Raw genomic sequence first — 57,671 nt, forward strand, 5'->3', positions numbered from 1 at the left:
TAATTAAAATTATTATTATTGCAAATAAATTATTGTAATATTGTAAAATTGTATAATTTATTTAATATTAATTTTTCAAGATTGAATTAGGTGTAATTATTATATATTATAGATATTTTAAAGTAGAGTATAAAATATTCACTCTTTTATAATTTATATTTAGAAATGTTTTAAGCATAATAAAAATTCATTAAAGATCGGAGCTTTCAAATTGAAATAATCATATATTTGTTTCTTAAACAACTAATAAATTGAGGATGGACATTGATTTTACGACGGCAACTTTCAAAGATTTTGAAAATATTTCAAACTTTGATATGTCACAAAGAGCTGAGATTTTTTATGAATTTTTGGATTACATGAAATCCAACGGGCATATGAATTACAGACTGAAAAATAATTCAGGATGTAGTTCTGTAATGAATGTTGATATTAATAATACACAAAAAGATTATATTAGTTTTGTGTCAAATGATTATTTAGGATTTACACAACATCCGAAAGTAAAGCAAGCTGCTATAGAAGGAATTCAGAAATATGGTTCCGGCGCGGGTGCTTCTCCTCTTATTGGAGGACATTTTTCTTTTCATGATGATTTGGAAAAAAAAATATCCTCTTTTTTTGGCAGAAAGCAAGAAGAAGCAGTTATATTTACAACAGGATATACTGCTAATAGCGCAACTTTACAGATATTATTGCAAAAGGAAGATATAGCCATTGTTGATATGGCAGTACATGCAAGTGTGCATGAAGGTTGTGCTTTTACGAACACAAAAACATTTCCGCATAATAATTTGGATGCATTGGAACATATTTTGAAGACATCAGAAGGTAGATATCGTACAAAGCTTGTAATTATAGATGGGATATATTCTCAGGATGGAGATGTTTCGCCTCTAAAAGATATTTATAATTTAGTTAAAAAATATAATGCATATTTAATGGTGGATGATGCTCATGGAGTAGGAATTTTGGGGAAAACAGGAAGAGGTGCTTTAGAAGAAGCAGATCTTTTGGATAAAGTAGATATCATTACAGGAACGTTTAGTAAAACATTTAGTAATGTAGGAGGGTATATTATTACCGAGAAAAAACTGGCTGCTTTTATAAGATTTCAGTCTAGACAGCAAATTTTTTCTGCGACAGCTCCTCCTTCTACAATGGGTATCATTAAAGCTATTGATTTAATAGATGAAGAGCCAGAGTGGCGAGCAAAATTATGGGATAATATTAATTACTTTAAAAAGGGACTCAATGACATAGGACTTGATACAGGGAATACCTGTTCTGCAATAGTTCCTGTAAAAATTGGAGACCCTAATGTAACAGGAGACATTGGTAAGCTACTTATTGAAAGAGGTATTTATACAAATCCTATATTATATCCCGCTGTAGCCAGAAAAGATGCCAGAATAAGAATGGCTGTAATGGCAACTCATGAAAAAGATCATCTGGATAAAACGCTTAATGCATTTGAAGATATCAATAATAATTTGCATATTGCAAAAAAATAATAAACATGACTAGAAAAGTTGTACAAGGTCCGATTAGAGACAAGGAGAAAACTAAACAAAAACTACTCGCTGCTGTAGGTAAAATTTTAAAAACAAAAGGATACTCAGGTCTTAAGGTTAGTAAAATAGCATTAGTTGCAGGCTTTGATAAAAAGCTGATCTATGAATACTTTGGTAGTACAGATAAGTTAATTGATGAATACATCAAATCTCAAGATTATTGGAGTAAACTTAGCCCAAATGATATAGCGGAGAATATAGACCTTTCTGATGGTGGACAAGAACTTTCTAAAATAGCTCTAATTAATCAATTTGAGAGTTTAAAAAAGAATAAAGAACTTCAAAAGATTATTCTTTGGGAGCTTTCAGAGAATAAGCCTATTTTAAAAAAGTTAGCTGATGAACGTAAAGAGTTAGGAGATAACTTATTCAAAAATATTACAGATCCTTATTTTGGGGAAGAAAAAGCCAAAAAATTCAGAGCCGTTATGGCAATAATGATTTCAGGGCTTTATTATCTAAATATACATACAGCTACTAATGGAAGTACTTTCTGCGGACTTGATATGAAGAGTGCTGAAGGAAGAGCTGAAATTGAAAAAGCTATTGTTGATATTATAGATTCTAGTTACAAAAAATAAAGATGATTAAAAGTTTTCTTATTTGACTAAAAATGGTTTTTTATTGATAATTTGAAAACTTTTAATTTTCAAATTAGAACTATATTTCTTATTTTTGGCAAATGGAAAATTTTATTGTATCTGCTAGAAAATACCGTCCACAGGAGTTTGATACTGTTGTTGGGCAGTCTCATATTACAGATACTTTAGAACATGCGATTGAAGAAAATCAGTTAGCACAGGCTTTGCTATTTTGTGGTCCTAGAGGAGTAGGAAAAACTACTTGTGCGAGAATTTTAGCAAGAAAGATTAACGAAAAAGACGGTTCTGTCTCAGAAGATGGTTTCGCATACAATATCTACGAATTAGATGCTGCATCTAATAACTCTGTGGATGATATCCGTGAGCTGATAGATCAGGTTCGTTTTGCTCCTCAGGTTGGTAAATATAAAGTTTATATTATCGACGAGGTTCATATGTTGTCTTCTGCTGCCTTCAATGCATTCCTCAAAACTCTTGAAGAACCACCCGCTCATGCGATTTTCATTCTGGCTACTACTGAAAAGCATAAAATTATTCCTACAATTTTATCTCGTTGTCAGATTTATGATTTCAAGAGAATTACTATTGAAGATATTCAGAATCATTTAAGAAATATAGCTCAAAAAGAGAATATTCAGTACGAAGATGATGCTCTGTATCTTATAGCTCAGAAAGCCGACGGAGCTCTTCGAGATGCTTTGTCTATTTTTGATCGACTTTCTACATTTTCACAAAAGAATATTACTTTGGCAAAAGCCGCTGAAGTATTGAATATTCTGGATTATGATCAATATCTTAATGTTGTAGATTTAGCCAAAGAAAATAAAATTCCTGAAGTTCTTTTTGCTTTTAATGAAATAGTGAAGAAAGGATTTGATCCTCATATATTTATTGCAGGTTTAGGAAATCATTTCAGAGATTTAATGATGGCTCAAAATGCATCAACAATTGACCTGATTGAAGTAGGTGAAAAAACTAAAACTAAATTTGTAGAACAAGCCCAAAAATGGAATCCTCAGCAATTAATAGATGCCATTGAGATTTGCAACCATGCAGATATTAATTATAAAAACTCTAAAAATCCTAGACTTACAGTAGAAATAGCATTAATGCAATTGGCTTCTTTAACGGCTAATTTTGATATTTCTAAAAAAAAAAGTTTATAATATTAGCTCCGTTTCTTGATGAAAAACAGGAAATAAAAGTTTCCAAACCTCAGGAAATCAAACAGGAGAAAGTTGAGAAAGTGGTTGTTGAAGAAACTCAACAAGAATCAACAATTATAAAAACTTCAAAACCCTTGTCAAAATCAGGGATTTCCACTGGTTTCAGTATTAATTCTTTTTTAAATAAAGAAGAAAAAGTATTGGTTGATGAAACAGCCGTAATAAAGGACGAGAATCTGCCCCAAAAACACTTTACAGAAACGGATTTATTGACAGAGTGGAATATTTTTCTAAAACAACTGAAATTCAAAGAACCATTCGTCTTTAATGCAATCAAAGGCTTTAAGCTTGAAAAAACCGGAGAAAAAAACATCACGGTATCTTATCCCTCAGACTCGGCTAAAGTGGAGTTTGATAAAATAAGTGGAGAATTTTTCAATCATTTTAAAAGAAAAGTTAGCAATTATTCTATCGAGATAAATTATAAACGAGATTTTGAAAATCTAAAGATAGAAGTAATGACAAAAAAGAAAATTTTCGAAAAATTTGTAGAAAAAAATCCATTATTAAAAGATCTTGATGATTTAATGAAGTTTGATTTGACATAATTTTTATATATTTGTCAAAGTTTTTTGAAAAAAATAAATTTTTGACAAAAACAAATCAATCAGAAAAGCCTATAAATAGGCAATTCATATTATAAAGTGAGACCAATTACATCACATAAATTTAATCCTTTCGGATTTGCAACTGCTAATTATTTTAGCGGTTATTTTGGTTTTTCTTTTAGCTATTTTAGAAATTTCAGAAACTATTATCGATTTTATTGGTATTGTAACTGAATTTCTTTCCAAAAAAATAATACAGGAATAATTTATATGATTTTTAATTCCTGATTCCCTTAAACTTAAAATAATTTTAACGGCATTTTTTGAAAAGAATTATAAATTGAATTTTTATAATCAAATATACTATTGACTTAATTTAACAAAAAGAACAAAATAAATTTAAAATATGAACTTAAAAGACCTTAACAATGACTGGATTAATGAGTTCTCAGAACCATTAATGATTGCAGGGCCATGTAGTGCAGAAAGTGAGGCTCAAATGCTTGAAACTGCGAAAAGAATTAAAGAAACCAATGCTCAGGTTCCCATTTTTCGTGCGGGAATCTGGAAACCTCGTACCAAACCAAATGGTTTTGAAGGAGTGGGAGTTATCGGGTTGAACTGGCTGAAAAAAGTAAAAGAAGAATACGGTTTCAAAACAGCAACTGAGGTTGCCAATGCTCATCACGTCTTTGCAGCTTTAGAAGCAGATGTAGACATTCTTTGGATTGGGGCTCGTTCTACGGTTAATCCTTTTACAGTTCAGGAAATTGCAATGGCATTAAGAGGAACCGACAAGCCTGTTTTTGTTAAAAACCCGGTAAATCCGGATTTAGCATTATGGATTGGTGCTTTAGAAAGGCTTTTAGGACAAGATATAAAAAAACTGGGAGTTATTCACAGAGGTTTTTCAACGTATCAAAAAACAAAATACCGAAATAATCCAAATTGGCAGATTGCATTAGATTTTAAGAGCCAATTTCCTAATATTCCGATGTTGATAGACCCATCTCACATTTGCGGAAACAGAACAGGATTGGCGGATATTACTCAGGAAGCATTAAACGTGGGTTATCAAGGTGCAATTATTGAAACTCATTGCAATCCTGATGAAGCATGGAGTGATGCTGCTCAACAAATCACACCTGAAGTTTTGGCTGAACTAATAGGTAATCTTAAGATAAGAAATGCAGGTTTAGCAGGATTTGATGAAGAAATGGGACGACACAGAACTTTGATTTCTGATATTGATTTTCAGTTAATTGAATTGCTTTCTCAAAGAATGAAAATTTCTGGTAAAATTGGTAAGCTGAAAAAGGAAAATGATATTGCTATTTTTCAACCGGAACGTTGGAAAGTTATCACAGAATACGCAGTTCAAAAAGCTAAGGAAACAGGTATGTCTCAGGAGTTTATTGAAAAAGTTTTCAAAGCTATTCACGAAGAGTCTATTGAGGTTCAAAACAGCATAATGATAGACAGATAATCTATTTAAATATAATACTTAATAAATTTAGGGTTTAGGAAAAAGGTTAGTTTTATTACTGAATCTTTATTCTAAGCCCTAATTGCTTATATTTGCATCAGCTAAATATATGAAAGGAAAAGTCATTAAATCTACAGGAAGTTGGTATCAGGTTTTAGAATTGGAAACCGATAAGATTTTCGAAGCAAGAATTCGAGGCAAATTTAAGTTAATTAAAACAAGATTAACCAATCCTCTTGCTGTAGGAGATTTCGTGGAATTTCAGTTGGAACAGGATGATATCGCATGGATTACTAAGATTGAACCTCGTAGAAATTATATCATCAGAAAATCTGTAAACCTTTCCAAAGAAGCGCATATTATTGCATCAAATGTAGATTTAGCCTGTTTTATTTTCACTTTAAAACACCCTGAAACTTCACTTGGTTTTCTTGACAGATTTTTGGCATGCTGTGAAGCCTATAACATCACACCATTGATTTTATTTAATAAAATTGATGTTCTACATGGTGAAGAATTAGAAATTGTAAAAGATATAGAGTTTCTTTATCAGGAAATAGGGTATAATACACTGGAAATTTCATCTTATTCAAAGCTAAATTTAGACCAATTACAGGATATTCTGAAAGATAAAACATCAGTATTTTTCGGGCATTCAGGATGCGGAAAGTCAACTTTAGTGAATGCTTTACAACCAGGTTTGAATTTAAAAACCTCTGAAATTTCAGATACACATCTCAAAGGAAAGCATACAACTACCTTTGCACAAATGCACTTTTGGGACTTTGGGGGAAACGTAATTGACACTCCGGGAGTTCGTGAATTTGCTATGATTGATATTGAAAAAGAAGAAGTACAACATTATTTTCCGGAAATTTTCAAAAAAAGGGAAGGGTGTAAATATCATAACTGCCTACACATCAATGAACCCAAATGTGCTGTTATTGACAGTTTAGAATCGGGAAAAATTCAACATTCGAGGTATTCTACCTATATAAAATTAATGGAAGAGGCAGAAGAAGCGACTCAAAAATAACAAAATCTTAATATTTACAGAATATAATATATCTTGTTTAAAAAATTAAACGAGAGTTTAAACTTTTGAAAAATTGGAAGTTAGCTGATGTTTTTGGGAATTATGATAAATAAAAAACCCAGCCGAAGCTGGGTAAAAACTAATAACCATGAAAACTCAAATTAAACATGAGAATCGCAATAGAATAAACAATTACTGTGCCAAAGTTTATATTTGAAATTCTTAATAAAAGTTATTTTTGTGTTAAAGAAAAATTAAAATCAAAATCAAAGATATTTTTTGTAATTTTGCGCCATTAAAAAAATATACATTTATGTCAAATATTACATTTACAATGATTAAGCCTGATGCAGTTGCTGATGGACATATCGGAGCTATTTTAGGTAAAATCGCTGAAGGTGGTTTTAAAATCAAAGCTTTGAAATTAACTCAGTTGACTGTAGCTGATGCAAAAAAATTCTATGAAGTTCACGCAGAAAGACCTTTCTATGGAGAATTAGTAGAATTCATGAGCTCTGGACCAATCGTTGCTGCTGTTTTAGAAAAAGACAATGCGGTTGAAGATTTCAGAACTCTTATCGGTTCTACAAATCCTGCTGAAGCTGCTGAAGGAACTATCAGAAAAATGTTTGCTAGAAGCATCGGAGAGAATGCTGTTCATGGTTCAGATTCTGATGAGAATGCTCTTATTGAAGCTCAATTCCATTTTTCTGGAAGAGAAATTTTCTAAGAAAAAATATTTCAAAATAAAAAATCCGTAGAATTTCTACGGATTTTTGTTTTTTAAGCCAAAATGTCATAAAATAAATTATGTTATTTTTTAATAGCATGAATATTAACTGTACATGCTGTCATTAATTTAAATAAGTGTAAATACAGAATAAAAATCCGTGATTTTACGGATGTATAGTATTTTATTTATTCTGACCTTTACATCATCATTAGAATATGGAAATTTTAATCATTTGAAAGTCTTAAACAAAAAACTAATAACCACTATAAATTCAGATTTTCAATGAGAAAGGCAGCTAATTTAGCTGCCTTTGTTTGTTATCTAAAAACTGATTAATTAAATTTTCAGCAATTCAATTGTTCTTTCAGGGTTTTCTGATGAAAATACAGCATTACCTGCAACCAGAACATCAGCTCCTGCTTCAAATAATTTTCCAGCATTGTCAATATTCACACCTCCATCAATCTGAATAAGAGCTGTAGAATTATTACTTAAGATTAAATCTTTAGTTTCAGAGATTTTCTTGTAAGTATTTTCGATGAATTTTTGTCCTCCAAACCCAGGATTTACGCTCATTAATAATACCAAATCTACATCTGCAATAATGTCTTCTAACATTAATACAGGAGTAGAAGGATTTAAAACAACTCCTGCTTTTGCACCTTTGCTTTGGATAAGGTGAATTGTTCTGTGAAGATGAGTACAAGCCTCATAATGAACAGAAACTAAATCTGCTCCGTAATTGATAAATTCTTCAACATATTTTTCAGGCTCAACAATCATTAAATGTACATCAACAAATTTCTTTGCGTGTTGTTGAATAGTTTTCATTACAGGAAAACCAAATGAAATGTTTGGAACAAATCTACCATCCATCACATCAACATGGAACCAGTCTGCCTGTGAATTGTTTAGCATTTCAATGTCTCTTTGCAGGTTCCCAAAGTCTGCCGATAAAAGGGAAGGAGCAATAAGCTTCGTTTTCATTTTTACTTATATTTAGATTTTAGAAGTTAGAAATTAGAGGTTAGAATAAAACTAACTTCTAAAATCTAATTTCTAACTTCTTTTTTAATGATACTTCAGTTTCATTTCCGGTTTTATCTTAAGAAGAGTTTCATAGATAAGCTTAATTACATTTCCAACATCTTCTTTAGCTACCATTTCAACCGTTGTGTGCATATAGCGCAAAGGTAATGAAATTAAAGCACTTGGTACCCCTCCGTTTGAATGGGCAAATGCATCTGTATCTGTTCCTGTAGCTCTACTTGCAGCTGCTCTTTGGAAAGGTATTTTTTTGTTTTTTGCAGTATCTATGATTAATTCTCTGATGGTATGATGAATACTTGGCGCAAAGAAAACTACAGGTCCATCTCCACATTTTTGATCACCTTCTTTTTTCTTTTCGATCATTGGAGTTGTAGTATCGTGAGTAACATCGGTAACGATTGCAATATTTGGTTTAATAGTATCTGCAATCATATCTGCCCCATATAATCCAACTTCTTCCTGAACAGAATTTGTTATATATAATCCAAAAGGAAGAGATTTTTTGTTTTCTTTTAAAAGTCTTGCTACTTCAGCAATCATAAAGCCTCCGATTCTGTTATCTAAAGCTCTGCAAACAAAATATCTGTCATTAAGTTCAAAAAACTCATCAGGATAAGTAATCATACAACCAACATAAACACCAAGTTCTTCAACTTCTTTTTTTGAGGTTGCGCCACAATCTATGAAAATGTTTTCAATTTTGGGAGTAGGCTCATTTTGATTGGTTCTTGTATGAATTGCCGGCCATCCGAAAACACCTTTTACAATTCCTTTTTCACCATGAATATGTACTATTTTTGATGGAGCAATAGTTTGATCTGACCCTCCGTTTCTGATAACGTAAATTAATCCGTCATCTGTAATATAGTTTACATACCAAGAAATTTCGTCTGCATGAGCTTCAATTACAACTTTAAACTCTGCTTCAGGATTAATAATTCCATAGCATGTTCCGTAATGATCTACTTCAATTTTATCGACATATGGTTTGATATAATTCATCCAAACTTCCTGTCCTTTGTGTTCGTAACCAGTCGGAGATGATGTATTTAAATAATTTTCTAAAAATTTTAAAGATTTCTTTTCAAATTTCATAAAAAGGGAATGATTTTTGCGTTTAAATTTCCGTTCTAATACGCGTAAAAATAATGAATTTTAATAAGATTATTTGTCTTTTTCTCTTCTTTTTTGGGATCAGTATTTTTGGTCAGAAAGACTCTATAATTGCAAAACCACTGAGTCAATACCCGGCAGAATTGTTGAGAGTAGATGAGTTTGGCAACAAATATTATTACGACGAAAAACAGAAAGCTAAAATCTATGAAATAAATGGCGAAACTGTAGTGGTAATGGATGAATTGGTTTTAGTCAATAAGCCGAAATTCAATAATCAATTAGATAGAAATTATTACTATTTTTTGAATAAGAAATTATACAGAGTATATCCTTTATTTGTAACTGCTTTACAACAGTATAGAGATATTCAGGTAGAAATGAATAACTTGGATAGCAATGCAAAAAGGAAGTATGTGAAAGACAGACAAAATATGCTTGCAGATCAGTATGAAAAGCAATTGAGAGATTTGACGACAACGGAAGGACAGGTTTTCGCAAAACTGATGAACAGAGCAACAGGAAAAAACGTGTATGAAATAATTAAAGAACTGAGAGGAGGATGGAGTGCTTTTTGGTGGAATTTAAAAGGAAAAATGGCAAATATTGATTTAAAAGATCAGTACAATCCGTATAAAAACAGAACTGATGAGTTTATAGAATCTCTTCTTCAGTCAAACTGGAACTCTGGATATCTTCAACCTTATCCTGGAGCTAAAGATTTTAAAATAGTAAAATAAGTTAGTAGTAAATAATTTTCAAAAAAATTCCTGTAAAGCTTTTTTTACAGGAATTTTTCTTTTAGTTTATCAAATACTATTTTATCTATCGGTAAAGGTAAAGGGTTATCTGGTCTATCTATTTCAACCCATTCAGTTTTTTCAATACAAGGATCAAGTATTAAAAAATCTTCTTCATTGATGATGTTTACAATATAATATATGGTAAGTAGTTGTTCGTTCTCTCTAAAACGGGAAACAAGAAAATTCTCCTGAGTGTAAAAATGTTCAATAACTTCAACTTTTACATTCAATTCTTCATCAAATTCTCGATGTAAGCAATCTATTAATCCTTCTCCAAATTCTAATCCACCTCCCGGAAATTTCATTAAAGGTTCTCCTGCATATTCCTCAAACAATGTCAAAACTTTTTTGTCTTTTACGGCGCAAGCATAAACTCTAATGTTTATCTTATCTATCATATTTAAAAATTTGTAAAGCTAATGTAAGAAATTTTATATAGAATGAGGATAGCAATATTAGAAATTGAAATTAAATAATTATTAAAAGTTAATTGCTGATTTATCCTTATTATATGTATACAATCTATTTTTATAGTTTAATCGCATTAATCATTTCTCTTTTTCCTGGAGGTCCTTGTTTCTTTTCAACTTTGAAGTTAAGTTCCTGTAGAATTCTTCTTACGCTTCCTTTAGAAGAATAGGTTGTTAATAATCCGTTTACATTCATTTTGTCGGCAACAAGTTCGAATAAGGGCTTTTCCCAAAGATCTGGTTGTACTCTCGCCCCAAAACAATCGAAATAAACGAGATTAATTTTAGGCAACTCTATGTTTTTAAGGTCAAAAAAGTCACATTCAATTTTTTTTAAGTTGAAACCTTTAATAATTTCAACTGATTTTTCCCAGTCAACCTGATGAACTTTTTGATAAATATTTTTAAATTCTGGGTTATCAAAAAGTTCAAAATACGCCAAATCGTTAATTTCGGATTCATTTATTGGGTACTTTTCCAGTGAAAAATAATTTATAATATGATTTTTGTCAGTTTTTAAATATTCATTAATTGTAACCAAAACATTCAAACCTGTTCCAAAACCGAGTTCTAAAATATTAATTTCGTAATTATTTATTAAATTTAGTCCATTTTTAATAAACACATGTTCTGCTTCTTGTAATGCACCATGGTGTGAATGATAGTTTTCATTTAAATCATTAATAAACAGTGTTTTACTTCCGTCATTTGTGGTCTTAATTTCTCTTTTCAAGCTATTTTTTTACAAATTTACTTCAAAATTTTTATATTTAGAAAATTATGTTAAATTTGTAGAACATCATAAAAAATTTTAGAAATGATAATTCAAAAAACTGAAAACTCCAGAATTTCTACATTCGACCCAAACAATTTTTCATTCGGAACTACATTTATCGATCATATGATAATATGTGAGTATGAGAATGGAAAGTGGGGTGATGTAAAATTAGTTCCTTATGGTCCTATGCCTTTTACACCTGCAATGATGGGAGTAAACTACGGACAAGCTTGTTTTGAGGGTATGAAAGCCTATAAAGACAAAGACGGGCAGGTTTTCCTTTTCAGGCCTGAAAAGAATTTTGAACGTATCAACAAGTCAGCAAAGCGTCTTGCAATGCCTGAGGTAACGGAAGAAATGTTTTTAGAAGGATTGAAGGCATTAGTAGATGTAGACAGAGAATGGATCCCTCAAGGTGAAGGAATGTCTTTATATTTAAGACCTTTAATTTTTGCAACAGAAGAAGCCTTAAAAGCAAGAGTATCTGAGAAATATATGTTTGCGATCGTTGCTACACCAGCTAAAATGTATTATACAGAACCTGTATCAGTGAAAATTTCTGATCATTATTCAAGAGCGGCAAATGGTGGGGTAGGCTCTGCAAAAGCAGCAGGAAATTATGCAGCATCTTTTTACCCGACTCAACTAGCTATTGAAGAAGGATATGAGCAAATTATTTGGACAGATGATGCTACTCACGAATATTTTGAGGAAAGTGGAACAATGAATGTATTTGTAAGAATCAATGATACAATCTACACTCCACCAACATCTGAAAAAATTCTTGACGGTGTAACAAGAGATAGCTTTATTCAATTGGCTAAGAGAAGAGGAATTGAAGTAAAAGTTGAGCCAATTAAAGTGAAAGATGTTGTTGAAGCTCAGAAAAATGGAACGTTAAAAGAAGTTTGGGGAGTTGGAACTGCAGTAGTTACAACAGTTTTCCAGGCATTAGGATATAACGGAGAAAAATTAGCTTTACCTAAACTTTCTGATGAAGAAAGCTATGCAGTAACCCTTAAAAAAGATTTAGTTGATATACAAGCAAACCTTGCTGAAGATCCTTTCGGATGGAGAGTTTTAGTAGATCACGTTCTTGAAACTGTTTAATTTAAATAACATATAAGAATAATAAAAGTCGGAAATTTTTCCGGCTTTTTTGTTTCTTGTTAAAAGAAAGCTCTACTTATAATAACATATGAAGTCTTTTTAAAAAGTTTATTCATTAGTTTAATTTCATTCAATATATATATTAAGTTTTGTAATTGATTCACGAAATGTGTATTTTCGCAAAAGTTTATGAAAAAATTACTCTTCATATCAATATTGGGTTTATTAAGCTGCAATAGAAATACACAACAAGCACATCCTCCTGTAGGCGGTGTGTTGAGCCAAAATGATTTGGATATTTCAAAACAAAGAATGAAAAATCTAAATGGGGTTGAAAGAATACATATTCAGCATTGGATTGATAATCAATCTGTAAAATATTATCCAATGGCGCTTAATTATTGGGTGAACATAGATGGGTTTAATCAGAGAGAGAAAAGGAAAGATAATACTTTTATTTCTTATTCTTATGATTTGTATGATTTTGATCAAACCAAAATTTATGACTCACCAATACAAAGAAGAGAAGCCAGATTCGGACACTTTGATGAATTAAAAGCTGTAGAAGATGCTTTGCGTCATATAAAAGATGGGGAAGAAGTTACGCTTTTGGTTCCATCTTCTCTTGCTTACGGTACTTACGGAGACGAGAAGAAAATAGATAACGACGTACCTTTAATCATAAAATTAAAAGCATTATAAATGAAATTGTTTAACAAGAATATAATTCTGGCAGCGGCTAGTATTTCGCTGATGAGTTGTACACCAATTTATAAAAAAATGAACGTAGACAAAGAAACTTACGAAGGACTTAAAGATGGACTTTATGCTAATCTTCAAACAACTAAAGGTAATCTTGTTGTAAAATTTGAAGACAAAAAAGCACCTGTAACTGTGGCTAATTTTATTGGTCTTGCAGAAGGAAAAATTGATAACAAAGCTAAGGCTAAAGGAGTTCCTTATTATGATGGGACAATTTTTCACAGAGTTATCAAAGATTTTATGATTCAGGGAGGAGATCCTCAGGGAACAGGAATGGGTGATCCTGGATATAAATTTGAAGACGAAAGAAACGACCTTAAACATACAGGAAAAGGTATTCTTTCTATGGCGAATTCAGGACCTAATACCAACGGTTCTCAGTTTTTCATTACAGAAGTTGCTACACCTTGGCTAGACGGAAGACACACTATCTTCGGAAAGGTTGTAAAAGGAGAAGAAGTAATTGACGCAATAGCAAACGTAGAAAAAGGCGCTCAAGATAAGCCTAAAACTGATATTGTTCTTGAAAAAGTATCTATTTTCAGTAAAGGAGATGAGTACAAAAATTACGATGCAGCAAAAACATTCAATGAAGGAAAATCTAAAATCGCTGAAAATAACAAAGCTTTTTTAGCTAAAGAAGAAGCTGAGAAAAAGAAAAAAGAGGAAGAATTTAAAGCTAACCAATTGAAAATGGTTGAAGATTTAAAAGCAGGAATGCAGGTAACTGAATCAGGACTTTACTATAAAATAACTAAAACATCTACAGGGAAAGCTCCTAAAGCCGGAGACAATGTTTCTGTACATTATGCAGGTAAATTGGTTGACGGAACTGAGTTTGATTCTTCATTCAAAAGAAATGAACCAATTGATATTCCAATCGGGATGGGTAGAGTAATTAAAGGTTGGGATGAAGGTATCTTGTTATTAAAAGAAGGAGAAACTGCAACTTTATTGATTCCACCGGCAATGGGTTACGGAGAAAGAGGTGCAGGAGGAGTTATTCCGCCAAACGCATGGTTAGTTTTCGATGTTGAGCTTGTAAAAGTACACTAATCGAATCTTACAATATTTTTAAGGCTGTCCGAAAGGATGGCTTTTTTTATGCAATATAATTTGTAACGATTTTCACAAATCCTACGACATATTTATTTGAAATTTTAAACAATAATGAAAATCAAATCACTTCTATTTGTGTTCGTTCTGTTATCGTTTTTTTCTTTTGCCCAAACAAAAGTAAATTCTGATGATGCAGCAATTAAGAAAAACCTTGCCTATTTTGTAAATACAATTAAAACTAAACAGATTGACCAAGCCGTGAATTGTATTTATCCTAAATTTTTCAATGTTCTCGCAAAAGAACAAATGAAGCAAATTTTGGAGATGACATACAATAATCCGTTTATGAAGATAGATGTCCTTAATTTTCAATTGGGAAATATTGGAAAAACAGAACTGATAGATGGTGAATATTTTTCTATTGTTGATTATTCTATTAAAATGAAATGTAATGCTGGTTCAATGAGTGATGAGATAAAGAGTAAAATTAATGGAGTTTTGACCGCTAAATATGGTAAAAACAATGTACAATATCTGAGCAAGGAAGGTGCATATCTTATTAATGCTGTTATGAAAACTTGTGCCGTTTCTAAAGACAGAAAATACTGGAAATTTGTAGTTTTGGAGAAAGAATATAAAAAAGGGTTGGTAAAGGTTTTGCCTCAAAAAATTCTGGATAAAATCTAAAATGTAAGTTTGATTCGTAACTTACTATATAAAAACCCGTTTCAAAACTTAATTTGAAACGGTTTTTTAATAAAGTGAATATTCAAATTCACGTCCTATCTTAATCTTTTTTTTATCTGCATAGGATTGTTACTCTGTTTCAGTGAAATCATAAACAAAATACTGAAGCCTATGTAAGCACCTATTGCTATTAAATATATCATTATGTTATTAAAAGTTATTTTTGACAGGTAAACCAATACAGAAAATATGGCAAACCCAATCAATAATACTACACTCCAAATACGCATCTTTACAGATACTTCCTGAGTTCTTGTTCTTTCAACTAAATACTTCTTCATAATTAAACTTTTTTAAGGTTGTACGTCTGTTTTTTACTTCTTTTGGATAGAACGACGGTAGCGAAAACGTTCTTCCGTTTTTTAAATTCAAAATACATCATGGCAAAAAATACTTTTACATTGGCTAAGATCATGATATAGTTTGTCTTTATATTTTTCTCAGATAAGAATTTTCTAAAAGCCTTTTATTACAAATTCGCTTTTATAGTATATCAAAAAATGCTTTAAAAATGTCTTTAAAACACTTCTCTTTATATTATACAAAGATGATTCTATATGTTTTGCTAATCAAGACATCGTTTTCAGATACATCAGTTATCTGAATTTGATACAGTAAAGCCTTTGGAAATCTACTGAGATTTTTATCATTTGTGTTTGAATAATTTTTTTCAATATTTCACACAGCTATTTTAATGCCAAAGTGTTAAAAATCAATGATTTTAAATATTATTTTTAAATATAGTAATTAGGTAATTTTAAAAAATCGTTAAGAAAATTGTTTATTCATCGGAGATAGAACAGGTTTTACTTCTACAAAATATAATATCAGTTTGTAGATTATTTTTTTACAATATTTATATTGTTTTTCTACCGTTTATCTATTGGTTATTTTAAATACAGATTGATCAGTGGGGAAAGTTTTACAAGCTCAAACTTCATGATTATCCATAACTTCGATTTTTGTACAAATGAATCCGTATTTTTAATTTTTTCTTTATACTTTAAAATAACTTCATTTCTTTTTTTCAAATAAAAAGTAGATTGAAATTTTGGTTTTGGATTATAGATGATATTGGTGTTCATGTATAAAAATGTTAAGAAATTAATTTTTTATTTATAAAGTTGGGGTGCTGTTATTCCTTTTTTTAGCAAAATTTCTTTATTCATTTCAAAATGCATTTGCGTCATATTATTATAATATTCTTTGAATGGAGGCAGTCCATATTCAGCTCGTAATTTTTCAATATTAATACTGTCAATTAAACCATTTCTAGGAATGGCTTGACCGTTTTCATTATAGCTAACCTGAGAACCAAATCTCTGCTTCTGATTTGAATTAATGGCAACTCTGTCTTCCAACATTGCGTATTCGCTTTTGAAAGCATTATTGTATTTAATCTGTTTCTTCAGCTCTTTCAACATTTTTTTCTGAAATTCCACTTCATTATCTGCATGTTGTATCGGAAGCCAAAATTTTGATGAATTTTCTTTTCCAACTTCCTTAAATCCTAAATATCCATATTTTGCAAATAAGGCTTTTATTCTCTTCTGATTATCATTTCCTATACTATCCCTTTTGAACTCATAAATTTTCCAGGCTTTTTCTTTGCCATATTTCATTTTGAAGCTCTCAGAGGGAATTCCTGCATATTCTTGGTCAATATTTTTGATATAATCCAGTTCAGCAATGATTTTCTCTCGTTCAATATTGGTTATTTTTTGCTTTGTGGTACATCCGATTAAGAATAGTATGGAAAATGTTGTTATATATTTCATTGGTGACTTTATTTTGGATTAATTTTTAAACGACGATATGCTTTGAAATTTCCAAAACTTAAAAACATAGACAATAGTCCAAAAAAAGAAAACATACCAATACCTAGATAATTATTCGTTGTTTTCGGTGCATTCACTATATCCAAATCAATATAATCGTTGTTATTTATGTCTTTCAATTGCTCTACCTGAATTTTCGAGAAATGAAAGTATTTATCTTTCAAATTTAAAGGTTTATTTTTTGCAATTTTCTTGTCATATTCTTCTTTATCTATTCCGATAATAATTGTTCTCCCTTTACTGAAATTTTGCATCAAATTAGTTTTGTCATAAATTGCATCATAACTATTTCCTTGTATTCTAAACACAAATTGTGACTGATTAATCAATTCAAATTCAAAAAAAACGGAACCTTTACTTCTTTCTATAGTTTGAATATCATTCTTTAAATAACTTTTATAAAACGCTAATTGATTATTTTCCAGTTTGGTGAAATCGTAGAAAAAACTTGAAAAATAAAAGAGTAGAAGCGAAATAGTCCCGCAGATAATAGCATATTTTAAATATTTTGGCTGAGATAATTTGGCATTTAAGCTGTTGTCTTTTTTTATTTTGGATTTGAGTTTTACAAAAAAATCTTCAAAATTTGAATATTCCTTATCTATAAGAGTAATTTTTTCGTTGCTTTTTAGGACTAGATAATACTCCGTCCATGAATTGTATTTTCCCGAAAAGTATTCTGAGTAGTACGTTTTTACTTCAGAAAAATAATATTTTTTGGTGTAAAATAAATTTTTTATTTCAAAATAATCATTATAAATAAAAAATCTTTTTTGATTAAAAAAATAGTATATGAAATAGATAATTAAGCCTCCGAGAACTGTCATTCCTATCAACTTCAGGTCATTTTCATATTTATTTTTTGGATTAAAATTGATCTTGAGTAAGTAGATGAAAAGAGAGCATAAGATTATTCCAATCAAAACAATTATAGCATTTGATGTACTCTTTTTTGATTTAGAAATTATCTTATTTTTCATTTGTATTTTTCAATAAAACTAAATTACAAAAAAGTGTAAAACTGGAAAATATAATTAAAGTAGAATCTGTTTTCAGCTTTGCTCTTCACCCTGCATTTTGCCAATACTATGTGCTAGCAAAAGTTTTTTATTTGAAAGCATCTTCAATTTTTCCTTTATATTCAATTAGATATTGAAGTTTTTCGTTTTCATTATCTTCCAACCATTCCAAAGCGTCGTTATATCTTTTCCAGTTATTTTCGAAATATTTAAATGTATATTCATTATTTTTTCCATTATAAGAGAGATTTATTAGAAGTTTATCATCATTTAATGGAATGTAATCAAAATCAAACATATTTGTTGAATTTAATTTGATTTCAATTTTTTCGAGTTCAATATCTTCAATATTTAAAGGCTTCTGATTGAAAACAGTTTCTCCTATTCTCCATCCTTTTTTTCTTCTATAAATTATCCAATAATTTACTGAATCAATAAGCTTTGATATATTGCAACTACAAAATTTAATTTCATTTGAAACTTTACACATTTTCTTATGCGATGTTGGTTATAAAATTTCTGCTAACATTGTATTGGCGAAGTGCGGACAAAAATGTAACTGTAGTTCGATTTTGGACTAATCGTAGCCAATATTTTTTCAATAGAACTAAGTTAATCAAAAATGTGGAATATGAAAATATTGGCGGTTAAAAAATTTAGACTTTAACCTCGCATTTTGCTAATACAATGTTATGTGCATTTTTTTAGTATCCATAATCTTTCATTAAGTTATCTCTTAATTTATTTGTCCACTTTTCAATTTTGTCAGTTAGCTTTAATAGCTTTATTTCATCTTTAGTTTCAAACAGGTCTTTATTCAAAGTATTTAAAGTTAAATTGATTGAAAAATAACCAGATTTGTGATTCAATATTAAATATTTTTGATTTCGATCCATTATTCCAAAAACATTAATATCATTGTAATAATTCTTTTTTAAAACTAATTCTTCTTGAAAAATGCTACTAATTTCATTTCTGATTTTAAATGGTACTTTAGCGTTTTGGTAGAGAAATATTCTTGCTGATTTTCCACTCTTTTTAAAATCAATCATATTTTTTTCGTGAAAAAATAAAAATAATTTATAGTTAAGTTGATTATCAATAAGTAAATCTACTGAACATAATTTATCATAAAGTCCAGGGGAAAAGCTATAATGAATTAAATATTTATTTTTTAGAATTGATTTATTATTTTCATTCCTATAGAATTTGTTTAGATTAAAAAGCATTTAAGTAATTTTTATAAAAAATGAATTTGGGTATCAATTTTTGAAAGTAGTTTGGGAAAATGTCACATAACGGAAAAAGTAAACTTTAGTTCGAGTTCAGACCAATCGTAGCTAATATTTTTTCAATAGAACTAAGTTATACAAAAATGTGGAATTGGAAAATATTGGCGGCTAAAAAAGTAGAGTAGTTCATTTTAGACTTTAACCCCGCATTTTGTCAATACAATGTTATCTACAGTTGGAATGATTTTCAAATTTCCAGTTAATATCAAACTTTTCATTTTCTCGATAATTCATTGGTAAATTGATTTTAGAATGAATCATAGCTTTTTCATTTATAATAATTTTTCTATATTCTAAATCTAAAGAGGTTTTGAGAAAATATTTAATATCGATTATAGTTTCTTTTAATGTTGATTTGTAGATATATAAATTAATATCATAAATCTCATCATAATAATTTATTAATTCTTTTACTGCATCATCATACTGAATTGGAATTTTTTTCTCATTTTCAATAACTCCAATTTTTGCTTGTTCAAAAGAATTTAGTTCATTATTTCTTATTTCACTAATAATAAATTTAAGATTACTTGAATAATTATTAAAAGTATAATCTTTTGCAATTAAAAATAGATTTGTAATTGCAATATTTAGTTCAGTTTTAAGTTCTTGAAAATCCAAATTTTAGTAATTTAATGTAGAATTGTTATCCAATTGCAGCTAACGGAAAAAGTATTGGCAAAGTGCTGGAAAAAGTAAACTTTAGTTCAATTTTAGACCAGACGTAGCCGATATTTTTTCCATGAAACTAAACTAAGAAAAATATGTGGAATGGAAAAATAGGGGAGGGTAGATTTCTAAATCATCCTTTATGAGCGAATTTTCAGCATGAATTAAACTTTCAATTTTTTTAAAAAAAATTTTTTAGGGTATAAAAAACAACTCCGTAATGAAGCTGTAATGTTGTCGTAATTTTTTGATTTTTGAACTTTTGAGGAGTTGTGCAACGGTTACCAATGTTAGCAGAATTGTTATTCTTTATTAAGATATTCAACTGCTTTTTCTATGAATGTATCCTTACCGTTTTTAATGCCTTCAAGATTATAGTCAATAATAATATCTGGTTCAAGCCCTAATCCATGAAATTGACTTCCATCTGTATTCCTAACTTTCATTCCTGTAAAAGAGTATGTCATTCCGGTGAGCAGATTTACATAATTTATATTTCCATTTACACCACCAGTTCTTCTACCCATTGTCGTAACAAAATTATTTGCTTTTAGATATTGTGGGATTGATTCTTGATAACTTCCGTTTCCTTCATGCATTAATAAGACTATTTTAGCATTCAATTCATGTTTTTTTTTATAATTCCAGCCAAAAAAATCAGTAAAAATAACATTTTCAAAAAAAGGATTTTCAATCTTCGGATACGCCATAAACTTCACATTATTTCTATCCCAAAAGAAATTCCTTATCATTGAATTTGCACCACCTTTTCCTTTTTTGGGGTATCCTCTTAAATCTAATATTATTTTTTTAAATGATCTTATATATTCAATATTGGATTCTACGTTTTCTGTTGTAAGATTTTGTAAGTTTAGGTAAAGAATTTCTTTATCAAGTTCTTTCATCTCAAAAGAATTATCTTGATTGAAGAATTCCATATTTTGATTAATTTTGTAATTTCTTTTTAATGTAATTAATTTTCCATCTTCCAAGTTAATGGAAAGCTCAGTGTTTTCCTTTCCTTTGAATAATTCGCGGAGTGTGTTATTAATATTATACTGGTCTGAACCCGACCAATATTCTTTAATACTATCAATAACTGCTTTGGTATTTTCTCCATTTATTTTGGTAATAATATCTCCTTTTTTTAAATTCGGAACATCTCCTAAAATATTGGTTACTACTAGTTGGTTTGTATTTCTGAAAAATTGTGTTTTTATGCCAGGAGAAAACGAATTAATTTGTGAATATTTTGGATAAGTAATCCACATATGCCCATCATTAAAATAATGAGAGATTTTCCTCAAAGTAAACATATTTTCTTCTTCTGATTTATTTTTAAAGGTTGCCTTGATACCTTCAACCAGTATTTTATCCCAATCTATTTGCATTTCATCTTGATATGGAAAAAAATGACGTAAGCCAGACCACATAATAATAAAATTTGCAATAGCAGTATTTTTGTCAAAAGTATTTGGACCTAGTTTAGTAAACTTTTCAATATTACCTTCAGGTATCGTTTTTCCATTTATTTCGTACACGATTAAAGGAATATTTACGTCAAAATTATTTGAGAGTTTCAGTTTGTAAACCTTTTCAGGAATCGGTAAATCTTTAATTTTTAGGTTGAATTCGTCTAAGTTTTTTCGAAATCTTTTATAAGTTTCACCTTTAGAACCGCTTGCAAGTCCCATATTACACCAATAAACTGGCCTTGTATCTTGAGCTTTCCATTGATGTTCTTTTTCACCGAATGTTATAGAAGGTGCAATTGGAAGAAAAAGTTCTTTTATCTTATCTTGGAACTCCTTTTGATTTTTAGTTTTTAAAATTTCTTCAACACCATACACTGCAAAAAAATCCCATTTCATTTTAGCAGATTCATCACTTGGATGAAAATGACGAATGACAGAATAAATATTAGCGAAATCTTTAAGATTTTGAATTTCATCTTTTGTTTGAGCAAAAATTAAATTGGTTAAGAGTGTAAAAAAAAAAAGAAATTTTGTTTTCATATTTTGTTTTTCAAATTAAACTTGGGGCAAATAAAAAGTAAATAATCATAAAAATTCGCTTCAATGATTATAAAAATTTCGTAAAGTTTGTTTACAAGTGTTAATTTGTATGCGAGAGTTTGGTAACATTTCTGCTAACATATATATTAGCGAAATTAATTTAAAAATATAATTAAAAACTACCAATTCTTATCAATCATAAAAATCATTTGAGTCATTGCAACAGCACCCAATAAAAGCTCTCTCTTATTTACTTTATCAAAAGTATCTTCTACAGAATGATGGTAATCAAAATAACGTTGTGTATCGACAACCAATTCAGCTAAAGGAATATCCAGTTTTTTTAATGGAGAAATATCTTGAATAGCTTCTGTTTGCTCAAAATCATAAACACCGTAAGGCAGAAAATAATCTTTCCATCCGAAAATCAGTTTTCTTCTTTGCGGAGACATATCCAACGAAAAACCTCTCGGTGAATATCCTCCTGCATCGGTTCCTAAAGCAAAAATGTGTTTTTCATCTCTCTTTTTTACATAAGATGCATACATTTCCCTTCCTTGTCCGCCATTTTCACTGTTTGCATATAAAACAACCCGAATGGTATGGTTGTTTTCAATTCCGAGAGCTTTCAGAGTTCGCAAAACTTCAATACATTGTACCACTCCTGAACCATCGTCATGAGCTCCTTCCGCAAAATCCCAAGAATCTAACTGCGCTCCCAAAACAATAACTTTAGAATCTTTTTTACCCGGAATTTCAGCAATAATATTAGGGTTTGTAGTTTCGCCTTTTGATTCAGCGGACATATTTATTTTTGCAGTTACTTTTTGCTGTTTTAGTAATTTTTCAAGTTCATCTGCTGATCTTACACCAATTGATAACGCAGGAATTCTTACTTTGTCATCTGGTTCATAATATATCATTTTAGCATGAGGAGTATCATCCTGAGCTGTCGTTAATGATCTTATAATTAATGCTTTTGCACCTGTTTTCGCAATAACAGAAGCAGAAATCAGTTTAGATTTGGCTGTTATCAAATAAGAATCACTTGTATTGATGATTTTCGGATCCATAGGAAGGTTTACAAAAACAATTTTATCCTTCAATTTTCCTACGGAAAGAGCATTTAATTCAGATGTGCTATTAATGATAACAATTTCGCCAACAAGATCTTTTCCACCTGTCCCTTCAGAGTTTCCAAAAGAAAGCATTTTTATGTTTTTCCAATCTCCGTTTCCTGCTTTTATCTGTAAAGATTCTTTTCCTCGTATCCAAATCGGGGCTTTTGCTTCCTGCCTCCAAATCATTTCAATTCCTATATCTTTCAGCTTTTTCTCCGCCCATTCTACAGCTTTTGTGTATCCTGGAGTTGCACTGAATCTCGGACCGATACCTTTTGTGAGTTCACCAAGATTTTCATAGGCCTTCCCGTTGGTCATGATTTCGTCTGAGATTTTTTTGAACTCATCATGATAATTGAATTTGGCAACAGCTGTTTTTTTTGTCGTTTTTTTCTGAGGAGTTTTTTGAGAAAATAAAAATCCACCCAAAAAGAGTGGAATTATAATGAAGATTTTTTTCATTTCTTATTTACCTTTTTCTTTTCCGTTGTTAAAATTAGGGAAAAATTAGGAATATTTTATCTGTTCTTTACGAGTTCTTTCATATCATAAAAGTTTATTGCCTTTTGTTTTAATGGATTTTTACTCCATTCTTCCCACTCTCCAGTATAAGGATTATAACCACATTTTAAAGGTTTTGATGTGTCAAAACCTACATTACTAATATGGGTTCGCTCTGTATAAGCACGGCAGTCAGTACAAATGTAGCGAAATTCACAATCTTTACAGACTTCTATATTATCTTTGGTAAGATTCCAGTATTTTTTGAAATCTTTGTGTTGTAACGCTTCTTCTAATGTTGTATCTCTTATATTCCCAAAACTTTCTGACATAGAAGGGCAGTTTTTTATATTTCCATCTTTGTCGATCGATATTTTTTTGTGAAGACAGGAGTTGTGATTGATAGCTTCTAGAACTTTTGGGAGATTAGTATTAAAATACTTTAAATCTACTTTTCCGCAAGAATTTAATTTTATTTGTTCTTCTGTGAAAGTCACAACGAATTTATATTCATTCTTGGGTTTAAATAATTTTTTTTTACAACAATAAAATATTAAACTATAAATTCTACTACAAAATTGATTAACACCAGCTAATAAACTTTCGTTAACATTATCAGAGTATAATGAAAATATTTCCAAAGTTGTTACAGAAGAGTTTTTAAAGTAGTTTTCAATTTGCATAAACTGTTCTAGAGACAATTCTTTGTCATAATGAATAACAACTTGCTCACAGCCTAAATCTGAAAGAACTACTATTATTTTTTCAAGAATATCTATATTTTCAATTTCTAAAAAAGCATTTGCAATTTCATTTGGGGTGGAAAATTCATACGAAAATGGTAGAAAATTATGATCCCAATTACCTTCTGTAATAAAACCAAATTCGTTTTCTAAAAGTACATTTATATAGTCTTTTATAAAATTTTGCGATTCTAAATCATAAGACTCCATAATATCTTCAATAGACTTTTCTTTAAATTCTTTTATAACATCATAAAGTTCCAATGGAAACAATTCGGATACATTTCTTTGCAGATCTGAAATAATGATTCTAGTTGCACCTTTTGTTATCAGTATATCACTAAATAAATTAAAATATTTCATAACAATCTTGTAAGAGATTTATACGGTTTTACTTGAGTAAGAAAATCTGTTTGATATTTTTTGTATGAAACGTAATTAACTCCATTATTTTTATTGTTAGAATTTCTAGTTCTAAATTCTGTTATATATTTAAATGTAAGAGGTAATAATCTATTTCCAATATTAATTTTTCTCATAAATATTGTGCTATTTCTTTTTCTAATGAATAATTGCATATAGAAGAAACTCCTAAAAAGTGACCAACAGAATTTACTTCCAGAAAATAATATTTATTTCCGCTTTTTATAAAGTCTAAAGAACCACAATTTATATCCAGAGTTTCCATAAGTAAGCATATTTTTGCTTCTATTTCTTTAGGGAGAACGTACCTCACATTTCTATTAGGTTTATTGTGATTGTATATTCTGAAATCCGTTTTAGTTTGCTCATCGTTTTGTGAAATGATTGCTGTTGACCAAATTTTTCCATTCAAATAAAAACTCCTGATTTCAAAATCTTTCTCTATTTTTTCCTGAAAGAATGTTATAAAAAAATCACTTTCTTCAAACTCTTCTACAATAGTAGTATACATAATTCCATCTGAATGCTGAGTAATAAAATCAAGCGTAATATTTCCGGTTATAGGTTTTATGATAGTTTCATTTAATGCTACATCATTTGTATTAGATGCTAAAAAAAAATCAGGAATATCTAAACCTATTTTTTTTGCCTCTTCAAGTACTAAAAGTTTATTTACATGGCTATTGCTTTGTTTATTAATAGTTTTTTTAGATTCTATTTTTTTTAAAACATAATCTTCCAGCCAATGCTGATGCTCATCCATATGATTATTAACAGATTCATTTTCAAAATGTGAGCGATTGAATCGTAAACCACCTCTTCGATACCAAGTACTGGTTATTTCATCCAAAAAGAACCTGTTTCTTGAGCTTTCTAAGAATATTCTTTTTTGGAATACTTTTATTTCAAAAACTTCATCTTCATGTACACGAATGAATTTTTTCTTCATCAAAGAAAGCCACTTAACAACTTCATTGGTTGTAGTTTCTTGATTTTTAGAGAGGATTAATATCATTTTGTTTTTTTAGCTTGGATAAAAAATCTTTTCTAATTTTTGATGCATGTTTCAGACTAGGAAGTCCAATACTTTTTCTATTTCGGTTAATTTGGGTAGAATCTTGGGATTCATTTCGATAATGAAATCTTGAGGCGGTATTTTTATGACTATCATAAGTGTCAGCCATAAGCGCATAATCTTGCGGTGATAAATCCCCCAATTTTAAATATTCAAATGCTTTATTTTTAATAATAGGATAATTTTCTGACCTTACCATATGACTTAATAAGGTAGGCATTGCAATAAAGAGATCGTTATTACCTAACCTTCCTATTATTTGATTTGATGGATAACCATAATTATCAAATGTCCAAAGTAAAAGATTAGCATTTTTTTCAACATTTTTTTGCGCTAATACTTTATTATAAGGTCTTCCCTCCTGATCCCGAATCATAGCTATTGTAAAAGAATCTATAAGCTGTTTATTCAAGCTTTTCTTCCAATCTGCAACTCTTTGATTTACTTCAATACTATCTATCCCGTATTTTTGATAAAGATTGAATAAATCTTTATAACTATTTCCATAAGGAGCAATCAATGGAAGCAGTTTATAAAGACTTTTTTTACCCCCAAAATTTTCATGATATTGGTCAGACAAAATGATATATGTAGCATATTCTTCAATACGTTCCTGATTTTTAGGTTCATATTTTTTAAATAACCTTTTGTATAGCTTTATAGCTTTTTCTGGTTGATTTGCTATTCGGTAAATGCTATCAATTTTGTTTGTCTTGTTATAGTATGTAATATAATTTTTTTCACTAGTACATGAGGAAATGGAGTGACAGCTAAATAAAAATGCTGCAATAAGCTTATAAATATTTAGTCGGATAACTTTTGCCTTCATATATTGTATATTTTAATATAGGTTAGAAAAAGTAAGGCTGTTTTTATACATATAAAAACAGCCTTTTAAACTTTATTGGTTAGCAATAAGTGTCTCTTCTAATATATGTACCTCCCGGCTTGTCATACACATCAAATTCTGTGCAACCTTCTCCAACATCTACATTGGATTGAACTGCATAATTACCACCTTTAATAGCTTCTAAATCTGTTAGTTTTTTGTTTTCTAAAGAAGAGAAATCTCTCTTCATACCAGCTAATTTTTTCATAATGTTTGTTTTTTTTAAAAATTATTATTAATTTTTGACATATAATCCCTGGCATCGGTTTACTGATCAGTGTTTTATAATTATTATTGTACTGTGCACTATACAAAATAACTATTGTTTATCAATTGATAAATCAAATATATCTAATGATTTTGAATTATTATACGTGCTTTTATGAAAATTCTATGAAAATATTATGCACATATTCTTCATAAAATAATTACATTTGTTCATATTAAATTCTATAAATGATGGCCACAAAAACAAAACTGCAGGAAACTCGTATAAAAAAAGGATTATCTCAAGAGCAGATTGCAAATATGCTTGGAATGACACAATCAAACTATAGTCGTAAGGAAAACGGAAGCTCAAAAATATCACAACGTGAATGGGAAAAATTATCCAAAACATTAGAAGTCCCTATGGAAGATATTTTTGAGAATGATGACAGTCATATTTTTATTTTTCAGGATCACTCAACAGGTAATTACAAAGGGATAAATAATATTTATTCTATTCCTGAACATATAGAACAACTTTTAGAAACTCAAAGAAAATATATAGATAAACTTGAAGAAGAAAACCAAACTTTAAGAGAAGAAATAAATACATTGAAAAGAAGCTAGACAAAATTGATTTTCTATCTTTATAAAAACAACGTCTTCATAAGAAGACGTTGTTTTTATTTTCATAAATGGTATTGTACAATAAAATAAGATGAATTTTCCTTTTCCGTTGTTAAAATTAGGGAAAAATTAGGAATATTTTATTGTTTCATATCATACATTAGCAATGCTGTAACCAATTTTGGCTCAATAAATGTACATTTTGGAGGCATACTCAGTTTTAAATCTGAAATTTTAATCATATCATTAAAGCTTACAGGATAAATTCCAAAACCTACAATACCTTCTCCGTTATCTATTTTTTCTTTCAAAAGGTTTATTCCATCAAGGTTAGAAGAACCTTTTACATAAGAAATTTTATCTGAACTGTCAGAATTTTCAATTTTTAAAACATTCTTAAAAATATACTTATCTAAAAGGTGATGATCAAGATTATCCAAAGACATTTCCTGAGAACGAAGGTCATGTTTTACATGCAGAGAATAAAATTTCCCATCCATATACATCGAAATGTGGAATTTCTGAGAAGGATAATAAGCAGTTTCGCCTTTTTCGTGAATTAAAAAATATTGTTCTAATTCTTTTAAAAATTCTTGAGGAGACAATCCGTTAAGATCACTTAAAATTCTGTTGTAATCATGAATTTTAATAGACTGATTGGAAACAATAAAGCTATAAACAAAATTATAAGCCTCAGTTCCGTTATGTCTTTTATTTTTCTCTTTGTGACGTTTTGCATTGAGTGCCGTAGAACCGATTCTGTGGTGTCCGTCTGCAATATAAAATGAATCAATTTGATCAATAACTTCTTTAAACTGCTGAAGTTTTAAACGGTTATCAATTCTCCAGATTTTATGTCTGATTCCCTTAGAATCTACATGATTGAAAATCGGAACATTTTTTTCCTCATGATTCATCAGCAATTCAACTTTAGAATTGGCAGGGTAGGTAAGTAGCACAGGTTCTGCCTGTAAATTTACCTTATCAAGATAATGTGCCAATTTTTCCTTTTTATGAGGAATTGTACTTTCGTGTCTCTTGATTTTACCGTTCCAGAAATCTTCAATACTTGCTAAACCAAGAAGTCCTCTGAAAACCTGTTTATTAGGGTAGATTTGCTCATAAAGATAATACGCAGAATTATCCTGAACCAAAGTATTTTCATTCAACAATTCTTCAAACGTAGCACGGATTTTTCTCAAGTTCCTATCAACATCTTTAGATTTACTTACAACATAAGGTTTGATCATATTGATATAAGTATTTTCAACTTGAGCTTTTTCAGCAATCTCTTCCTGTGTAAAATTATCCAAAGGGTGAGTAGGGAAAGTGCTCTCAAAATCTTTATGAGGTCTTACTCCGCGGAAAGGTCTAAAAACAGGCATATTTTATTTTATAGTTTCTTTTTGTAGCTTAATAATTTGTTCTGCAAGTTCAACTCCGATTTTCTCCTGAGCATCAACAGTGTTTCCTCCAACATGAGGTGAAAGTGATAGAGCTGGGTTCATTAATAAAGGAAGTTCCGGATTGGGTTCGTTTTCAAAAACATCCAAAGCCGCTCCTGCAACTTTTCCTTCTTCAATAAAATCAATCAGAGCAACCTCATTAATTATCCCACCTCTTGCTGTATTTACAATATAGACTCCGTCTTTCATTTTTTCAAACTGAGGTGTGTCTATAATATATTCATTTGTTTTTGGGGTATTAATACTAATAAAATCTACTTCTTTTAAAAAGGCATCCATATTATTATCAGAAGTGATTTCAAAGTTAACAGACTGCCCATCGAAGAAGTTTAAAGTAAGAACTTCCGTTTTAGGTTTTCTTGTTAAAACTTTAACCTTCATACCTAAAGAGATTCCCATTTTTACAACTTCCTGACCAATACTTCCAAAACCGATTACTCCTAACGTTTTTCCTGAAAGTTCATAAGCATTGCTAAATGATTTTTTCATAGCATTGAAATGACTTTCGCCCTCCAAAGGCATCAATCTGTTGGATTCATGAAGGAATCTTGCCAAAGAAAAGAAATGTCCAAAAACCAATTCTGCAACTGATTTTGAAGAAGCAGTAGGAGTGTTGATTACACTAATTCCTTTGCTTTTAGCATATTCAACATCAATATTATCCATCCCGATTCCTCCTCTTCCTATAATCTTTAAAGTAGGACAGGCATCTATCAAATCTTGTCTTACTTTTGTTGCACTTCTTACTAAAAGGACATCTACATTATTTTCGTTGATGAAATTGATGACATGATCTTGTGCAACTCTGTTGTCCAAAACCTCAATTCCTGCATTTTTCAATGCCAGTTCTCCTGCTTTCGAAATTCCGTCGTTAGCTAAAACTTTCATGGTTTTTTTAATAATTTAATAATTTGAAGATTTGATGATCTTAAAATTTTAATGGTGGCGCAAATTAAGAAATTTTGAAATAATATTAATTTAGATTTTAATCTATGAAAATCAATACTTTAAATTATTTTATACTTTTCATTACATTTACCAAAACCTGTACGCTTTCAATTGGTAAAGCGTTATAAAGACTAGCTCTGTAACCGCCTAAACTTCTGTGTCCATTTAATCCGCTAATTCCGGCAGCTTTCCATGCGTTATCAAATTCTTCTTTTTTGCTTTCGTCTGTGATTTTGAAAGAAACATTCATCAATGAACGATCTTCTTTTACACAAAACGTTTCAAATAACGGATTGTTATCAATCTCATCATATAAAAGTTTAGCTTTTGCTTCATTTCTTGCTTCAGCAGCAGCAATTCCTCCGTTGTTTTCTAAATGCTGTAAAGTCAATAAAGATGCATAAATCGGAAATACAGGTGGAGTATTATACATAGATTCTTTTGCTATATGCTGAGAATAATCCAACATAGAGAACATATTTTCTCTTCCTGTTTTGCCTAAAATTTCTTTCTTAACCACAACTAAAGTTACTCCTGCAGGTCCCATATTTTTTTGAGCTCCAGCATAGATTAAATCGAATTTAGAGAAATCCAGCTGTCTTGAGAAAATATCAGAACTCATATCACAAACCATCAAAGTATCAACCTCAGGGAAAGATTTCATTTGAGTTCCATATATCGTATTGTTAGATGTACAATGGAAATAATCGTATTCTGAACCTACAGTATAGTCTTTTGGAATAAAAGAGTAGTTTTCTTCTTTTGAAGACCCCAAAACATCTACTGTTCCAACTTTTTTAGCTTCTTTAATAGCACCTGCAGCCCAAGTTCCTGTATCTAAATAAGCTGCTTTACCACCAACTTTCATTAGATTATAAGGAACCATCGCAAATTGTAAACTTGCGCCTCCTCCTAAATACAGAACTTCATAATCATCACCAAGATTCATTAATCTTTTTACAATTGCACGAGCTTCGTCCATCACTGCTACGAAATCCTTGCTTCTGTGAGAAATCTCAAGAAGAGATAATCCGATTCCGTTAAAATCTAAAATTGCCTGAGCAGATTTTTCAAATACTTCTTGTGGTAAAATACATGGTCCTGCGCTAAAGTTGTGCTTTTTACTCATATTCTTATTTTTTTGGTATCTGTAAAAAAATTAATCCTACAGTTTTATTTTTAGTTTGTTTTTGATTTTTAAAAAAAATGATGATATAAAAAACCGCCTCACAATGAATGAGACGGCAGTTTTTATTCTCCGTGTAAGAATGCTTTTTTATTAAGCAATGCTTCTTCCGATTCTACATGGTCTTCATCCGGAACACAACAGTCAACAGGGCAAACTGCGGCACACTGTGGTTCTTCGTGGAATCCTTTACATTCTGTACATTTATCTGTTACAATAAAATAAACATCATCACTTACCGGTTCTTGAGGTGCATTTGCATCAATCGTAAGTCCCGATGGTAGAGTTACAGTACCTGAAAGAGTAGTACCTTCTGAAGCTTTCCAATCTACGGCTCCTTCATAAATTGCGTTGTTTGGACATTCTGGTTCGCAAGCCCCGCAGTTTATGCATTCATCAGTTATTTTAATAGCCATCGCTAATTTTTTTTAAATTTGCACAAAATTACAAAATATTCCCCAATTTTAAAGTAATTATGAATATTGAAAATCAAGTTTTAGGACTTACCAAATTAAGCGATTATATAAAAGCGTTTTTATCAAAAAATCAGGAGGCTTATAATGAAAATGATTCAGACTTTGAACTTTTATTGAAAAAGTCTGAAATAGAGAACCCTTGGTTTACTATTGAAAACCAAAAACACGCTTTACAGCAATGGGCTGACTTATTAACGGAAGAAAATATAAAGAGCTGGATTCAAGAATATTCCATTTCAAAAATATCAAAGAGAGTAGGATTGATTTTAGCAGGAAACATTCCTTTGGTTGGGTTTCATGATGTAATTTCTGTTGTTTTGAGTAATCATATTCCAGTTATTAAACTATCTTCTAAAGACAGATATATGATACCATTTTTACTAAGAAAATGGAACGAATTTTCAAATAATCAGGTTGAATTTGAATTTGTTGAGAAATTAGAAAACTTTGATGCTGTAATTGCAACAGGAAGCAATAATACAGCAAGATATTTAGAATATTACTTTAAAAACCATTTGAATATCATCAGAAAAAACAGAACTTCAGTTGCGGTATTGAAAGGTGATGAAACAGATGAAGAGCTTCAACTTTTAGCTAAAGATATTTTCCAATATTTTGGATTAGGTTGCAGAAATGTAACACGACTTTTCATTCCTCAGGATTTTGTAATTGACAGGTTATTTGAAAGTTTTTTAGGATATCAGGATGTTATTAATCATAATAAATATGCAAATAATTATGACTATAACAGAGCCGTCTATCTTTTAAATCAGGAAAAATTTTGGGATAATAATTTTGTAATGCTGAAAGAAGACGATAAACTTTTTAGTCCGCTTTCGGTAATCAATTTCAGTAGATATTCTTCTTTGGATAAAGTTAAAAACTTTATTAAAGAAAATGAAGAAAATATTCAGTGTATAGTTTCAAAAGAGGATTTAGGTTTTGGAGCAGTTTATTTTGGTGAAGCTCAAAATCCTAGCCTTAATACTTATGCAGATAATGTAGATACAATGAAGTTCTTAGAGTTAATTTAATTCTTTGTATCTTCATCGTCTATTTTCACCAAATCACTCAAATTATATGAAAAAAATAATTCTGGTTTCTACCATTTTCATTGCACAATTTGCTTTTTCTCAAACGGTAAAAAGCTTAAAAATAGAAAGCGGTGAGAAAAAAGAGCAGCTGACTGATCTTACAAAAGAAAAAATTGCTTCTTACAATGAAAAGTTTCTGCAGTTTATTAATACTTTGAAAATTTCAGACCGAAAGGCAAGTGATGCTTTACTGTCTGAAAAGGCAAAGATGGTTGTTTCCGATAATGTCTATAAAAGGCTTTCTACAGACATTGATTTCAGTAAAAAACTTGAGATTTATAAATCAGGTTACAAAATGGTGAAAGACGGAAATATGTACCCAATGATTCAGTACAAATACGCCGATGATAAATCCATTAATCCTCAACATATTATTACGGCTGTTTTTGAAGAAAACGGTAAAATTTTAGGAATAAAACCAGTAAAAAACACTTTGAATAAATAAAAAATAATTATGATAACAGACGATTCATTAGTAGCGCTTTCTTCCGAAACAGAAAGAGCTGATTTTTACAAAAAAACGTATTTACACGTTGCTTTATCAATCCTTGCATTTATTGGGGTTGAAACTATTTTATTAAAAACTGTACCGGCAGAAATTATAGGTTTGATGTTTGGTCAAAAATATACATGGCTTTTAATAATTGGTGTTTTTTGGTTGGCTTCTATCTTAGCAAATAAATGGTCATTATCACAAAGTAAATCTACTCAATATATGGGATTAGGATTTTATATTTTGCTGGAAGCTGTGATATTTTTGCCTCTAATTTATATAGCTGTTGCCAATGCAGGTGGAGTAGTAATTTATCAGGCTGCAATGCTGACTATTGCAATGTTTGCCGGGATTTCGGTGGTTGCTTTTACTTCTAAAAGAGATTTTTCTTTTTTAAGAAATATTATCGTGATTGGAGGTTTTATCGCAATAGGATTAATTGTTGCTGGTGCTATTTTCGGATTCGACCTTGGACTTTGGTTCTCTGTAGGAATGGTAATTTTGGCTTCTGCAAGTATTTTATACGAAACAAGTAAACTTAAAAACACTTATACAACCAACCAATATGTTGGTGCTTCTTTACAGCTTTTTGCTTCCATTATGTTGTTATTCTGGTATATTCTAAGAATATTAATGAGCAGAAGAAGCTAGACTTAGAGTGAGTTATGAATTATAAGTTATGATTCATTTTTATAAACCCAAAAAATCCTGATGTGTTTCATCGGGATTTTTTATTGTAAGAATTTTACTTCTTAAATATTTGTTTTTTATTTATCAATTGATCCTAAAACCTTTTGAGCAAAAGAATTTAAAGCATCTTTTTCGCTCATTCCGTTTTGTACATTAGCATGAACTTCCAAAGCTCCGCAAATGTTTGTGATTAGTTCTCCTGCAACATTAAGATCCTCTTCACTTGTTCCTCTGAATTCGCAAAAACTTTCTAAAACGTCTAACGTCTTTTCAAGGTTTTCAGGAGTTTGGTTTTGATAAAACTGTCTTATTACGGGTAGTTTCATTATAATTCGTTGAATAAATTAATTAAACTTTCAGCTTGGTTTGTCTGAACCTGATTTACCAATTCCCCATTTTTGAAAATTGCAAAAGTAGGTAAGTTGTCAACTTTAGCTAATTTTCTGCTTTCAGGTAGTTTTTCAGCATCTACATAAAGGAAAGGAATGCTATCATTTTCAGAAGCTAGTTTCTTGAATTTTGGTTTCATGATTCTGCAGTTTCCACACCATGAAGCACCATATTGTACTACAACTTTTTCATTATCGCTTACAATATTTTGTAGCGTATCTTCTGTTAATTCTGTATACATGATTTTATTTTAAATATTGAAAATTTAACAATGTAGTCACGTGACTACATTGTTAAATTATGTGACTATAATTAGTTTTTAGCTAAATATTCAGCAGTAGAAGTTCTATCAGCTTTCATAGCATCTTTTCCTTCTTCCCAGTTTGCAGGGCAAACTTCACCGTGCTTCTGAACGTGAGTATAAGCGTCGATTAATCTTAAATATTCTTTTACGTTTCTTCCAAGAGGCATATCGTTTACAGACTCATGGAAAACTTTCCCTGTTTCGTCGATTAGGTAAGTAGCTCTGTAAGTTACGTTAGAACCCGTGAAAATTTCTTCCCCTTCTTCATTGTATTCGAAATCTTGATCTACAATTCCTAGAATGTTTGCTAATTGTCTGTGAGTATCAGCTAAAAGTGGATAAGTAATCCCTTCAATACCTCCGTTGTCTTTTGAAACGTTTAACCAAGCAAAGTGCACCTCATTTGTATCACAAGAAGCACCGATTACTTTAGTATTTCTTTTTTCGAATTCACCTAAAGCCTCTTGAAAAGCGTGAAGCTCAGTTGGGCAAACGAAAGTGAAATCTTTTGGATACCAGAATAAAAGAACTTTTTGTTGGTTTGCTGTTGCTTCTTCAAAGATGTTGATTCTAAGATCATCACCCATTTCAGACATTGCATCTACAGTTACATTTGGGAATTTTTTTCCTACTAAAGACATAATTTTTTCGTTTTATATTTTGATTAAAATTTTCTAGTGCAAAGATAAGAATTTTATCTATCAATAATTAAAGTTTTGATAAATAAAATCTATAACAGTTTTAGGTTGAAAATTACCTAGAATACCTTTAATATCATGTATATCATCAAGTTGGCGATTCAATAATATTGATGAATTTTATATAGAAAATTAGACTAAATAAAAACTAAAGATTTAATAGGTTTAGGCATATTAAAATTTTGAAAACAAATTAATTAAACTTCTCCAGTAATTCTTTAATCCTTCTCATTGCTTCTCTCAAATCTTCCTCAGAAGCAGCGTAAGAGAATCTGATACATTCCGGACTGCCGAAAGATACACCTCCTACACAACCAACTTGAGCATTTTCTAAGATAAACATTGCAAAGTCATCAGAATTATTTATTTCAGTTCCGTTTAAAGTTTTTCCGATATAATAAGAGATATCTGGGAAGAAATAAAATGCAGCTTTAGGCAATACAACTTTGAAGCCTGGGATTTCTTTTATCAACTCATATACCAAATCTCTTCTTTTTTTGAATGCATCAATCATGTATTTATATTCAGAAGGATCTGTTTTTAAAGCCGTGATAGAAGCTCTTTGAGCCATTGTATTCGCACCGCTTGTCATTTGTCCCTGAATTTTTTCACATGCTTTTGCCAACCATTCCGGACAGGCAGAATAACCAATTCTCCAACCCGTCATTGCAAACGCTTTAGACATCCCATTGATAACAGCAGTCTGTTCGTAAACCTCAGGAAACTGAGCTATAGAAGTCGTTTTTGTTTCATAATTAATAAACTCATAAATTTCATCGGAAATAACCGTAACATGAGGATATTTAGCAATAACTTTAGCCAGAGATTTCAATTCATCATAGGTATAATATCCACCTGAAGGATTACACGGAGAACTGAACAAGATAGCTTTTGTCTTTTCATTAATAGCTTCTTCCAATTGTTCAGCAGTTATCTTAAAATCCGTAACATAAGAGGTCGGAAGCATTACAGAATTTCCACCCATCATTTTTACCATTTCATCATAGCTTACCCAATAAGGATTAGGAAGGATAACCTCATCACCGTCATTGATAATTGCCGCCAAAACATTTAGAATAGCCTGTTTGGCTCCATTTGAAACACAAATCTGTGTAGGTTTATAGTCTAAATTGTTATCTCTTTTAAGTTTATATGCAATGGCTTCTCTAAGTTCTAAAAATCCAGGAACAGGAGAGTAGTGACTAAAATTTTGGTTAATTGCATCAAATGCGGCTTGTTTTATATTATCCGGAACATCAAAATCCGGTTCTCCAAGAGTTAAGCTTATAACATCTATTCCGCTGGCTTTCATCTCTCTGGCTTTATTAGACATTACAAAAGTTTGTGAGTATCCTAATCTTTTTACTCTATCTGAAAGTTTATCCATAAAATTTTTTGCATTTAAACAAAAGTAGATAATAAAAACTTAATTTGAATACAATATGAAATAAAACTTATTTTTGCCTTTTATAATATTTCTCATGTCTACAACAATACTATTAAAATATTTTCCGAATCTTACAGAAACACAGATTAATCAGTTTAATCAGTTGGAAGGTTTATACAATGAATGGAACGAAAAAATCAATGTTATTTCCAGAAAAGATATGGAGTCTTTATATGAAAAACATATTCTTCATTCATTAGGAATTGCAAAGGTGATGGAATTTGCTCCTGGAACCAAGGTTTTAGATATTGGTACAGGAGGTGGTTTTCCTGGGATCCCTTTGGCTATTCTGTTCCCTGAGGTAGAATTTACTTTAATTGATTCTATCGGAAAAAAAATAAACGTTGTAAATGCTGTAGCAGAAGGAGTAGGGCTTACAAATGTAACTGCAATTCATGGAAGAGCAGAGAAGTTAAAAGAAAAATTTCATTTTGTTGTAAGCAGAGCTGTTACTCAGATGCCAGAATTTTTAAGATGGCTGAAAGGAAAATTTGAAAAAGAGCAATTCAACCCAAAGCATAACGGGATTTTATATTTAAAAGGAGGAGACTTAGCAGAAGAATTGGCGGGACTTAAATGCGAAATATTCAACCTTAAAAACTACTTTGAAGAAGAGTTTTTTGACACTAAAAAGGTTGTTTATTTATCAAAAGGTAATTTTAATTCTTAATTTAACATAATTAAGGAATAATTTTTGCTTAAATTTACGTTAATAATCATAAATTCATGAAGCTATGAAAAAGTATATCAATATTGGATTTTCTGCTATAGTTTTAGGGTTATTTTTAACTTCCTGTAATGATGATGAAGGCTATGAAACAATTCAGTCGATTGCTAAAGTGAAAATTGACAGTGTAAAAATTATTAATGATACGATGGATGTTTTCACCGTTCAAAGCATCAAAACATATTCCAATTATTCGTCTCAATGTCAGGGTTTTTATGGTTATGATTACATTTATGGAGATAATCTTACAAGAACGGTAACATCATACAAATATCTTACGGACGGAAATTGCGCTCAAAATAATCATGTTGTTGCAAGTCAGATTAATTTTAGTCCGCAACAGATAGGAACTTATACCTTTAAGTTTTGGAATGGTGATAACAATTGGATTACCAAAACAATTGTAGTTGAATAAACTATACAATTCAAACAACTTAAATAACGCTTGAAATTTTTAAATAAAATTATCTCGGAACTTCTTGCTCAAAACACAGATTTATCTGAGTTTAATATCATTTTACCAGGAAAGAGACCTATTGTTTTTATCAAACAAATTTTAGAAGAAAATAACTATTCAGGCTTTCTTCCAAGTTTTTTTACCATTGAGGAATTAATTGACAGGATTGCAGATAAACAGCCAATTCAGGGGATTTCTCTTTGGCTTTTTGCATTTGATGTTTATAAAAGTCTGAATCTTATTCCGAATGATGATTTTTCCGATTTTTTGAAGTGGTTTCCCACTTTACAGAAGGATTGGGATGATATTTTAAAATTCTCTGAAAGCGACCAAGCTGTTTTGCAATACATGTTTGATGAAGAAAGAATAAAAGATTGGGCGCAAAATTTAGGTGATGATGAAAACATTCCAAGAAAAAAATTCCTTAATTTCTGGAAAAACATGAATGTTTTTCTTCCTGTTTTAAAACAAAGATTACAGGAGAAAAACTGGGCAACCTCAGGAATGATTCATGAAACGGCAAAATCTAAAATCAATGATTTTGCTAAAACCACTTCAGAACAATTCGTTTTTTGTGGCTTTAATGCATTTACTCCAGTTGAAGAAAAATTGGTAAGAAGTCTTTTGCAGTGGGATAAAGCTCAGTGTTTTTTTCAGGTTGACCGATATTATTTTGATGACGAAAGACAAGAAACCGGAAGATTTCTCCGAAATCATAAAACATGGAAAGAATTTAATGATAGCAGAGCTTTCAATTGGATAGAAAACGACTTCAATCAGCCTAAAAATATAAAAGTTTACGAAGTTTCAGGGAATATTACTCAAACGAAAATTTTACCGGAAATTTTTAACGAAATAGAAAATAAAACCTATTCTAATACAGCTGTCGTTCTATTGGATGAAAACTTGCTTCCCGCAAGTTTGGATGTGATGCATTCTGTTGAAAATATTAACATTACAATGGGGTTTCCATTGAAGAATTTATCCTTTTCAAATGCTGTAAAACAATTATTCTATCTTCAGAAACAATTAGAAAAAAATAAGTCATCATATTATTATAGAGACATCTTTCCAATACTTGAAGAACTTCCGAAATCTATTGATGATGAACAGATTATCAATAGTTTTAAATCTAAAATAGAGGAGAGGAATATAGTTTACATCTCCAAAAAGTTGTTTTCGGAACTTCTAGGTGAACTTTCCTATTATCAGTTGCTCCAAAAGGCAAATTCCACGAGTGAATATTTAGATTTATTGATAGCTTTCTGTCAGCAAATCAAATGGTTGGATATTGATGATATTCAGTATGAAAATATTTCTCACTTCGAAAATGCTTTTAGAATAATCAAAAACCAACTTTCACCTTATCAATTTGAAATTAAGATGGAAACGCTGGAAATTTTAATTAATCAACATATCAATTCCGAAAGTATTGATTTTCAAGGTGAGCCTTTGCGAGGACTTCAAATCATGGGACTTTTGGAGACCCGACTTCTGAATTTCGAAAATGTGATAATGCTTTCTGTAAACGAAGGAAAATTACCGCTCGGAAATTCTCAGAATACTTTTATTCCGTTTGATATTAGACGCTATTTTGACCTTCATACATTTTTGGAAAATGATAGTATTTACGCGTATCACTTTTATCGATTGATTCAGGATGCCAAAAATGTACACTTGCTTTTCAATGCATTAAGTTCAGGCGTAAATACAGGTGAAAAGAGTAGGTTCATTACCCAAATCGAAATGGAAAGTTCTCATCAAATAGAACATCTTATTATTGAAAATTCTTCAGAACCGATTATTACCCAACCTGTAGAAATTCAGAAAACAGATATCGTTCTTGAAAGGCTCGAAAAATGGAAGCAAAAAGTTTCGGCTTCCCACCTTACAAGTTACCTCTATAATCCGATTGATTTTTACCTTTCAAAGATTTTAAACACTTCAGAAACCGACGAAATTGAAGAAGAATTGTCAGTTAGAAATTACGGAAACTTGGTTCATTATTCACTTCAAGAAATTTATGAAGTATTAATAGGTAAAATATTAAAAGAAAGTGATTTAAAAGAATCAATTAAAGCAATTGATAAATATATAGAAATAGGTATTGAGAAGCTAAAACATCAACCCGAATTCTATGAAAAAGGAATGAACTTCATTCATAAAGCCATTGCTAAAAAAGTGATTGAAAGCATTTTGAATCATGATTTGGAATTGGTCAAAAAAGGAAATAAATTAGAAATTGTTGCCATCGAAAAAAGATTTGAAAACATTGATTTTTATCTTGATGAAAATACAAAAGACAAGATTTCATTTTTCGGGTTTATTGACAGGGTAGATAAACTCAACGGAACGCTAAGAATTATTGACTATAAAACTGCAAAAATCAAAAATTTGACAGTAAAAATAGATGCAGATAATGCCGACGAATACTTCCATAACAATGACAGAAAACAAGCTCTGCAATTGTGTATTTATCAGTATGTAATCCAAAGTATGCCCGAATTTTGGGGATTGCCTGTAGAAACAGGAATTTGGAGCTTTGCAGAAGCAAGAAAAGGAGTGGTTTCTTTACAGTTTGAAAAAGGAGACATTAACAATGCGATGGAATCTATCAAGAGTCTTATCCTTGAGGTTTTAAATCCTGATATCAATTTTATTGAAAACATTAAGTCTTTTTCCAACTAAAAAAGCACTTCAAAAATGAAGTGCCTAACCTAAAAGTTTAAGAATTGTATTGAGAAGGTAACTTATAGTTTTACTTTTTTGCTTACAATTTTACCATTGCTTTTCGTTACCTGAACTACGTATATTCCTGATTGTAATGATTTAGATTCAAATTCAGGTCGTTTTAAGTCTTGATTTTCAACTAAACTTCCCGAAACACTGTATATTGCAACATTCTTGATTTCATCTTCCGATTTAACGATAATTTGGTTGTTTTTAGCGAAAATTTCCAAACTATTATTTGAATTGGTCGGATTATTCAAACTTTTATTAAACTGAAGATTATAATAAGGCGTAACAACTTCAAGTGTAAGGTTTTGATTTTCAATATTATTTAAATCAACACCTCCTTCTTTTGTATAGTCAATTTGAGAAATGGTTTTAATTAAATTTTTATTTTCATCAAAAATATTAATGTGAGAAAGTTCAGTTTCATCAATTTTCAGTACTAAAATATTATTGTTTTCAGATTTTACAATTTCATTTTCAGCTATTGTTTTTGGAGTATTTTTAATGTATGGGATTATTTTTTCTTCATTATTTTCGGCAACTTTTAATAAATAAACTCCATTATTTAACTTAGATAAGTCATTGTTTGTTGTTGATTTGTTTTCCGCTTTCTCTTTATTGAAATCAGTAATTTCTTTTAATTCTAAACCATTAAGGCTTGGATTTATTTGTGAAGAATACAACGGATTTATTGCTTTTTCAGTTTTGGAATTGGCTTGTTTTGAAGTTAAGACTGCCCATTCATTAAATAAACCACCACTTCTCAAAGTATTAAATTTGGCATTAGAAGCCAAAACAAACGGAACAATTCCCCCGATATGCCCTAAAGGGCCCCAATAGAAGGAATCTAATTTATATTTATTCAAATCCCACCAAGGATAATAACCTCTTTGTGTATTGAGTGTTTTTGAGGTATTTTCAGGATGTATAGCCAAGTCAACCGTAGAATGTCCTAATGTTGTAGGAGTTTTGTTATACCAATCGTATACATCACTTACTTTTAAACATTGTCTGAGTTTGCTATTCTGATTATTAACAACATCATTCACAAAATTTGTTGTGAAAAGATTTCTCCAAACCAGAGGTCCCCAAAGTAAACCACCGTTATCTTGAACCACATGATAATTATATTTATCTAAATATTCCAGGGAAATTACCTCTGAAATATTATTGGTATATGTTTTATAATCTAAATTATTACAAGTATTTACAACATTAGCGAGAAAAGAAGTAAACGGATAAATATCCTTTTCTATAACTCCTTTTTGAAGTGTTACACCTGAAAAATCATAAGGACCGTCTCCCATATACGCATATTTGAATTTCAAATTCTTGGGATTTGAAATACTCAAGCTTTTTAATGTCGACATTGCTGCATGTGCACCTTGAGAATATCCTGCTATAAAATATTCATCATAACGTTTTATGTTTAATTGTGATAAAACTTTGTTAGCTGCGGTTATAAAATCAATTGTAGCACTCGCTTCGGTAGGATAGTGTACATATGGATGAACTCCGTCTCCAGAACCCATTCCGACATAATCAGGAGCCATTAAAATATAGCCATTCAAAACATAAGAAAGTTCTACCACAAAACCTGCGGTCATTACACCTTTTAAATTTGATGGTACATTATTTCTATTATCAGTTGTTCCGTGCTCAGAAACAACGGTAGAAAGCTTATAATTTACATCAGGATACATTAATAAACCAGTAGCTTTTACAAGTACATTATTCTCATTTTTGGTATAATAAGTGATTTTGTAGCCTTTTACTCCTAAATGAAAACTGTTCAGATAATTTACAAAATCTGGCGTATTCTGCTCACCAAGATTATTTGAAATGAAATCTGATAAACCTTGTGGGGTAAGATTGAGTTTTTGCTCAAAATTAACAACATCTCCAGCTTGCTGTGCAAAGTAAAATGGCGCAGTAAGACCTAGTAATAGAAAAGTAAGCTTTTTCATATTTTTATATTTTGGTTGTTAACAAGTTATTTTTTTTCTACAATATTCACAATATTTTGAATAATCAACAACTATTCATTGAATACAAGTTTTCTATTATTTCCTTTAAAAACAGATATAAATCAATAAAAAAAGCCCGTTCAATTTGAACGGACTTAAACTATATATAAATATTTTCGTATTATTTTTAGAAAGCGTTGATACCTGTAATATCTAAACCTGTAATCAGTAAATGAACATCATGTGTTCCTTCATAAGTAATTACAGATTCCAAGTTTGCAGCATGTCTCATCATCGGGAATTCACCCATAATACCCATTCCTCCAAGAATCTGACGAGATTCTCTAGCTATATCTATCGCCATTTTCACATTATTTCTTTTTGCCATAGAAATTTGTGCAGGGGTTGCTGTGTGAGCATTTTTAAGATTTCCTAACTGAAGGCAAAGCAACTGAGCTTTTGTAATTTCAGTTAAAAACTCGGCTAATTTTTTTTGCTGTAGTTGATAAGATCCAATAGGTTTTCCGAATTGTTTTCTTTCTTTAGAATACTGAACAGCAGTACAATAACAATCAATCGCTGCACCAATTACTCCCCAAGAAATACCATATCTAGCAGAATTCAAACATGATAAAGGTCCTTTTAATCCTGTAACTCCAGGAAGTAAATTCTCTTTCGGAACTTTAACATCATTAAATACCAATTCACCTGTTTTAGAAGCTCTTAAACTCCATTTATTATGGGTTTCCGGAGTTGTGAAGCCTTCCATACCTCTTTCAACAATTAGTCCTTGTACTTTTCCTTCTTCATTTTTAGCCCAAACTACAGCAATATCGCAAAGAGGAGAGTTGGTGATCCACATTTTTGCTCCATTTAAAAGATAATGGTCTCCCATATCTTTAAAATAAGTCTCCATAGAGCCCGGATCTGAACCATGATTAGGCTCAGTTAAGCCAAAAGAACCAATCATTTCACCGACTGCTAATTTTGGCAAATATTTTCTTTTCTGTTCTTCCGAACCAAATTCATTGATAGGAAACATCACCAAAGAACTCTGAACCGATGCTGCAGAACGAACCGCAGAATCACCTCTTTCTAATTCTTGCATGATAAGACCATAAGAAATCTGATCAAGACCAGAACCTCCATACTCAACCGGAATGTAAGGCCCAAGCGCACCTATTTTCCCTAATTCACGCATCAAATTTGGGATATCTGTATGATTTTGGGCTGCTTGATCTATTTGTGGCATTACAAAACTTTCAACCCACTCTCTGATTGACTGACGAATAAGTTTGTGTTCTTCGGTAAGTAATGCATCTATTCCGTAATAATCCGGGATGCTTGTAAGAGGATAATATGACATGTTTTTTTGATTTGTTTAAAAATAACACTTTTCGTGTTGTCTGAGAAATTTTTTTTGAATTCCTTTTTATATATTGTCTTTCAATACAATAAATTATTTTTAAATAGAAAAATTTTCAATATTCTACGTATTATACTTCCTCGTCATTGGTGATAGGGTACTTGTTGGTAGAATTATGAACTTTATTTTTGAATTTATATAAATATGGAGCTTTATTAGCTGATCCATCATAAAACTTTTCTAATCTGTCTAAGATATTTAAGCTTAAAATTTTGCGCTGAAAATTATTCCTTCTGAATTTTTGCCCTAGAATAGTCTCGTACAAACATTGAAGATCTTTCATTGTAAACTTTTCGGGAAGGAGATTACTTGCTGCAACTTCTGTGTTGATATTCATTCTAAGGTATTCTAAGCCGGTTTCTATAATTCTGTCGTGATCAAATGCCATTTCCGGAAGGTTGTCAACTTCAAACCATTCACAGGTTTCATTGAACGCATCAGGAAAAGTATTGGCTAAGGAAAAATCGATAAGACTACAATATCCTACCGTTATAAACCTCTGAAAAATCCAGTGATCTTTAGGAACTTCAATACCCTTATTATTAAGCAAAATCTGATGAACATTATTTTCCGTTCTATCTATCCTTCCAAATGTATGAAATTGCTTTAGGAAAATATTTTTCAAATGTGTTCTTTCGTACAGAACCCGTTCAGCAGCTTCTCTAAGATCTTCATCATTGAAAACAAAACCTCCAGGAAGCGACCATAAATTAAGATCATGATACTTTAAAAGTAAAACTTTCAAAATATTATCGTGAAAACCAAATATGGTGCAGTCAACAGAAATATGGGATACAAAATCTTTTGTATCAATAAGTTCCTGAAGGGTTTCTTTATTTTTTTCGTTATTGATTTTCATGGAAGTAAAAATAAAATTATTTTCTATATTTTTTTCTTTACACTGTGAAAATATGTTAAACTTATTATAAAAAGCACAACCACAGCAAGTAAGATATACAATGAATAGTAATTTAATAAACCTTTTGCAAACAAAAGCGACATCGTTATAGAACTAATAGAACTGCCTAGAGAAGAAAAAATGACTATCAGTGAAGTAAAAAGAGTTATTTTATCTTTATCAATCATTGCAATCATTTTTGAATTGATGACAGGATAAAGAGGTGATAAAAATAAACCAATTACAGGAAATAAAAATAAAAGAATCTTTGAATCTTCTGAATCCAAAAATTGTATTCCTAAAATAATACACAATACAAGTATTATTAAGGAAAGACAAATTGTAAAATATTTTGACAATGAAAATCTTTGAATAATATTTGCTGTAATTGTTCTTCCGATATAAGAGAATAATGCCAGAAGGGAGGACGCCTGTATAGCAAAAAAAGAATTGACTTTCAGGTGATTTTTATAGAAAGAGGGTAGCCAGGAATTAAAGCTTTGCTCAACAAATACAATAAAAAAAATAACACCTAAAAAAATAATAACAGATTTATTCACAAATTTTGATAGATCTGCAATCACACTGGTTTCATTTTCTTTTACTGATTCTGAAATTTTTAGTCGAGAAAATAATACAATTGCAATAATAGAAAGAAGTGAAATTGACAAGAACCCGAATTTCCAAAAACCTGAATATTTGCTCGAAATAAGCCAACCAAAACCTATATTAACTGCAAAAACGCCTATCATAAATGATGCTTCAACACTATTCATCATTTTTGCGAGGTATTTTTCTTCTCTAGTACTATTGCGGATAATTCCAAAAACACAAATTTTACCAATAGCAAAACATGCTCCGATAATAGCAAACCATAACTTATAAAACCAAAAAACTTCAACAAAAGGTAAAATACATGAACAAATCCCAACAATGGCTAATGCAGAAATTAATGCTTTCTTAGTCCCTGCTTTATTAATAAACTTGACTGCAAAAAGTGAAATAATTGCAATAGGCAAATCTTTAAATGATTCTAATAATCCAAGTTTTTCATAAGTAATTTTAGCTTCCGAAAGTTGAAGAATCACTATCCCCATGCAGTTTAGCACCATAGAGAAAATTAGAAAAGTTAGCTTGAGGGGAAGGCCAATTTTGGAGAGCTTACTATTCATTTTAGGGATTTTTTTATTCGGAATTTTGACTTTTTCACAAGTTATTAAAGATATTTTAACGCTTTCAGCCCCCAAAAATAAACGAAAAAATAAAATATTTATTAATTTAATGTTAAATAATAAAAAAAAATATATTTTTATTGTCTCAATTTGAGAATTAAAAACTAACTGTATATGAATGTAAAAAAAACAACAAGTTTAGGGATGATTGCTGTATTGTATTTTACAGCAAACTTTAATGCCCAAAAAACGACAGACACTCTTCCCAAAGAAAAAAAAATAGAGGAAGTAGTACTTATAGGATATGGTTCAGTAAAAAAATCTAACCTTACAAGTGCTGTTTCTACTGTAAAAGCCGACGCTTTCGATGATCGACCTATCTACAATGTAGGACAAGCATTGCAAGGACAAGCAGCAGGAGTAAACGTGATACAGGCTTCAGGCAAACCGGGTGCAAATATTGACGTAAAAATTAGAGGTAACAACTCTATTTCGTCAAGTGTAAGCCCACTTTATATTGTTGATGGAATTCAGACTAATGATATAAGCGGAATTAATACTGATGATATTGTAGATATGACGATCCTAAAAGATGCATCATCTACAGCTATTTATGGAACGAGTGGTTCTTCGGGTGTTGTGATTATCACAACTAGAAGAGGAAAATCCGGAAAGCCACAACTAAATTTCAATGCTTATTGGGGAATTTCTAAAGCAGTAAAGAATATTGATGTTCTAAACCTGGATCAGTATAAAGAATTGATGAAAGAAATAAATGTTTCTTATTACAACACTGCAAACAATCCTAGATATGACGGAATAAATACAGACTGGACAAAAGAAGTTTTCCGTACAGGTTTCGACCAAAATTATAATGTAAATTATTCTTTTGGTGATGAAAATGTAAAAGTATATACAGCGTTGGGATACCAAGATATTGATGGTATTATAAATCCTGCAAAATTCCAAAGGACATCTACTAAAATAAATTTAGATGCTAAAATATTACCTTGGTTGAAATTAAATTCTTCATTGAATTATTACAATACAACTCTAAAAAATACTAATGACAATCTAAGTACAGCGAGAGGAGGTGTAGTATTAAGTGCATTCAATACACCTAGTTTTTTGCCTGTTTACGGAGAGCAAGTTAATTTCATTTCTACCGATCAGGCAGTTTATGATCCAGCTACAGGAAATATAAAAGATGGATATAAGCCAGGACAATTTGCTCCCAATCCATATCAATCTTCTTGGGAAAATCCTGTTGCTTACCAATCCAGATTAGATAAAACAAATACTCATCGTTTTTTAAGTAATTTTGGATTAGAAGTTAATATTCTTAAGAATCTAGTTTGGAAGCCAACTATTTCATTTGATATGATAGATTCTCAGAACACCAAGTTTGTAGATGGATATCAAAGTAGTTACGGACGTGAGAAAAAAGGGATAGGTTCAGAAAATAATTACTTATTTCAAGAGTATATTTTTGGGAATACTCTAAATTATACTATTAAAAAATCTGTTCATGATTTCTCATTGTTAGGAGGTTTCGAAATGAGAGAGAAAAATGTCCAGTATAGATCATATAATGGTGAAAATTTCACCGAACCTTTAACTAATTTTAATTATAATTTAGCTACGAATCAGGGGTATGATTATCATAAAGAAATATTAAGAGGAGTTTCATTTTTTGGTAGAGCACTTTATACATTCAACGAGAAGTATACCATTATGGGTGTTTTTAGAGGAAATGCAAATTCTGCATTGGCTTCTGGAAATAGATGGGGCTTTTTCCCAGGAGTATCTGCTTCTTGGTTAGTATCTAAAGAAAATTTCTTAGCAGACAGTAAAGTAATTAGTGAATTAAAGTTAAGAGGAGGATGGGGACAAACAGCTAATGTTTCAGCTATTCCTGCATATTCTAGTTTCAATCTATACGATCCTTATTGGTCTAATGGAGTTGTTACATATAAGTCAACTCAAGCAGATAGTAGAGATTTGACATGGGAGACAACTACTGATACAAATTTTGGACTTGATTTAGGATTATTAAATAATAAAATAAGATTTGCAGCAGATATTTATAAAAGAAAAACAGATAATTTGATTATCCCTTTAGTTATGGGAGACTTAACTTATCCTATTTATAGAAATTTTGGTTCGCTAGAAAATCAAGGGCTAGAGCTTTCTCTTAGTACCACAAATGTTAAGAAAGAAAATTTCTCTTGGAGTTCTTCATTTAATATAGCTTTTGCTAAAAATAAGGTTTTGAATTTTGATTATGTAAATACCATAGATGCCGCAGCTATTGAAGGCATGGGAAGTTTGGTTCGTTTCGGAGTTGGTCAACCTCTAAGTATGTTTTACGGATATCAGATAAATGGAGTGAATCCTCAAACAGGAGATTTAGAATATAAAGATCTTAATGGTAATGGGTATATGGATTCTTTAGATAGAACTTATATTGGTAATCCGAACCCAGATTATACATTTGGATTCTCTAATAATTTTACTTTGAAGAATTGGTATATGGATGTTCTTGTAACAGGATCTGTTGGTAATGATGTCTTCAATGCAACACGTTTTGATTTAGAAATGATGAATGATTACAAAAATCAATCAACAGCTGTATTAAACAGATGGACAACTCCTGGGCAAATTACCGATGTTCCAAGAGCAGGGTCTGCATCTTCTCTTAATATTTCTGATCGATTCGTAGAGGATGGTACATTTGTAAAGATAAAAGCAGTAACCATTGGTTATAATTTCAAGCAACCTTTCAAAGGAGTGAATAAACTGAACCTTTATCTTACTGGGCAAAACCTATACACTTTCACAAAGTATACGGGTATGGATCCTGAAGTTAATGCTTTTAGTTCTAGTAGTAATGCTACAGCGGGTGCTTCTAATGCTGTGATGGGAATAGATTACGGTACTTATCCGCAAGTAAGAACTATTATTTTTGGAATTAAAGCAAATTTTTAAACTAAACAATTATTATGAAAATAAATACATCAATATATTATTTATTAGGGATTTCATTACTTACTACGAGTGTTTCATGTAGTAACTTCTTAGATACAGAGCCTATTACGGAACAACAGATAGATCTTACAAATCCGCTAAAAACAGCTACAGATGCAGAAAATAGAATGAATACAATCTATAATGCATTTGGAAATGAATATTGGCAGCTAGATTATTTCTTCAACGGAGACGCGCAAACAGATATTTCTTATGCTGGGGCAGATAATGTACAGAACTTTCAGCAGGATGAATATAGAATATTAGCAACTAATTCTAATGTTCTTAGAGATTGGAAGTATTTATACGGTTTTATTAATGACTGTAATATGATTTTGAACTATGTTGACGAAATCAATGATCCTTCACTTACATCTGCACGTAAAGCACAAATGAAATCTGAAGCAGCTATTATGAGAGCTCTTTATTATTTTCATGCTGTACAGCTTTGGGGAGATGTTCCAGTGGTAACTAAAGCTGTAATTGGGGTTAATTCGGCAAATTTTGATGAAGTTTATAGTCAGGTTTACCCTGCCAGAAAACCAATACAAGAAGTTTACGACCTAATAATTTCAGATCTGGAAGGCTCACTTGCTAATGCTCCAGCTGGTTCAGAAAAATATAAAGCTAACAAAAACTTTGCTTATGGATTATTAGCTAAAGTTTACGCTACAAAGCCTAATCCAGATTGGGCAAAAGTAAAACAATATTGCAACAACATTTCAGGAGTAAGTTTATTGGCAAATTATGATCATTTGTTTGATGGGAATCATGAAGGTAATGCAGAATCTATATTTGAAGTTGATGGCAACGCAGGAAGTGTATGGGCGTGGGGAACTTCAATGTTTACAGGCACAGACTGGAAAAAATTCAATGTTCCGTCTAATGATTTGGTAAAAACATTTGATGATGAAAATGATCTTGTAAGAAAAGCAAGTACAATTAAATTTTCAACAGTAAGTTGGTCAGATAATTTTTGGACAAGCAACAATTATCCTTTCATGAATAAAATGAGGCAAACGGATGGAAAACAAAATTTTTATATCCTTCGCCATGCAGATATTCTTTTATTACAGGCTGAAGCAGCAGTTAGAACAGCAGATTACACTGGTGCAGCAGGTTATATTAATCAGGTGAGACAAAGGCTAAGTTTGCCAACTGTAACAATTTCGTCAGAATCAGATGGAATAAATAAAGTATTAAAAGAAAGAAAATTAGAATTAGCTTTTGAAGGTCATCGTTGGTTTGACCTGAAAAGAACGGGTAAGGCAATTGAAATATTATCACAACAGAAGGATGGAAATGGCAGTATATTGTCTTATGCAGGAAATATTAATCAAGATAGATTATTATGGCCAATTCCTCAGGGACAAAGAGATAACAATCAAAATCTGACTCAAAACCCAGGTTACTAATATGAAATTCCACAATTTATATAGTTTCTTTTTACAAAGTACTACACTACTATTTAGTGGTGTGGTACTTTTACCTTTATCATCTTGTAACTCAGTTCCGAACACAGGAAATGAAGTTCAGTATTGGCTGACAAAAGGAGATGAAAGTGTAAAACTTCAACAACAAAACTCTATCATTTTTGTAAATACCCCTAATAATCTTCAAACTATTGAAATTGATGATTCTCAAAAGTTTCAATACATTGACGGATTTGGATATACATTAACCGGAGGAAGCGTAGAAGTGATCAATAGGCTTTCTCCTTCAAAAAGAAAAGCATTACTTAATGAACTTTTCGGAAATGATAAAAATTCTATCTCCGTAAGTTATTTAAGGTTAAGCGTCGGAGCATCAGATTTAGATAGCGAAGTTTTCTCTTATAATGATTTGCCTGAAGGACAAACTGATCCTTCGCTTTCAAAATTCAGTTTAGCAAGAGATAAAGATTTGATTGCAATGTTGAAAGAAATTTTAGCAATCAATCCTAAAATAAAAATTATTGCTGCACCTTGGTCTCCGCCAACTTGGATGAAAGATAACGGAAAATCAAAAGGAGGAAGTTTAAAACCTGAATTTTATGATGTTTATTCAAAATATTTCGTGAAATATATTCAGGGAATGCAAAAAGAAGGCATTATCATAGATGCAATTACTCCCCAAAACGAACCTTTGCATCCTGGAAATAACCCGAGTCTTTTGATGCCTTCCGATCAGCAAAGAGATTTTATAAAGAAAAGTTTAGGTCCTATTTTTAAGGCTAATAATATAAAAACTAAAATTGTTGTCTATGACCACAACTGTAATAAACCTGAATATGTAACCAATATTTTGAGTGATCCGGAAGCTGCTCAATATATTGATGGTTCTGCTTTTCATTTATACGAAGGTGATATTTCAGCTTTATCAACCGTTCATAATGCTTTTCCTAATAATAATCTGTACTTCACAGAACAATGGACCGGTGCGAAAGGAACTTTTAACGAAGATTTGAACTGGCATACCAAAAACGTTATCATTGGTTCTATGAGAAACTGGAGCAAAATAGCTTTAGAATGGAACGTGGCAAATGACACAGAATTTAAGCCTCATACAGATGGAGGTTGTACTGAATGTAAAGGAGCAATTACAGTTTCAGATAGTGAAAATTTCACCAGAAATGTTTCATATTATATTATTGCACACGCTTCGAAATTTGTTCCTGCAAATTCACAAAGAATTGCTTCTACTGAGACCGAAAATCTTTCATCAGTAGCCTTTAAAACTCCATCGGGAAAAACAGTTTTGATTGTTCAGAATAATAATAAAAATTCTGAAAATTTCAATATTAAATATAATCAGAAAACAGCTCCTGTTACAATTTCCGGAAATTCAGTTGCAACCTATATTTTTTAAATTATGATATGAAAAAAGCTTATTTCTTTTTAGCAATTACAGCATTTGGAATAAATGTATTTGGGCAAAAAACAATAGATCAAAAAGTTTCTGAGCTATTGTCTAAAATGACATTAGAAGAAAAAGTAGGACAGCTTGTTCAATATAGTGGCTTTGAATATGCTACAGGTCCACAAAATTCCAATTCTGCAACCGTTTTAGAAGAAATAAAAAAAGGAAAAGTAGGTTCAATGCTCAATGTAACGGGTGTTGAAGAAACCAAAAACTTTCAAAAGCTTGCTCTGCAATCCAGACTTAAAATACCATTATTATTCGGGCAAGATGTTATTCATGGTTTTAGAACAACATTTCCGATAAATCTTGGTCAGGCAGCAAGCTGGGATTTAGCATTAATTGAAAAATCAGAACGCATTGCAGCAACCGAAGCCTCAGCTTATGGAATTCACTGGACTTTTGCACCAATGGTTGATATAGCAAGAGATCCGAGATGGGGTAGAGTGATGGAAGGTTCAGGTGAAGATACTTATCTGGGTACTCAAATCGGTTTAGCAAGAATAAGAGGTTTTCAGGGAAAAGGACTTGGAAATATTGATGCAATTATGGCTTGTGCAAAACATTTTGCAGCATACGGAGCCGCTGTTGGAGGAAGAGATTATAATTCGGTAGATATGAGTTTAAGACAATTACATGAAATCTATTTACCTCCTTTCAAAGCTGCCGCAGAAGCTGGTGTTGCCACTTTTATGAATTCTTTTAATGATATCAACGGAATTCCTGCAACTGCCAACAAATATATCTTGAGAGATTTATTAAAAGGAAAATGGAACTACAAAGGTTTTGTGGTTTCAGATTGGGGAAGTGTTGGTGAAATGGTTCCTCACGGTTATGCAAAAAATAATAAAGAAGCTGCCGAAAAAGCAATTCTTGCAGGGAGTGACATGGATATGGAAAGTCGTGCTTACATGGCAGAGCTACCAAAATTAGTTCAGGAAGGTAAAGTAGACTCCAAATTTATTGATGATGCAGCAAGGAGAATTTTGGTTAAAAAATTTGAAATGGGTTTATTTGATGACCCTTACAGATTCAGCAACGAAAAAAGGCAAAAAGAACAGGAAAACAATCAGGAAAATAGAAAATTTGCTAGAGAATTTGGTTCAAAAAGTATCGTTTTACTTAAAAATGAAAAGAATTTACTTCCGCTTTCAAAATCTACTAAAACAGTAGCTCTCATTGGTCCTTTCGGAAAAGAAACTACTGCTAATCATGGTTTTTGGTCAGTTGCATTTAAAGATGATAATCAGAGAATTGTTACTCAGTTTGACGGAATTAAAAATCAACTAGATAAAAACTCAATTTTATTGTATGCAAAAGGTGCAAACGTTGACGACCAAGACAAATCAATGTTTGCTGAAGCCATAGAAACAGCAAAAAAAGCCGATGTGGTGATTATGACATTAGGAGAAGGCCATGCAATGAGTGGTGAAGCTAAAAGTAGAAGTAACATTCATTTCTCTGGTGTTCAGGAAGATTTATTAAAAGAAATCGCAAAAACAGGAAAACCAATTGTATTGATGATTAATGCAGGAAGACCTTTGGTTTTTGATTGGGCAACAGACAACATTCCGGCAATCATGTATACTTGGTGGTTGGGTACAGAAGCAGGAAATTCTATTGCAGACGTTCTTTTTGGAATAGTAAATCCTAGTGGAAAACTTCCGATGAGTTTTCCTAGAACAGAAGGACAAATTCCTGTCTACTATAATCATTACAATACGGGAAGACCTGCTAAAAATAATACCGACAGAAACTATGTTTCAGCGTATATCGACTTAGATAACGATCCAAAATTCCCGTTCAGATATGGCTTGAGCTATACAAAATTCAAATATTCTGAAATGAAATTAAGCTCAACTAATCTCAAAGGAAATCAAACATTAAATATCAGTGTAAATATTACGAATACAGGAAATTATGATGGAGAAGAGGTAGTACAACTATACATCAGAGATTTGGTGGGGAAGGTTGTAAGACCTGTAAAAGAATTAAAAGGCTTTCAAAAAGTATTCATTAAAAAAGGAGAAAATAAAACAGTCAACTTTACCTTAACCCCAGAAAATTTGAAATTCTATGATGATGAATTAAATTTCGACTGGGAAAGTGGAGAGTTTGACATTATGATAGGAACTGACTCTCAAAACGTCCAGACAAAGAGGGTTAATTGGTTAAAATAATATTAGTTTACAAACTGAGAGCGGGATAAAACCCGCTTTTGGTGGTAAAAGACTAAAAGAATGATAAAATATAACGTTTATCATTATAAAAGAAGTGAAGCGTAATGAAGAATCTCTAAAAAGTAATCTTGAGATCCCTCGTTCTTAGGAATGACAAACTTTGGAAATAATCTTAACCTAAAATTTTTACGCAAAGATTTGTTCAAAGAAGCGTTGATTTTAAGTAGGCAAAGAATAATCAATAAAGTTGATTTGATGAAGCTAACGTTTACCATAATGCTTCATCAGCGACTTGTTGTCACCTTTACTCACTAAATATTTTGTTTAATTAATAAATCTTTGCGTTAAAATATAACACTAAAACTGTAAACTTTGAAAATAAAATTCCAACATATTTTTAATTTAATCATCGGAGGAACTTTCGTTTTTTCATCATTAAATTGTGCCTCACTCAAATCAGATTCAAGTAGGAAATTAATTTGGAGTGATGAATTTAATTATAACGGATTACCTGATTCTTCAAAATGGAATTATGATGTTGGAGGTGATGGTTTTGGAAACAACGAAGACCAGTTCTACACTAAAAACCGATTGGAAAACGCCCGAGTTGAAAACGGAAGCCTTATAATTGAAGCCAAGAAAGAGAATTGGGCTAAGAATAAATATACATCTGCCAAACTTTTAACAAAAGGAAAATTTTCTTTCCAATACGGAACGATAGAAGTAAGAGCAAAACTCCCAAAAGGAAGAGGAACTTGGCCTGCAATCTGGATGATGAGTGAGAATATGAAAGAGTGGCCTGATGACGGAGAATTGGATATTATGGAACATGTAGGTTTCAATCAAGGATATATACATGCTTCTGTTCATACAAAAAAATACAATCATATTCAGGGAACGCAGAAAACTGATACTTTAATAGTAAAAGATGTAAGTGAGCAATTTCATGTCTATAAAGCAGATTGGAGTCCGGAAAAAATTGATGTTTATATTGATGATCAAAAATTTTTCACATATGAAAATAAAGAAAAGTCATACGAAGCATGGCCTTTTGACCAGCCTTATTATATTATTTTGAATTTGGCTGTCGGAGGTTTTTGGGGAGGAAAAGAGGGTATTGATGACACTATTTTTCCGCAGAAGTTCTTTATAGATTATGTAAGAGTCTATCAAAACAAATAATATACATTGCTAGATTCCCCTCCTTTGGAGGGGTGGATAAATTTTCAAGGAAAATTTAGACGGGGTGGTTTAATATAGAAAAAGAAGAATAAATAAATGAAAAAACTAATTGTAAGTTGTTTTGTTGTTGGAGTTATGTCTAATGTAAATGCACAAAACTACTGGAAACAGAATAATGGAAAAACAGCAAAAGTTTTTATCACCAACTCAAAGACGAATGAGAAAATGGCAGATAAAGGCGTTGTGAAGTTTGAGAAAATGGGACAACCAAAAGAAACCGATGCCTGTATATTTGTTGATCCGGATTTTAAATATCAAAAATTAATCGGGATAGGAGGTGCAATTACAGACGCATCCGCAGAAACTTTTTATAAGATGCCAAAAGACAAACAGAAGGAAATTTTGGAGGCTTATTATGGTAAAAGTGGAATAGGATATACAGTAGTTCGTACCAATATGAACTCTTGTGATTTCTCAAGCGATTCTTATACTTATGTTCAGGATAATGATACTTCTTTAAAGTCATTCAATATATCGCATGATGAAAAATATAAAATTCCGATGATAAAAGAAGCTCAAAAAGCTATCGGTAAAGATTTTACATTCTACTTTTCACCCTGGAGTCCGCCAGCTTGGATGAAATCAAATAAAAGTATGTTGAAAGGCGGGAGATTAGAAAATGCTTTTTATCAAACATGGGCAGATTATTATATTAAATTCATCAAAGAATACGAAAAAAGAGGAATTAATGTTTGGGGGTTAACTGTTCAGAATGAACCAATGGCTACTCAAACTTGGGAATCTTGTATTTATACAGCAGAAGAGGAAGGGGAGTTCTTAAAAAATAACTTGGGACCAACTCTTTGGAAAAATGGATATAAAGATAAAAAAGTGATGATTTGGGATCATAATCGTGACTTGATTTATCAAAGAGCAACCACAACATTAAGCGATCTAGAAACTTCAAAATATGCCGCAGGAATCGGATATCATTGGTATGAAACATGGAATAACAAAACCCAGCTTTTTGATAATCTTTCAGAAACTCAGAGAGCTTTTCCGGATAAGTTTTTGGCGTTTACGGAAGGATGTAAAGAGAAATTTGATATGTCTAAAATCTATGATGTAAGTCTAGGTGAACTGTATGGAAGAAATATGATTAATGATTTTAATAAAGGTACTGCTTTATGGACTGACTGGAATGTTCTTCTTGATGAAACCGGAGGTCCAAATCATGTTGGAAATTTCTGTTTTGCACCAATTATCGCAGACACAAAAACTGGTGAAGTTCATTATACTTATGAATATTATTATGTAGGACACGTTTCGAAATTCATAAAGCCAAATGCCCAAAGAATCGGAAGCTCGTCTAATAGAGCAGCTCTTATTTCAACAACTTTTATGAATGAAGATAAACAGTTAGTCACGGTAATTATGAATGATTCTGATGATGATATCAGCACAAATCTGTGGATTGAAGGGATGGCAGCTAAAATTTCTGCACCTGCACATTCTATACAAACAATAATTTTATAAACTTCATATTAATATTTTTTATAACGTTCGGCGAGACCTTTGGTCTCGCCGAACATATTTTAAAGATTCTATTTCAAAATTTATGTGATATTTTAACAATAGAAAAGCCGAAAATTTCTTTTTCGGCTTTTCATTATTTTAAGAATAATTAATTTAATTACTCAACATCATACTTGCTGATAACTTTCTGAGTAACACCAGAACTGCTGAAACCTCCATCGTGGAAAAGGTTTTGCATCGTTACTTTTCTGGTCAAATCAGAGAAAAGAGTTACACAATAATCTGCACATTCAAGAGCTGTAGCATTTCCTAGCGGAGACATATCTTCTGCATATCCTAAGAAACCTCCGAAACCTTTTACTCCGCTTCCTGCTGTAGTTGGAGTAGGAGACTGAGATACTGTATTCACACGTACCTTTCTTTCTCCCCAATAATTTCCGAAAGTTCTTGCAATACTTTCCAAATATGCTTTGTTGTCAGACATATCATTATAATCAGGGAATGTTCTTTGTGCAGCAATATAAGTAAGCGCTAAAATACTTCCCCATTCATTCATACAGTCTTTTTCCCAAGCCACACGCATTACCTTATGGAAAGAAACAGACGAGATATCCCAACCTTTTTCTAGCCATTCATAATTCATTTCTGTATAATGTTTTCCTTTTCTTACGTTTATAGACATCCCGATTGAATGAAGAATAAAGTCGATTTTCCCAAATTTTGCAACCGCAGCATCAAAAAGTTTCTCAAGATCCTC

The 57,671-nt window shown here is 31.0% G+C and carries 54 protein-coding genes (1 of these 54 running past the window's edge); 25 read left to right on the forward strand and 29 right to left on the reverse strand.

Translation table 11 applies throughout. From position 1 onward, the window contains the following. Positions 1–257: 257 nt before the first annotated feature. From OH806_RS12875 to OH806_RS12905, 7 genes are all read left to right on the forward strand, one after another. On the forward strand, positions 258–1,514 hold the full coding sequence (locus tag OH806_RS12875) for an aminotransferase class I/II-fold pyridoxal phosphate-dependent enzyme (protein ID WP_264744080.1): 1,257 nt from the start codon (positions 258–260) through the stop codon (positions 1,512–1,514). 5 nt (positions 1,515–1,519) lie between these two features. Next, on the forward strand, positions 1,520–2,155 hold the full coding sequence (locus tag OH806_RS12880; protein WP_264744081.1) for a TetR/AcrR family transcriptional regulator: 636 nt from the start codon (positions 1,520–1,522) through the stop codon (positions 2,153–2,155). A gap of 101 nt (positions 2,156–2,256) precedes the next feature. Then, positions 2,257–3,342, forward strand: a complete 1,086-nt coding sequence (dnaX, locus tag OH806_RS12885) for a DNA polymerase III subunit gamma/tau (RefSeq protein WP_264744082.1) — start codon at positions 2,257–2,259, stop codon at positions 3,340–3,342. An 80-nt stretch (positions 3,343–3,422) separates the two neighbouring features. Further along, entirely contained in the window at positions 3,423–3,950 is a 528-nt protein-coding gene (locus tag OH806_RS12890) for a hypothetical protein (protein WP_264744083.1), read from the forward strand. 406 nt (positions 3,951–4,356) lie between these two features. After that, complete coding sequence (locus OH806_RS12895) at positions 4,357–5,436, forward strand: bifunctional 3-deoxy-7-phosphoheptulonate synthase/chorismate mutase type II (protein ID WP_264744084.1); 1,080 nt, start codon at positions 4,357–4,359, stop codon at positions 5,434–5,436. Between the two features lie 109 nt (positions 5,437–5,545). Next, positions 5,546–6,472 (forward strand): ribosome small subunit-dependent GTPase A, encoded by a 927-nt coding sequence (gene rsgA, locus OH806_RS12900; protein ID WP_264744085.1) that lies wholly within the window; start codon positions 5,546–5,548, stop codon positions 6,470–6,472. Positions 6,473–6,785: 313 nt separating this feature from the next. After that, positions 6,786–7,202, forward strand: a complete 417-nt coding sequence (locus tag OH806_RS12905; protein WP_034722935.1) for a nucleoside-diphosphate kinase — start codon at positions 6,786–6,788, stop codon at positions 7,200–7,202. A 339-nt stretch (positions 7,203–7,541) separates the two neighbouring features. On the opposite strand, the gene rpe is transcribed toward OH806_RS12905, so the two are convergent. Both rpe and chrP read right to left on the reverse strand, forming a co-directional pair. Further along, positions 7,542–8,192: a ribulose-phosphate 3-epimerase gene (rpe, locus tag OH806_RS12910; RefSeq protein WP_264744086.1), complete on the reverse strand. Its 651-nt coding sequence runs from the start codon at positions 8,190–8,192 to the stop codon at positions 7,542–7,544. An 84-nt stretch (positions 8,193–8,276) separates the two neighbouring features. Beyond that, positions 8,277–9,350: a chryseobasin maturation metalloprotease ChrP gene (chrP, locus tag OH806_RS12915; protein ID WP_264744087.1), complete on the reverse strand. Its 1,074-nt coding sequence runs from the start codon at positions 9,348–9,350 to the stop codon at positions 8,277–8,279. Between the two features lie 53 nt (positions 9,351–9,403). On the opposite strand from chrP, the gene OH806_RS12920 reads away from it, so the two are divergent. Continuing rightward, complete coding sequence (locus OH806_RS12920; protein WP_264744088.1) at positions 9,404–10,108, forward strand: DUF4294 domain-containing protein; 705 nt, start codon at positions 9,404–9,406, stop codon at positions 10,106–10,108. A gap of 44 nt (positions 10,109–10,152) precedes the next feature. Here OH806_RS12920 and OH806_RS12925 read toward each other — a convergent pair whose 3' ends face one another. Next, positions 10,153–10,569 carry an NUDIX domain-containing protein gene (locus tag OH806_RS12925; RefSeq protein ID WP_264744089.1) on the reverse strand — a complete coding sequence of 139 codons (417 nt, stop codon included), beginning with the start codon at positions 10,567–10,569 and terminating at the stop codon, positions 10,153–10,155. Positions 10,570–10,699: 130 nt separating this feature from the next. After that, positions 10,700–11,374 carry a tRNA (5-methylaminomethyl-2-thiouridine)(34)-methyltransferase MnmD gene (gene mnmD / locus OH806_RS12930; RefSeq protein ID WP_264744090.1) on the reverse strand — a complete coding sequence of 225 codons (675 nt, stop codon included), beginning with the start codon at positions 11,372–11,374 and terminating at the stop codon, positions 10,700–10,702. Positions 11,375–11,458: 84 nt separating this feature from the next. Here mnmD and OH806_RS12935 point away from each other — a divergent pair, with 84 nt between their 5' ends. From OH806_RS12935 to OH806_RS12950, 4 genes are all read left to right on the forward strand, one after another. Then, the gene (locus OH806_RS12935; RefSeq protein ID WP_264744091.1) at positions 11,459–12,529 is read left to right on the forward strand and encodes a branched-chain amino acid aminotransferase; all 1,071 of its coding nucleotides are present in this window, start codon (positions 11,459–11,461) and stop codon (positions 12,527–12,529) included. 189 nt (positions 12,530–12,718) lie between these two features. After that, entirely contained in the window at positions 12,719–13,231 is a 513-nt protein-coding gene (locus tag OH806_RS12940) for an FKBP-type peptidyl-prolyl cis-trans isomerase (RefSeq protein ID WP_264744092.1), read from the forward strand. Between the two features lie 78 nt (positions 13,232–13,309). Further along, positions 13,310–14,347, forward strand: coding sequence for a peptidylprolyl isomerase (locus OH806_RS12945; RefSeq protein WP_264744283.1), 1,038 nt, complete (start codon positions 13,310–13,312; stop codon positions 14,345–14,347). Between the two features lie 114 nt (positions 14,348–14,461). Next, complete coding sequence (locus OH806_RS12950; protein WP_264744093.1) at positions 14,462–15,037, forward strand: hypothetical protein; 576 nt, start codon at positions 14,462–14,464, stop codon at positions 15,035–15,037. 95 nt (positions 15,038–15,132) lie between these two features. Here the strand turns inward: OH806_RS12950 and OH806_RS12955 are convergent, their stop codons facing one another. The 12 genes from OH806_RS12955 to OH806_RS13010 all read right to left on the reverse strand — a co-directional run bounded on the left by OH806_RS12955 (position 15,133) and on the right by OH806_RS13010 (position 26,890). After that, entirely contained in the window at positions 15,133–15,378 is a 246-nt protein-coding gene (locus tag OH806_RS12955) for a hypothetical protein (protein ID WP_264744094.1), read from the reverse strand. An 831-nt stretch (positions 15,379–16,209) separates the two neighbouring features. Then, on the reverse strand, positions 16,210–16,875 hold the full coding sequence (locus OH806_RS12960) for a DUF6624 domain-containing protein (protein WP_264744095.1): 666 nt from the start codon (positions 16,873–16,875) through the stop codon (positions 16,210–16,212). An 8-nt stretch (positions 16,876–16,883) separates the two neighbouring features. Beyond that, positions 16,884–17,915 (reverse strand): hypothetical protein, encoded by a 1,032-nt coding sequence (locus tag OH806_RS12965; protein WP_264744096.1) that lies wholly within the window; start codon positions 17,913–17,915, stop codon positions 16,884–16,886. A 127-nt stretch (positions 17,916–18,042) separates the two neighbouring features. Further along, on the reverse strand, positions 18,043–18,444 hold the full coding sequence (locus tag OH806_RS12970; RefSeq protein WP_264744097.1) for a hypothetical protein: 402 nt from the start codon (positions 18,442–18,444) through the stop codon (positions 18,043–18,045). 214 nt (positions 18,445–18,658) lie between these two features. Further along, positions 18,659–19,183, reverse strand: a complete 525-nt coding sequence (locus OH806_RS12975) for a hypothetical protein (protein ID WP_264744098.1) — start codon at positions 19,181–19,183, stop codon at positions 18,659–18,661. A 228-nt stretch (positions 19,184–19,411) separates the two neighbouring features. Next, the gene (locus OH806_RS12980; protein WP_264744099.1) at positions 19,412–19,867 is read right to left on the reverse strand and encodes a hypothetical protein; all 456 of its coding nucleotides are present in this window, start codon (positions 19,865–19,867) and stop codon (positions 19,412–19,414) included. Between the two features lie 350 nt (positions 19,868–20,217). Further along, a complete protein-coding gene (locus tag OH806_RS12985; protein WP_264744100.1) occupies positions 20,218–21,930 on the reverse strand; it encodes a S41 family peptidase in 1,713 nt (570 codons plus the stop codon). Positions 21,931–22,109: 179 nt separating this feature from the next. After that, positions 22,110–23,513: a M28 family peptidase gene (locus OH806_RS12990; RefSeq protein WP_264744101.1), complete on the reverse strand. Its 1,404-nt coding sequence runs from the start codon at positions 23,511–23,513 to the stop codon at positions 22,110–22,112. A 56-nt stretch (positions 23,514–23,569) separates the two neighbouring features. Then, positions 23,570–24,658, reverse strand: coding sequence for a grasp-with-spasm system SPASM domain peptide maturase (gene gwsS, locus OH806_RS12995; RefSeq protein ID WP_264744102.1), 1,089 nt, complete (start codon positions 24,656–24,658; stop codon positions 23,570–23,572). A gap of 172 nt (positions 24,659–24,830) precedes the next feature. Continuing rightward, entirely contained in the window at positions 24,831–25,733 is a 903-nt protein-coding gene (gwsG, locus tag OH806_RS13000; protein WP_264744103.1) for a grasp-with-spasm system ATP-grasp peptide maturase, read from the reverse strand. Next, positions 25,714–26,622, reverse strand: coding sequence for a hypothetical protein (locus OH806_RS13005; protein ID WP_264744104.1), 909 nt, complete (start codon positions 26,620–26,622; stop codon positions 25,714–25,716). Before OH806_RS13005 ends, gwsG begins: the two co-directional genes overlap by 20 nt. 79 nt (positions 26,623–26,701) lie before the next feature. Then, positions 26,702–26,890, reverse strand: a complete 189-nt coding sequence (locus OH806_RS13010; RefSeq protein WP_264744105.1) for a TIGR04139 family peptide modification target — start codon at positions 26,888–26,890, stop codon at positions 26,702–26,704. A gap of 248 nt (positions 26,891–27,138) precedes the next feature. On the opposite strand from OH806_RS13010, the gene OH806_RS13015 reads away from it, so the two are divergent. After that, positions 27,139–27,516 (forward strand): helix-turn-helix transcriptional regulator, encoded by a 378-nt coding sequence (locus tag OH806_RS13015; protein ID WP_264744106.1) that lies wholly within the window; start codon positions 27,139–27,141, stop codon positions 27,514–27,516. Between the two features lie 140 nt (positions 27,517–27,656). Here OH806_RS13015 and OH806_RS13020 read toward each other — a convergent pair whose 3' ends face one another. The 4 genes from OH806_RS13020 to OH806_RS13035 all read right to left on the reverse strand — a co-directional run bounded on the left by OH806_RS13020 (position 27,657) and on the right by OH806_RS13035 (position 31,532). After that, entirely contained in the window at positions 27,657–28,901 is a 1,245-nt protein-coding gene (locus OH806_RS13020) for a DUF1015 domain-containing protein (RefSeq protein WP_264744107.1), read from the reverse strand. A gap of 3 nt (positions 28,902–28,904) precedes the next feature. Further along, the gene (locus OH806_RS13025; RefSeq protein WP_264744108.1) at positions 28,905–29,870 is read right to left on the reverse strand and encodes a D-2-hydroxyacid dehydrogenase; all 966 of its coding nucleotides are present in this window, start codon (positions 29,868–29,870) and stop codon (positions 28,905–28,907) included. Positions 29,871–29,994: 124 nt separating this feature from the next. After that, entirely contained in the window at positions 29,995–31,059 is a 1,065-nt protein-coding gene (gene serC, locus OH806_RS13030; protein ID WP_264744109.1) for a 3-phosphoserine/phosphohydroxythreonine transaminase, read from the reverse strand. Between the two features lie 122 nt (positions 31,060–31,181). Then, positions 31,182–31,532: a 4Fe-4S binding protein gene (locus OH806_RS13035; protein WP_264744110.1), complete on the reverse strand. Its 351-nt coding sequence runs from the start codon at positions 31,530–31,532 to the stop codon at positions 31,182–31,184. Positions 31,533–31,591: 59 nt separating this feature from the next. On the opposite strand from OH806_RS13035, the gene OH806_RS13040 reads away from it, so the two are divergent. The 3 genes from OH806_RS13040 to OH806_RS13050 are packed head-to-tail and all read left to right on the forward strand — an operon-like array spanning position 31,592 to position 33,830. Further along, entirely contained in the window at positions 31,592–32,626 is a 1,035-nt protein-coding gene (locus OH806_RS13040; RefSeq protein WP_264744111.1) for an acyl-CoA reductase, read from the forward strand. A 46-nt stretch (positions 32,627–32,672) separates the two neighbouring features. Next, positions 32,673–33,131 (forward strand): peptidylprolyl isomerase, encoded by a 459-nt coding sequence (locus OH806_RS13045; RefSeq protein ID WP_264744112.1) that lies wholly within the window; start codon positions 32,673–32,675, stop codon positions 33,129–33,131. A 9-nt stretch (positions 33,132–33,140) separates the two neighbouring features. Beyond that, positions 33,141–33,830 carry a Bax inhibitor-1/YccA family protein gene (locus OH806_RS13050; RefSeq protein ID WP_264744113.1) on the forward strand — a complete coding sequence of 230 codons (690 nt, stop codon included), beginning with the start codon at positions 33,141–33,143 and terminating at the stop codon, positions 33,828–33,830. A 116-nt stretch (positions 33,831–33,946) separates the two neighbouring features. On the opposite strand, the gene OH806_RS13055 is transcribed toward OH806_RS13050, so the two are convergent. From OH806_RS13055 to OH806_RS13070, 4 genes are all read right to left on the reverse strand, one after another. Beyond that, positions 33,947–34,195: a DUF6952 family protein gene (locus OH806_RS13055; RefSeq protein WP_264744114.1), complete on the reverse strand. Its 249-nt coding sequence runs from the start codon at positions 34,193–34,195 to the stop codon at positions 33,947–33,949. Then, complete coding sequence (locus OH806_RS13060; RefSeq protein ID WP_264744115.1) at positions 34,195–34,500, reverse strand: thioredoxin family protein; 306 nt, start codon at positions 34,498–34,500, stop codon at positions 34,195–34,197. The genes OH806_RS13055 and OH806_RS13060 overlap by 1 nt, the downstream gene beginning before the upstream one ends. A gap of 71 nt (positions 34,501–34,571) precedes the next feature. Beyond that, complete coding sequence (locus OH806_RS13065) at positions 34,572–35,204, reverse strand: peroxiredoxin (protein ID WP_264744116.1); 633 nt, start codon at positions 35,202–35,204, stop codon at positions 34,572–34,574. Between the two features lie 250 nt (positions 35,205–35,454). Next, positions 35,455–36,648 carry a pyridoxal phosphate-dependent aminotransferase gene (locus OH806_RS13070; RefSeq protein WP_264744117.1) on the reverse strand — a complete coding sequence of 398 codons (1,194 nt, stop codon included), beginning with the start codon at positions 36,646–36,648 and terminating at the stop codon, positions 35,455–35,457. 94 nt (positions 36,649–36,742) lie between these two features. On the opposite strand from OH806_RS13070, the gene rsmG reads away from it, so the two are divergent. From rsmG to OH806_RS13085, 3 genes are all read left to right on the forward strand, one after another. Then, positions 36,743–37,378 (forward strand): 16S rRNA (guanine(527)-N(7))-methyltransferase RsmG, encoded by a 636-nt coding sequence (gene rsmG, locus OH806_RS13075; RefSeq protein WP_264744118.1) that lies wholly within the window; start codon positions 36,743–36,745, stop codon positions 37,376–37,378. Positions 37,379–37,442: 64 nt separating this feature from the next. Beyond that, positions 37,443–37,850 (forward strand): hypothetical protein, encoded by a 408-nt coding sequence (locus tag OH806_RS13080; RefSeq protein ID WP_264744119.1) that lies wholly within the window; start codon positions 37,443–37,445, stop codon positions 37,848–37,850. 30 nt (positions 37,851–37,880) lie between these two features. Next, on the forward strand, positions 37,881–40,580 hold the full coding sequence (locus OH806_RS13085; RefSeq protein ID WP_264744120.1) for a PD-(D/E)XK nuclease family protein: 2,700 nt from the start codon (positions 37,881–37,883) through the stop codon (positions 40,578–40,580). A gap of 62 nt (positions 40,581–40,642) precedes the next feature. On the opposite strand, the gene OH806_RS13090 is transcribed toward OH806_RS13085, so the two are convergent. The 4 genes from OH806_RS13090 to OH806_RS13105 form a co-directional block, all read right to left on the reverse strand. Then, positions 40,643–42,595, reverse strand: a complete 1,953-nt coding sequence (locus OH806_RS13090) for a T9SS type A sorting domain-containing protein (RefSeq protein ID WP_264744121.1) — start codon at positions 42,593–42,595, stop codon at positions 40,643–40,645. A gap of 187 nt (positions 42,596–42,782) precedes the next feature. Next, the gene (locus OH806_RS13095) at positions 42,783–43,961 is read right to left on the reverse strand and encodes an acyl-CoA dehydrogenase family protein (RefSeq protein ID WP_264744122.1); all 1,179 of its coding nucleotides are present in this window, start codon (positions 43,959–43,961) and stop codon (positions 42,783–42,785) included. Positions 43,962–44,091: 130 nt separating this feature from the next. Then, on the reverse strand, positions 44,092–44,880 hold the full coding sequence (locus OH806_RS13100) for an NUDIX hydrolase (RefSeq protein WP_264744123.1): 789 nt from the start codon (positions 44,878–44,880) through the stop codon (positions 44,092–44,094). A gap of 23 nt (positions 44,881–44,903) precedes the next feature. Continuing rightward, positions 44,904–46,166 (reverse strand): MFS transporter, encoded by a 1,263-nt coding sequence (locus OH806_RS13105; RefSeq protein ID WP_264744124.1) that lies wholly within the window; start codon positions 46,164–46,166, stop codon positions 44,904–44,906. A 99-nt stretch (positions 46,167–46,265) separates the two neighbouring features. Between OH806_RS13105 and OH806_RS13110 the strand changes: the two genes are divergently transcribed. The 6 genes from OH806_RS13110 to OH806_RS13135 all read left to right on the forward strand — a co-directional run bounded on the left by OH806_RS13110 (position 46,266) and on the right by OH806_RS13135 (position 56,914). After that, a complete protein-coding gene (locus tag OH806_RS13110; RefSeq protein ID WP_264744125.1) occupies positions 46,266–49,079 on the forward strand; it encodes a SusC/RagA family TonB-linked outer membrane protein in 2,814 nt (937 codons plus the stop codon). Between the two features lie 14 nt (positions 49,080–49,093). Continuing rightward, the gene (locus OH806_RS13115; RefSeq protein WP_264744126.1) at positions 49,094–50,533 is read left to right on the forward strand and encodes a RagB/SusD family nutrient uptake outer membrane protein; all 1,440 of its coding nucleotides are present in this window, start codon (positions 49,094–49,096) and stop codon (positions 50,531–50,533) included. Between the two features lies 1 nt (position 50,534). Continuing rightward, a complete protein-coding gene (locus OH806_RS13120) occupies positions 50,535–51,965 on the forward strand; it encodes a glycoside hydrolase family 30 protein (RefSeq protein ID WP_264744127.1) in 1,431 nt (476 codons plus the stop codon). A gap of 8 nt (positions 51,966–51,973) precedes the next feature. Continuing rightward, on the forward strand, positions 51,974–54,196 hold the full coding sequence (gene bglX / locus OH806_RS13125; protein WP_264744128.1) for a beta-glucosidase BglX: 2,223 nt from the start codon (positions 51,974–51,976) through the stop codon (positions 54,194–54,196). 372 nt (positions 54,197–54,568) lie between these two features. After that, complete coding sequence (locus OH806_RS13130) at positions 54,569–55,378, forward strand: glycoside hydrolase family 16 protein (protein WP_264744129.1); 810 nt, start codon at positions 54,569–54,571, stop codon at positions 55,376–55,378. Positions 55,379–55,474: 96 nt separating this feature from the next. After that, on the forward strand, positions 55,475–56,914 hold the full coding sequence (locus OH806_RS13135) for a glycoside hydrolase family 30 protein (protein ID WP_264744130.1): 1,440 nt from the start codon (positions 55,475–55,477) through the stop codon (positions 56,912–56,914). Positions 56,915–57,071: 157 nt separating this feature from the next. Here the strand turns inward: OH806_RS13135 and OH806_RS13140 are convergent, their stop codons facing one another. Further along, a protein-coding gene (locus tag OH806_RS13140) for an enoyl-ACP reductase FabI (protein WP_264744131.1) crosses the window boundary here: on the reverse strand, positions 57,072–57,671 show its 3' portion. Its footprint extends 210 nt past the window's final position; the window shows 600 of its 810 coding nt (coding positions 211–810); the start codon falls outside the window, past its right edge; it ends in the stop codon at positions 57,072–57,074.

The organism is Chryseobacterium oryctis, assembly GCF_025971925.1.
Lineage (GTDB): Bacteria > Bacteroidota > Bacteroidia > Flavobacteriales > Weeksellaceae > Chryseobacterium > Chryseobacterium oryctis.

Bases quoted from the DNA above. Each gene is read 5' to 3' on its own strand.
- OH806_RS12875 (WP_264744080.1), top strand. From the start codon at position 258: ATGGACATTGATTTTACGACGGCAACTTTCAAAGATTTTGAAAATATT.
- OH806_RS12880 (WP_264744081.1), top strand. From the start codon at position 1,520: ATGACTAGAAAAGTTGTACAAGGTCCGATTAGAGACAAGGAGAAAACT.
- dnaX (WP_264744082.1), top strand. From the start codon at position 2,257: ATGGAAAATTTTATTGTATCTGCTAGAAAATACCGTCCACAGGAGTTT.
- OH806_RS12895 (WP_264744084.1), top strand. From the start codon at position 4,357: ATGAACTTAAAAGACCTTAACAATGACTGGATTAATGAGTTCTCAGAA.
- rsgA (WP_264744085.1), top strand. From the start codon at position 5,546: ATGAAAGGAAAAGTCATTAAATCTACAGGAAGTTGGTATCAGGTTTTA.
- OH806_RS12905 (WP_034722935.1), top strand. From the start codon at position 6,786: ATGTCAAATATTACATTTACAATGATTAAGCCTGATGCAGTTGCTGAT.
- rpe (WP_264744086.1), bottom strand. From the start codon at position 8,192: ATGAAAACGAAGCTTATTGCTCCTTCCCTTTTATCGGCAGACTTTGGG.
- chrP (WP_264744087.1), bottom strand. From the start codon at position 9,350: ATGAAATTTGAAAAGAAATCTTTAAAATTTTTAGAAAATTATTTAAAT.
- OH806_RS12920 (WP_264744088.1), top strand. From the start codon at position 9,404: ATGAATTTTAATAAGATTATTTGTCTTTTTCTCTTCTTTTTTGGGATC.
- OH806_RS12925 (WP_264744089.1), bottom strand. From the start codon at position 10,569: ATGATAGATAAGATAAACATTAGAGTTTATGCTTGCGCCGTAAAAGAC.
- OH806_RS12935 (WP_264744091.1), top strand. From the start codon at position 11,459: ATGATAATTCAAAAAACTGAAAACTCCAGAATTTCTACATTCGACCCA.
- OH806_RS12940 (WP_264744092.1), top strand. From the start codon at position 12,719: ATGAAAAAATTACTCTTCATATCAATATTGGGTTTATTAAGCTGCAAT.
- OH806_RS12945 (WP_264744283.1), top strand. From the start codon at position 13,310: ATGAACGTAGACAAAGAAACTTACGAAGGACTTAAAGATGGACTTTAT.
- OH806_RS12950 (WP_264744093.1), top strand. From the start codon at position 14,462: ATGAAAATCAAATCACTTCTATTTGTGTTCGTTCTGTTATCGTTTTTT.
- OH806_RS12955 (WP_264744094.1), bottom strand. From the start codon at position 15,378: ATGAAGAAGTATTTAGTTGAAAGAACAAGAACTCAGGAAGTATCTGTA.
- OH806_RS12960 (WP_264744095.1), bottom strand. From the start codon at position 16,875: ATGAAATATATAACAACATTTTCCATACTATTCTTAATCGGATGTACC.
- OH806_RS12965 (WP_264744096.1), bottom strand. From the start codon at position 17,915: ATGAAAAATAAGATAATTTCTAAATCAAAAAAGAGTACATCAAATGCT.
- OH806_RS12970 (WP_264744097.1), bottom strand. From the start codon at position 18,444: ATGTGTAAAGTTTCAAATGAAATTAAATTTTGTAGTTGCAATATATCA.
- OH806_RS12975 (WP_264744098.1), bottom strand. From the start codon at position 19,183: ATGCTTTTTAATCTAAACAAATTCTATAGGAATGAAAATAATAAATCA.
- OH806_RS12985 (WP_264744100.1), bottom strand. From the start codon at position 21,930: ATGAAAACAAAATTTCTTTTTTTTTTTACACTCTTAACCAATTTAATT.
- OH806_RS12990 (WP_264744101.1), bottom strand. From the start codon at position 23,513: ATGAAAAAAATCTTCATTATAATTCCACTCTTTTTGGGTGGATTTTTA.
- gwsS (WP_264744102.1), bottom strand. From the start codon at position 24,658: ATGAAATATTTTAATTTATTTAGTGATATACTGATAACAAAAGGTGCA.
- gwsG (WP_264744103.1), bottom strand. From the start codon at position 25,733: ATGATATTAATCCTCTCTAAAAATCAAGAAACTACAACCAATGAAGTT.
- OH806_RS13005 (WP_264744104.1), bottom strand. From the start codon at position 26,622: ATGAAGGCAAAAGTTATCCGACTAAATATTTATAAGCTTATTGCAGCA.
- OH806_RS13010 (WP_264744105.1), bottom strand. From the start codon at position 26,890: ATGAAAAAATTAGCTGGTATGAAGAGAGATTTCTCTTCTTTAGAAAAC.
- OH806_RS13015 (WP_264744106.1), top strand. From the start codon at position 27,139: ATGATGGCCACAAAAACAAAACTGCAGGAAACTCGTATAAAAAAAGGA.
- OH806_RS13020 (WP_264744107.1), bottom strand. From the start codon at position 28,901: ATGCCTGTTTTTAGACCTTTCCGCGGAGTAAGACCTCATAAAGATTTT.
- OH806_RS13025 (WP_264744108.1), bottom strand. From the start codon at position 29,870: ATGAAAGTTTTAGCTAACGACGGAATTTCGAAAGCAGGAGAACTGGCA.
- serC (WP_264744109.1), bottom strand. From the start codon at position 31,059: ATGAGTAAAAAGCACAACTTTAGCGCAGGACCATGTATTTTACCACAA.
- OH806_RS13035 (WP_264744110.1), bottom strand. From the start codon at position 31,532: ATGGCTATTAAAATAACTGATGAATGCATAAACTGCGGGGCTTGCGAA.
- OH806_RS13040 (WP_264744111.1), top strand. From the start codon at position 31,592: ATGAATATTGAAAATCAAGTTTTAGGACTTACCAAATTAAGCGATTAT.
- OH806_RS13045 (WP_264744112.1), top strand. From the start codon at position 32,673: ATGAAAAAAATAATTCTGGTTTCTACCATTTTCATTGCACAATTTGCT.
- OH806_RS13050 (WP_264744113.1), top strand. From the start codon at position 33,141: ATGATAACAGACGATTCATTAGTAGCGCTTTCTTCCGAAACAGAAAGA.
- OH806_RS13055 (WP_264744114.1), bottom strand. From the start codon at position 34,195: ATGAAACTACCCGTAATAAGACAGTTTTATCAAAACCAAACTCCTGAA.
- OH806_RS13060 (WP_264744115.1), bottom strand. From the start codon at position 34,500: ATGTATACAGAATTAACAGAAGATACGCTACAAAATATTGTAAGCGAT.
- OH806_RS13065 (WP_264744116.1), bottom strand. From the start codon at position 35,204: ATGTCTTTAGTAGGAAAAAAATTCCCAAATGTAACTGTAGATGCAATG.
- OH806_RS13070 (WP_264744117.1), bottom strand. From the start codon at position 36,648: ATGGATAAACTTTCAGATAGAGTAAAAAGATTAGGATACTCACAAACT.
- rsmG (WP_264744118.1), top strand. From the start codon at position 36,743: ATGTCTACAACAATACTATTAAAATATTTTCCGAATCTTACAGAAACA.
- OH806_RS13080 (WP_264744119.1), top strand. From the start codon at position 37,443: ATGAAAAAGTATATCAATATTGGATTTTCTGCTATAGTTTTAGGGTTA.
- OH806_RS13090 (WP_264744121.1), bottom strand. From the start codon at position 42,595: ATGAAAAAGCTTACTTTTCTATTACTAGGTCTTACTGCGCCATTTTAC.
- OH806_RS13095 (WP_264744122.1), bottom strand. From the start codon at position 43,961: ATGTCATATTATCCTCTTACAAGCATCCCGGATTATTACGGAATAGAT.
- OH806_RS13100 (WP_264744123.1), bottom strand. From the start codon at position 44,880: ATGAAAATCAATAACGAAAAAAATAAAGAAACCCTTCAGGAACTTATT.
- OH806_RS13110 (WP_264744125.1), top strand. From the start codon at position 46,266: ATGAATGTAAAAAAAACAACAAGTTTAGGGATGATTGCTGTATTGTAT.
- OH806_RS13115 (WP_264744126.1), top strand. From the start codon at position 49,094: ATGAAAATAAATACATCAATATATTATTTATTAGGGATTTCATTACTT.
- OH806_RS13120 (WP_264744127.1), top strand. From the start codon at position 50,535: ATGAAATTCCACAATTTATATAGTTTCTTTTTACAAAGTACTACACTA.
- bglX (WP_264744128.1), top strand. From the start codon at position 51,974: ATGAAAAAAGCTTATTTCTTTTTAGCAATTACAGCATTTGGAATAAAT.
- OH806_RS13135 (WP_264744130.1), top strand. From the start codon at position 55,475: ATGAAAAAACTAATTGTAAGTTGTTTTGTTGTTGGAGTTATGTCTAAT.